Source organism: Mesorhizobium sp. RCC_202 (assembly GCF_041355295.1).
Lineage (GTDB): Bacteria > Pseudomonadota > Alphaproteobacteria > Rhizobiales > Rhizobiaceae > Mesorhizobium.
Genome location: NZ_JBFUPO010000018.1, coordinates 1 through 54,263 on the forward strand (window position 1 = coordinate 1; position 54,263 = coordinate 54,263).

Consider the following 54,263-nt stretch of genomic DNA (forward strand, 5'->3'; position numbering starts at 1 on the left):
TCATCAATGCCTCCAAAACGAGGCTTGAATCATTCAAAAGCTCTCAGGGGAATCCTGATTCTCAACAGGCCCTAGCCTGCCGTCTCCAGCCGATCGCGCAACATGCTCCAGGGCAGCAGCACATTAGGCGCATAGCGCACGATGTCGTGGAACGGGATCGGCGATGGCGGCGCGAAAGGAAGCGGCAAGCCGCGGGCGTCCGCGCCGCTCGCCCAGTCGGCCAGCACCTTGCCCATCGCCGTCGTCATGGCGATGCCGCGTCCGTTGCAGGCGCGGCCGGCGATCAGTCCCGGTCCAAGGTCGACCAGGTGCGGCAGGAAATCCGGTTCGACCGCCGCCACTCCCGTCCAGCTATAGGCCAGCGGCGGCAAATCGGGCAGATCGAGATGATGGCCAAGCCGTCGCCAGATTGTCTGCGGCACGCGTGTGTCGGCGCCGGCGCTCAGAATATGCATGCCGCCGCTGATCAGCCGGTTGTCGGCATCGAAGCGGAAGGTGAAGAGATTGCGCCTGGTGTCGCCGACGCCTTGCCCGCCAGGCAGCAAACGCGTGCGCACGTCGCGCGGCAGCGGCTCGGTCGCGATCTGAAAAACCTTCAGCGGAACATAGGTTCGCTGCAGCAGCGGATTGAGCGACCCGCCATAGGCGTTGGTGGCGATCAGCACCTTGCCTGCGCGCGCCGAGCCCGATGGTGTTTTCAGCCTCCAGCCATCGGCCACGCGATCGACCGAGGTGACCGGCGTGTGCTCGAAGATCTTGGCCCCAGCCTTCTCCGCCGCATCGGCCAGTCCGTTCGCATAGGCGACCGGATTGAGCACGCCGCCCGAACGATCCATCCAGCCGCCGGCGTAACCGCGCGCGCCCGTCAGCGCCTCGACGTCCTGCCGATCGAGCGCAATGGCTGGCCGGCCGCGCAGCGCCCATTGGTCGGCTCGTGATTTGACCTTCTCGAAGGCGGCGGGCGAATGCGCCGGCTGGATCCATCCGTTCTGGACGGCGTCGCAGTCGATGCCGTGGCGCCGTATCAGGCCGAAAACCAGATCGGCGCTGCCGGCGGCAAAGTCGATCAGGCGTTCGCCGCGCTCGGGGCCGAGATGCGCAAGGATGCTGTCCGGATCCATCTTGGCGAAGTTCGGCACGACGAAACCGGCATTCCGGCCGGTCGCGCCCCAGGCGATGATTTCCGCTTCGAGGACAGCGACCGACAGCCCTTTCCCGGCGGCGTGCAACGCGGTCGACAGGCCGGAAAAACCACCGCCGACGATGGCCAGGTCGACATTGATCTCGTCTTGCAGCGTAGGCCGGGCGCGGCGGTTGCGGCTGACGGCATGCCAAAGCGATGCGCCGCGGGTTTCCTGTCGGATCACGGCATTCATGAGCTGGAATTGCTCTCGCCCACGGCCGCCTTCGCCCGCTTGCCGAAACGCGTCCGCCGTGGCCTGTCGCCGAACAATCCCTTCGGCCGGATCAACAGGATGACGCAAAGCATGACGCCGATTGCGACGATCTGCAGCGAGGCCGCGCGCGCCTGCTGCTCGGGCGAAAACAGCACGCTGGTCAGTGTGCCGGACCCGGCCCATATCCCCCACACGAGGATGCTGCCGATGACGGCGCCGAGATTGCTGCCCGAGCCGCCGACGATCAGCATCACCCAGACCTGGAAGGTCAAGATCGGCAGGTAATTGTCCGGCGCGATGAAGCCGGTGAAATGCGCTTGCAGCGCGCCGGCCAGCGCCATGATGGCGCCGCCGACGGCAAACGCCTGGACGCGGTAGAAACGCGCACTCTTGCCGAGCGAGATCGCCGCCCGCTCGTCCTCGCGCAGCGCCTTCAACACCCGGCCCCACGGGCTGCGCGCCAGATGCTCCAATGCGAGATAGGCGATCAGCGTGACAGCCGCGACCACGGCGAGGTTCGACAGGTTGAACAGCAGCGGCGTCTCGGCAAGGCCGCCGAAAGGACGCGGGATGAAGCCGATGCCGAATGGCCCGCCGGTCAGCTTCTGCGCGTTGAGCGCGACCAGTTGCACGACGACGGCGACGCCGAAAGTGGTGATCGCCAGATAGTCGGACCTGAGCCGCAATGTCGCCATGCCGGTCAGCGCCGCGGCAATGCCGCCGGCGACCGTGGCGCCCGCCCAGCCGACCAGGATCGGCAGGCCAAACCCGCCGAGCCGCGCGGCATCGTCCGGTGTCGTCAGCAGCGCGGATGTATAGGCGCCGATGGCGACGAAACCGGCGAGGCCGACATTGAACAGGCCGGTCAACCCCCACTGCAGATTGAGCCCTAAAGTGACCAGCGAAAAGATCAGTGCGGTGGTCAGGAAGAAGGCGCCGTAGCCGAGCAGGTCCATCAGCGTTCCTTCACACCAAAAAGGCCGATCGGCCGCACGAACAGCACCGCCATCAGGATGATGAAGGAGACGGCGGCGCGCCATTCGGCGCCGATCAGCTGCACTGCGCCGGCTTCGGCGAGCCCGATGATCAAGCCGCCGAGCACCGCGCCCGGGATGCTGCCGATACCGCCGAGAATGGCGGCGGCAAACATCGGCAGAAGCATGTCGAAGCCCATGAACGGGCGGATCTGCACCAGAATGCCGATCATCACGCCGGCGACGCAGGCGAGTGCCGCGCCGATGATCCAGGTGACGCGCACCACGCTGGCGACGTCGATGCCGACGATGCGGGCAAGGGCTGCATTCTGGCTCAGCGCCTGCATCGAGCGGCCGGTCTGCGTGCGCGTCATCAACAGATGCACGCCGAGCACCAGCACTGCGGTCAGCAGCAGCAATGCGATCTGGTCAGGCGTGATGCGGATGCCGAAACCGACCGGCATGGCGATCTGGATCGCCCGGCTGAAATAGGTCGGTCGCGAAGTGAAGGTGAATTCGAGCAGGCTCCTGAGCGCCATCGAAGCGCCGAAGCTCGCCATCACCACGATGATCGCTTGCCCCTGCGAGCGCAGCCGCGAAAACAGCACCTTGTCGAGCAGCAGCGCCAGCAGAGCGGTGAACGCCATGCCGACGACCAGCGCGACGAGCAGCGGCCAGCCGAAGGACAGCGGCGCGATCGGCGCTATTTTGCCGAACATCGCCCCGATGGCGCTGACCACGGTGAGCGTCGCATAGGTGCCCCAGGCCATGAAGTCGCCATGGGCAAAATTCGAGAAGCGCAGGATCGAATAGGTCAGCGTCACGCCGATGGCGCCGAGGCCGATCATCGAACCGGTGAGCAACCCGTCGACGATAAATTGCAGGCTCATGCCGAGCCTCCCTTGCCGGCGCGAGAAGGGCGCTGGCCGAGATAGAGTTCGGCGACAACCGGATCGTTCCAGAGTTCGGAGGCGACGCCCTCGTGCCGGTCCTTGCCCTCGACCAGCACATAGGCGCGGTCGCCGATGGCCAGCGCCGCCTTGGCGTTCTGTTCGACCAGAAGGATGGTGACGCCGGACTTACGGATGCCGGCCAGCATCTCGAACACCATCGAGACGAATTTCGGCGACAGGCCGGCCGACGGTTCGTCGAGCACCAGCACCTTGGGATGGACGATCAGGGCGCGGGCGACGGCAAGCATCTGCCGTTGCCCGCCCGACAGATTGCCGGCGGCGGTGCGGCGCTGGCGGACGAGGTCGGGGAAGGCGGTATACATCTCCTCGATGCGGCCAGGGATGTCGCGCCGTTCGAGGATGCCGCAGGCGACTTTGAGATTGTCCTCGACCGACATCAGCGGAAAGATGTTCTCGGTCTGCGGCACGAAGGCGAGGCCAAGCCGCACCATGGTGTGGGCCGGCGCGGCGGTGATGTCCTTGCCATCCAGCAGCACCGCGCCGCCGGTGATCGGGACCAGGCCGGCGATCGCCTTGATGAAGCTAGACTTGCCGGCGCCGTTGGGGCCGAGCACGACGACGATCTCGCCCTTGCTGACGCTGATCGAGGCGCCGCGCACGATCGGCACGCCGGGTTCGTAGCCGGCTTCCAGGTTGCGCACATCGAGCACGATCTCGCTCATGTCGCGCCTCCGAGATAGGCCTCGATGACGCGCGGGTCGCGGGCGACCTCTTCGGCCGTGCCTTCGCTGAGCAGCTGGCCGCTCGCCATGACCAGAACGCGGTGGCAGAGCCGCGTCACCATGTCGATGTTGTGCTCGATCAGCAGGAAGGTGATGCCGCGTGCATTGATGTCGCGGATGCGGTCGATGATGACTTCGAGCAGCGTCGCGTTGACACCGGCCGCCGGCTCGTCGAGCAGGATGATCGCCGGGTCGGCCATCATGACGCGGGCAAGTTCCAGCAATTTGCGCTGGCCGCCGGACAACACGCGCGCCGGCTCATGTGCGAGATGGGTGAGGGTGACAAGTTCCAAAAGGTCGAGCGCCTTGGCCCTTGCCGCCTTTTCCTGTGCCGCCACCCGCCACGGCGTGACGAAATTGGCGAGCAGCTTTTCGCCGGCCTGGCCCTGCGCGGCCAACATGATGTTTTCGATCAGCGTCAGATTGGGCAGCGGGCGCGGGATCTGAAAGGTGCGGCCAAGACCTCGGCCGATGCGCAGATGCGCGGCTTCGCCAGAGACGAGCGTGCCGTTGAGCAGGATATCGCCGCTGGTCGGCACTATGCTGCCAGCAAGCAGATCGAACATCGTCGTCTTGCCGGCGCCATTCGGTCCGATCAGGCCGAGAATCTCTCCAGCCCTGACATCAAACGAGACGTCATTGACGGCGACAAGGCCGCCGAACCGCCTGACGACATTCCTTGCCGTCAGAACCGGTGCCCGGGTCTCTTGCCCTTGGCGCTCCGCTGCCTCGCTCATCAAACCCTCTGGCCGAAGACGATCGTCGTCGCCTCCTTGATTTGTGATCACACTTGCTTTGATCACGCTATTCGGCTTTAATTTCATCCGCAAGCCGAAAACGGGCCAAGACCGGGAGTGCCATGCAAAAGGCTGCCATCGAACGAAACAACGAAACGATCGCGGCCCAGCTTACGCCGGTCGGCCGCGAGACCGTGCAGGATCGCGTCTATTCCGAGTTGCGCCGGGCCCTGATCGGCGGCCTGTTCGAGCCGAACCAGGTGCTGACCATCCGTGGCCTGGCCGATGCGCTGGTCACCTCGACCATGCCGGTGCGCGAAGCGCTCGGACGGCTGATCACGGAAAAGGCGCTGGAGGCGCTGCCCAACCGCTCGGTGCGCGTGCCGCCGATCACGCTGGAGCGTATCGACGACCTTTTGCGCGCCCGCTCCCTCATCGAAGGCGAAGCGATCGCGCTTGCCGCCACCCGCATGAGCCAGCGCCAGATCGCGTCCATCGAAGCCATGCTCGGCGAGTGGGACGAGATGCGGGCTTTGAAGCACAAGAAGGATATCGACCGCGAGGCGACGCTCAACCAGAGCTTCCATTTCGAGATCTATCGCTGCTGCGGCTCGGCCGTGCTGATCCCGATGATCGAGAGCCTGTGGCTGCAATCCGGACCTTGCATCCGCGTCGCCATCTACGCCTTTTCCGACGCCGGCGAGGTCGACACCGCGCACTATCACCGCAGCATCGTCGCGGCTCTCGCCAAACAGGATGCGCAGGCCGCGCGCGAAGCATTGGTCGCTGACATCAGCCGGCCTTTTGCTTTCCTGCGCGACAAGCTTCAATCCGCAGGAAAAGGCCAGACATGACCTCCATCAGCATCACCGAGCCGCGCTCGAAGCTTTCCGTGACGGCGCTGCTGCTGGCCGAAAAAGCGCCGGAAAATGCAGCCTTTCTCCAGACGTATCTCGCCACGCCACGCGTCGTCCCAGGTATCCATGCGATGTGGACGGGTCCGGAAATTTCCTGTCCGGTTCCATCCGCGGATCTCGAGGGCCAAGCCTACGCCCAGCCATTGCCGGCGGAGAACGCGACCTTGACACCGCAACCGGGCGACATCGTGTTGTCCTACGTGCCGCCGCGCATGTGGAGCGGCAATCCCAATGCGATCTTCGACATCGGCCTCTACTACGGGCAGGGCGCGCGGCTTCTGTTCCCGATCGGCTGGTTGGCCGGCAGCGTGGTGGCGCAAGTGCGAGCCGATCAGCGCGACCAGTTCGCCGCTGCCTGCGGCGTGATCCGCCGCAATGGCGCCTGCGACATCACCTTCAGCCTGGTGGAGGCCTGACATGGCTGACGACAGTTTCGAGCTCTTCGATCTTCGCGTCGAAGCGGTCATCCCCGAGGGCAAGCCGATCTATTGCGGCGCCAAGCCCGGCGACTATTTCGAGCTCAAGGGTGAGATGCTGTCGATGCCGGCAGGGCAGAGTTTTTCGATCTATTCGCTTGCCTCGGTCTTGCCGTTTCTCGCGGCAAAGCAGCGCTCGACCGACCGCAATGACTGGATGACCTCGGACGCCGAGATCGCCTGTCCCGACCCCAATTGCGCCAGCCGGCTGCGGATCGTCAGGCTGGCCAAGCGGCGGTTCAGCCATGCCGAGACCACGGCCGTGCCGCTGCCGAAGGAGAACGACCAGGAATGACCGCCAAGACCTTCGAGCTCAGCCCCGGCTACACCATCTCGCGCGTCATCCGCGGCGGCTGGCAGCTCGCCGGCGGGCACGGCGCCATCGACCGCAGTCAGGCGGTGACCGACCTGATCGCCACTTTCAATGCCGGCATCTTCACCTACGATTGCGCCGACATCTACACCGGCGTCGAGGAGCTGATCGGCGCCGCGCGCCTTCGATTGGCCAACGAGCGCGGCCTCGACGTTGCCGCCAGGATGAAGGTGCACACCAAGCTGGTGCCCGACCTTGAACGGCTGGCCGGCGTCAGCCGCGACTATATCCGGGGCATCGTCGACCAATCGCTGCGGCGGCTGAAAACCGAACGCATCGATCTCGTCCAGTTCCACTGGTGGGATTATGAGCAGCCCCGTTATGTCGAGGCGATGGGCTGGCTGAACGAGATGCGGCTCGAGGGCAAGCTGCGCAATCTCGGCACCACCAATTTCGACACCGAGCGTCTCGGCGAAATCCTGGCTGCCGGCATCCCGCTGGTCAGCCAGCAATTGCAATATTCCGTCCTCGACCAGCGTCCGGCTCGCAACCTTGCCGCGCTGGCGAAGCAGCATGGCATGCATTTCCTCTGCTACGGATCGGTGGCCGGCGGCTTCCTCAGCGATCGATGGCTGGGCGAGGCCGAGCCGTCCGCGCCGCTCGAGAACCGCTCGCTGGTCAAGTACAAGCTGATCATCGACGACTTTGGCGGCTGGGCGCTTTTCCAATCGCTGCTCGAGGCGTTGAAAGCGGTGGCCGATCGCCACGGCGTCGACATAGCCACCATCGCCAGCGCCTGGGTGCTGGAACAGCCGCAGGCCGCCGCCGTCATCGTCGGCGCCCGCAATCAGGCGCACGCGCTCGCCAATGCCCGTATCATGGACGTCGCGCTGTCGGCCGAGGACCGCGCCGCGATCGGCGCCGTGATTGCGCAAAGCCCCGGCCTCGACGGTGACGTCTACACGCTTGAGCGCGACCGTCACGGTCGCCACGGTTCGATCATGCACTACAATCTGAACGCGGGGCGGGTATGAACGCCACTGACACGACGCTGTTTTCAAAGGCCAGCGCGGAGGTCATCGACCTGCATCGCTTCTTCGTCGACTGGTTCGTCGCCGCGCGTGCCGACACGGTCGACTTCAGCCGCTTCGAACGCGCCATGGGCGATGGCCTCAGCATGGTTGCGCCGGACGGCAAGGTGCTCGATCGCGCAGCTGTCGTCGACCATGTCCGCTCAAGCCGCGCCACGTGCGACGATGGCTTTGCCATCTCGATCGAGGACGTCCGGCCCGGTTGGCAGAGCGCCAACACGATCATTGTCTTCTACGTCGAGGCGCAGCTGCGCGCGGGCAAGCACAGCCGCCGCCAGTCGAGCGCCGTCCTCACCACCAGTTCATCGGCGCCCAACGGCGTCGAATGGCGGCATCTGCATGAAACCTGGCTGCAGGTGCCGGGAGGCTGAACAGGCAAAGTTTTAGTCGTGTAACGAAAAGGGGAACAGCAATGAAAAAGACAATACTCCAACTCACCACAGCACTTGCCCTCGTGACGATGGCCGGCACCGCCCACGCGGCCGACTGCAAGATCACCGTCGGCCTCGTCATGGAATTGACAGGTCCTGCGGGCGAATATGGCCAGGCCGGCGCCAAGTCTGTCGAGATGGCCTTCCGCGACATCAACGCCGCCGGCGGCGTGCGCGGCTGCGATCTCGCCACCGACACGCGCGACAGCCAGAGCCAGGGCAACATCGCGGTCGACGCCGCGACCCAGCTGGTTCAGGTCAAGAAGGTGCCGGTGATCATCGGCGGCATCATTTCCTCGGTGTCGATCCCGATCCTGACGTCGGTCACCGGACCGGCCAAGATCGTCCAGGTCTCGCCGGCGTCGTCCTCGCCGACGCTGACGGCGCTCGGCCGCGACGGCAAGACCAATGGCATCTTCTTCCGCACCATCACGTCGGATGCGCTGCAGGGCGTCGCCGCCGCCAAATACGCCATCGACAAGGGCTTCAAGAAACTGTCGATCATCCACGTCAACAACGACTTCGGCGTCAACATGGTGGCAGAGTTCGCGCGCGCCTACAAAGCGCTCGGCGGCACCATCGTCTCCGACACGCCCTACAATGAGAAGCAGTCGAGCTATGCCTCGGAGGTCACCGCGGCGATGGCGGGCGAGCCTGACGGGCTCTACCTCGTGAGCACGCCCGTCGACGGCGCCACGGTCGCCCGCACCTGGATTTCGCAAGGCGGCGTGCAGAAGTTTTTGCTCAATGACGGCATGAACAGCCCCGACTTCATCGAGTCCGTCGGCGCCGATTATCTGAAGGAAGCCTATGGCACGTCGTCCGGCACCAGCCCGACGGCCTCCACCGACTATTTCATGAAGAACTACAAGGAGTTCTCCGGTATCGAACCGTCGAACCCGGCCGCCGACCGTTCCTATGACGCCGGCGCCATCGTCGGCCTTGCCATCGCCATTGCCGGTTCGGAAGATCCGGGCAAGATCAAGGACGCCATGTACAAGGCGGTCGATCCGGCCGGCACGCCGATCTTCGCCGGCAAGGAGGAGTTCGCCAAGGCGCTCGGCCTGATCAAGGACGGCAAGCCGATCCGCTATGAAGGCGTCATCGGCCCGGTTTCCTTCGACAAATATGGCGACATCACCGGCCCGTTCCGGCTGTGGAAGATCGTCGACGGCAAGGTGACGACCGACGGCGAAATGACGACGGACGACGTCAACGCGCTGCAGGCGAAATTGCAGTAGCGTTCGAATGACTTGTCCGGCGGCGGCCCTCGTGGAGCGCCGCCGGAAGGTTTGGTTTTCTCAGCTCCCGCCGCTCTCCTTCATCCGCTCGATGATCTGCGCCATCAGCGCGAGGTCGCGGCGTGAATCGGCGAGGTCGGTGAGCGGCCTGCTGCCGTCCATGATGTGGCGATGGAAAATCTCCAGCTCGTTGGAGAAGGCATCGCCATAGAGCGGCCCGAAGGCCTTCGTCACCGGACCGAGCGGACCGGCTTCCGTCACCTCCAGCCGCGTCGGCAGGCTGCGGATGTAGGGCGTCTCATAGATGATGCGCACCCGCTTGCTGTTCGAGCGCACCTCGATCATGGCGTCGAACAGGCCGAGATCGTCGACCACCGCAGCGTAAAGGCAGGCGAAATGGCCGTAGTCGAAGGTGACGCTGGTGTTGGCGCCACCATTGGTGCGGTGCGCCGCCACCACCCGCTTCGGCTCGCCGAGCAGGCCGCGCATGGCCGAGATGTGATGCGAGGAAAGCGCCGTCAGCCCGCGATAGGCGCGCACCAGATCGGCGGGCGCGTCCTTGCCCACCACCTCGCGGATCAGCGCGTCACGCTCGCTGGCGCCGCGCGAAAGAATCGCCGGGTCGATGTCGGCGGGATAGAGCACATTCTGGCTCTTCTTGAGAAAATGCCGCCCTTCCGAGATCAGGTCGAAGATGCGCACATGGGTGATGTCGTCATAGGCCGGCAGTTCCTGCCGCGCCGCCAGATAGGCCGGCGCGTAGCGGCGCATGTAGCCGACAAAGATGGTCTTGTCGTAGTCCTTGCTCAAGGCCAGCAATTCATCGATCTCGCGCACCGTCAGGCATGCCGGCTTTTCGAGCAGGATGTGCTTTCCGGCTTCGATGGCGGCGCGCACGAAGCGGCTGTGCGTGTCGTCGGAAGAAAGCACGAAGACGGCGTCGATATCGGGCGAAGCAATCAGCGCCTCCGCGCTCTCATAGGCTTTCGCCGTCGCATATTTTGACGTGATGAGGCCCACCAGGCTTGGCGAAACATCATGGACGCCGGCGATCACCCAACGGTCGCTCTGGTCGGCCAGCACCGGCAGATGGATCGACTGCGCGACCTCTCCTAGACCCACAAGCCCGATACGGATCAGCGCCACGGCACACTCCCTTCATTGTTGTCTTGATGGATGTCTTTGGCCCAAAACCGCTGGACACTTTTGGGAGACATGCAACGGATCATGCCGCCCCCGTCACCAGCGCCACCAATTCGTTGCCGCTGGTCTCGGACGCACGCACCGTCGCCACCATCTTGCCGGCGCGCATCACCCAGATCTGGTCGCTGAGGCGCCGTACCTGATCGAAATTGTGGCTGATCAGGATGATAGAAACGCCTTGCTCGCGTAAGCGTCGGATCAGCGCCTCGACATTGGCGGTCTCCTGCACGCCGAGCGCGGCGGTCGGCTCGTCCATCACCACCAGCTTGGCGCCGGAGCCGGCGGCCCGGCAGATCGAGATCGCCTGCCGCTGTCCTCCCGACAGCCGCCGCACGCGCTGGCTGACCGACGGCATGTTGATCGACAGGCGCGACAGCATGACGCGCGCCTGGTTCTTCATCGCCTTGCGGTCGAGCAGCGCGAACGGTCCGATGCGGCGCACGATCTCGCGGTTGAGGAAAAGGTTCTGCGCCACCGTCAATTCGTCGATCAGCGCCAGGTTCTGGTGCACGGTCTCGATGCCTGCCTTGCGCGCGCCGTCGGGATTGGCGAACGGATGCGCTTGGCCGTCGAAATGGATCGTCCCGCCGTCGGGTTGATGCACCCCGACCAGGCAGCGGATCAGTGTCGACTTGCCGGCGCCGTTGTCGCCGATCACCGCGGTCACCTCGCCGCGACGGGCCTGGAAGTCGACATCGGTGAAGGCGCGGATGCCGCCGAAATGCTTGCTCAGCCCCTGGCAGGCGAGGATCGCTTCAGAGGGTTGGATGTGATTGGCCGCGCTCATTTCTGGTACCGCATGATCAGGGCTGCCAGCACCACGATGACGCCGACGGCAAGCGGTTGATAGAAGGCCGAGACGCTGAGCAGCGTCAGCCCGTTGACAAGCGCCGTCAGCATCAGTGCGCCGATGGCCGGGCCGAGGATGCTGGCGCGGCCGCCGAACAGGCTGACGCCGCCCAGCACCACGGCTGCGACCGAATTCAACAGCAGGCTGGTGTTGATCTGCGGCTCGGCCGAGCCGATGCGTGCCACCAGGAGGATCGCGGCGATGCCGGCGCAGAAGCCGGAGATCGTGTAGGCGGCAATCTTCACCCTGTCGGTGCGGATGCCGAGCGCGCCGGCGCTCTCGGCCTGGCCGCCGGTTGCCAAGAGATGCACGCCGAAGCGCGTGTGGTAGAGCGCGACATGGGCGACGATGAGGGCGGCGATCGCCACCCAGACCGGATAGCCGAACGGTCCGAACTTGCCCGAAGCGAGCTTGAGCAGAAAGGTCGAGCCGACCATGGTGGGCTCGCCGCCGGAAATGATCAGGCCAAGACCGGTGATGCCCGAAAGCGTGCCCAGCGTCACCACGAAATCGGGGATTCGGCCCGCGGTGATCAGCACCCCGTTGACGAGGCCGATGGCGCTGGTTGCGAGCACCGCCGCCACGCAGGCGGCGAAGATACCCCAACCGGCGGCGTCGAGGAGGCCGAGGATGACGGCGCCCAGCATGACGGCGGCGGCAAGCGAAAGATCAATGCCCGAGGTCGCCACGACGAAGGTCTGGCCGATCGACAGCACGACCAGGATCGCGGCGGCGAGCAGCACGGCCTGCAGATTGGCGAGGCTGAGGAAAACCGGCGAGGTGATGCCGAACAGGATGACCAGCCCAACCAGGCCGACGACGGATGCCCAGTCGGCCCAGAAGGATGGATCGAGGAGGAGAGCCGCAAGGGAGGAACGGCTCTCCTCCGTCACGCCCGCCTGTGAGTTGGCGGGCGCGTTGTCGGTCGGAAGGCTCACTTCAGCATCTCGCGCAGCGGATCGGGATAGTCGCCGCCGGGAGCGGGGAAGTTCTTCAGCGAGGCTTCGGCATTGTCCTTGTTGATCAACAGCACCGGCGCCGGCACGTTGGCGGGCAGTTCCTTGCCCATCGTCGCCGCCTTGCAGGCCTCGACGCCCATCGCGCCGACCACATAGGGGTATTGCGCGACGGTGGCGGTGAGTTCGCCGGCCGCGACCGATTTCAACGCGTCGACGATGCCGTCGAGGCCGATCACCTTGACGTCCTTGCCGGAGGTCCTGACCGCGCGCTCGACGCCGAGCGCCATGATGTCGTTGGCGGCGAAGAAGCCGGCGAGATCCGGATGCGCCTGCAAGATGTCGGTCGCTGCCGTCAGCGCCTTCTCGCGATCCCAGTCGGCGCTCACCATCACCACCACGTCGAGCTTGCCTTCGACGGCCTGCTTGAAGCCCTTGATGCGGGCGTTGGAGCCGACATCGCCGACGATGCCGGCGATCAGCGCGACCTTGGAGCCGTTCGGCACCAGCTTCAGCATCTCCTCGCCGGCGAGTGCGCCGGCCGCGACATTGTCGGTGCCGATATAGGTCGACACAGTGAAGCCGGCAGCCTTGGCCTGCTCGGCATCGATGGTCGAGTCGATGTTGACGATCGGCTTCTTCTTCTGGGCGACCGGCACCAGCGCCTGCACCAAATTGGAGACGCTGATCGGATTGACCAGGTAGCAATCGTAATCCTGCAGCGCCATGGCGGTCAGCTTGTCGGCCTGTCCCGTCGCGTCGCCCATATTAGCGGCGGCCTGCACGGTGACGCCGACGCCGTCCGCCTCGGCCTGCTCCTCGATGCCTTTCTGCATGGTCTGGAAGAACGGATTGTCGAGGCCCTTGACGATCGCCGCGACCTTGGCGGCGTCCTCGGCATGGGCGGGTAGGGCAAGCGTCGTTGCCAGTAGGCCGGCGCCGAGCGCCAGGCGATTGAACATGCGCATATTTATTCCTCCTCCGGATTTTTGGTTGTCGGCTCCTTGTTCTGCGAACGGCAACGCTGACGGAACACAAGCGACCCCGGCGCTTGCGTCGGGGAAACGATGACCGGCTGGTACGCGCAACGCGCGCCCGGTGCGGGTCTCTTCCGTGTCAGGCATTTGCTCCTCCCAGAGCGCTGGTCTATGCCTCACCAGCATTTCCGCATGGTTTAGAAAAATTTTACGTACGTCAATAATTAAAATAGAGCGCAGTGGATTTTATGCGCTGGAACACGACAGGAATGGGCGATCGCAGCAGATTGGCGAGCGCGACGACGGCTACAGTTGACCCGCCAATAGAATTAGGAGATGTCGCGTTCGGACAGAGCTGGGCTTGCGGCTGTGCCGCCTATTTGGCCTCGGGTAGCGACGGTTCCATCTCGTCCATCATCTGCTTGACGGCATCCGCCGCTTTGCGCATCCCCGCATCGTCGATCGCCCAACCGGCGAAGCGCTCCAGCAAGGTGGCGAACGTCACCAGGTCCTGCTGATCCCACTGCGCCAATGCACCAGCGAAAATCCGCCATTTGGTCTGGCGCACCGCCGTCACCAGGCGCTCGCTCTTGGCGGTGAGCTTGAGGCAAATGCGCCTTGCATCGAGTTGCGAGGCGACGCGGAAAGCGTAGCCGCGCTCGACGAGATCGGCCGAGATGCGGCTGGCGCGCGACGGGTCGATTCCCATGCGCTCGGCGATGATGCCGACCGTCACCTCGTCCTGCGGCGTGTCGCTGGCGAACGCGCTGAGCGCGACAATCGCATCGAGGTGGCTCACTTCCAGCGAGGGATCGATGCGCTCCAGGATCAAACGACCGAAATCCCGGCGCTGTACAGAGCGGCGCACCTTGTTCATCACCGCATCGATGGCGGCGACGGCCTCGGCCGCCGCTTCTGACAGGCCGTTGCTGCGCGCCAGATCCGCGAGGTCCTGGTCACCGTGCGTCTGGCACAGGGCTGAAAATCGGTCGGGCTTGTCCGCCACGGCATCGTTGTTGCTCATACCATGGCGCGCTAGCAAAAATATGTGCGGATGTCAATTATGTGCCGATAGCATATATTTGATGTTGACATATATCTGCTGCCGGCACATAAGCCGCGTCCAGTCTACGGAGACACCCAATGACTCTCGACTCGACCCTCCCAGATGCGCCGCCCGCGCAAGCCGAAGCCAGCCCCGACCTGACGACATTGATCGTCTATTGCGGCGCGCTGATCGCCATGTTCATGGCCACCATCGACATGCAGATCGTCGTCACCTCCTTGCCGACCATTGCCGGTGAACTCGGCAATCTGCATCTGTTCGGCTGGGTGGGCGCCGCCTATCTGCTCTCGACCGCCGCAGTCTCGCCATTCTACGGCAAGCTCGGCGACATGTATGGCCGCAAGAACGTCGTGCTGACGGCGATCGGCCTGTTCCTGCTCGGTTCGCTGGTCTGCGGCATGGCATGGTCGATGGAGAGCCTGATTGCCGCGCGCGTGCTCCAAGGCATTGGCGGCGGCGGCTTGATGGTCTCGGCCTTCGCCATGATCGGCGAGTTGTTTTCGCCGCGCGACCGCGCCAAGTACCAGGGTTACAGCTCGGCGGTGTTCGCGCTGTCGTCGGTGCTCGGCCCGCTGGCTGGCGGCTACATCACCAGCCTGTTCGGCTGGCGCTGGGTATTCCTGGTCAATCTGCCGATCGGCATTGTCGTGATAGCGGTGCTGGCGTTCGCCATGCGCAGCCGCTTCAACGAGAAGAAGCATCATGTCGATTATCTGGGCGGCGCGCTGCTCGCCATCGGCACGACGGCCATCGTCTATTGGGGCTATCATGTGCTCGACCCGTCCGGGCCGGACCTCTTCACCTTCGCGCTGCCGGTTCTCGCGCTGGTCGCCATCGCCTTGTTCATCATGGTCGAACGGCGGGCCGACGAGCCGATCGTGCCGTTGCGGCTGTTCGGCAATTCCACGGTCAGCATCGTCTCGGGCGTGTCGCTGGTCGCCGGCACGGTGACGCTGGGCATGTTCTTCTATTTCGCCCTCTACATGCAGACGTTGACGGGTCTCAGTCCCGCCGAAGTCGGCTTCCTGTTTCTGCCGACGTCGCTGACGTCGATGGTCATCTCGATCGTTGCCGGGCGGGTGATTGCCGCGACTGGACGCTACAAATGGATGCCGGTGGTGGCGATGGCTATTGGCGGCCTGCTGATGATAGGCTTTGTCTTCACCAACCAGCACACGCCGATCTGGGTGCTGGCGGCGATGATGGCTACATTTGGCGTCAGCATGGGCCTGCAGTTCCAGGTGCTGATCGTGGCGATCCAGGCGGCAGCACCGCTGCAGGACATCGGCGCGGTGACCTCGCTGATCACCCAGGCGCGGACGCTCGGCGCGTCGCTCGGCCTGGCGCTGAACGGCGCGGTGATGATCTGGGCCTTGAACCGGCAGACGGCAAAGCTTCCCGCCGACGCAGCCGCTTTGCTGCCGCAAGGGCTGAACGGGCTCACCCCGCACATCGCCGCGAGCCTGCCGGCCGCGATCCGCGCGGTGGTGCTCGATCACTATTCCAGCGGCTTCAACGTCATGTTCCTCTGGGTTGCGGCGCTCTATTTCGTCGCCATGGGGCTGACGCTGCTGCTCGAGAACAGGGAAATCCCGAAGCGGGCCTGAGCAAGTCGAGGCGGACTAAACTGAGGTCCGCTGAAGCGGCGCCAGCGCCTGCCCGACGGCATTGAACAGATGGCAGGCCGATGGCGCTATATCGAGCGCGATCGGCGCGTGCAGCGGCGTGGCGTCGCCGCCTTCGGCCTGCACCACCAGCGAAACCTCCGGCGTCACCTCGACATGGAAGATGGTCAGGCTGCCGAGCCGTTCGGCGAGTGCTGCCTGTCCCTTGAGCAGGCCGTCGGGCGCGATCTTCAGATGCTCCGGCCGCATGCCGAGCAGCAGCTCGTCGCCGGGCTTGATGCCGCCAGCCGCCACAGGCACCGTGAGTGACTTGCCGCCGGGCAGGCTTACCCCGACGCCGTCGCTTGCAGCCGCGGTCGCCTTCACCTTGATCAGGTTCATCTTCGGCGAGCCGATGAAGCCGGCAACGAAAATGTTGGCAGGGCGGTTGTAGAGATCGAGCGGCGAGCCGACCTGTTCGATGCTGCCGGCATTCAGCACCACGATCTTGTCGGCCATGGTCATGGCCTCGATCTGGTCGTGGGTGACATAGATCATCGTCGCCTTGAGCTGCTCGTGCAGCCGCATCAGCTCCAGCCGCATCGAGACGCGCAATGCCGCGTCGAGGTTCGACAGCGGCTCGTCGAACAGGAACACTTTCGGGTTGCGCACGATGGCGCGGCCGATGGCGACGCGCTGGCGCTGGCCGCCCGACAGCGCCTTCGGCCGCCGTTCCAGCAGGTGCGCAAGCTGCAGCACATCGGCCGCTTCCTTCACCTTGCGCTCGCGCTCCGGGGCCGGCACGCCGGCGATCTTCAGGGCGAAGCCCATATTGTCGGCGACGCTCATATGCGGGTAGAGCGCGTAAGACTGGAACACCATGGCAAGTCCGCGTTCCGAAGGATCGACGTCGTTGGCGCGCGCGCCGTCGATGGTGAGGTCGCCTGCGGTGATTTTTTCCAGGCCCGCGATCATGCGCAGCAAGGTCGACTTGCCGCAGCCGGACGGCCCGACGAAGACGACGAATTCGCGGTCGGCGACGTCGAGATCGATACCCCGGATGATCTCCGCCGATCCATAGGATTTGCGCACGCCGCGCAGCTTGAGCTCAGCCATGGCTTGCCTCCCTAAATCATCCGGCTCTAGCACCGGCTGGTCCGCCGGTCTTCGCCTCTTCGTTCTGCACCATCGAAAGCGCCGTGCCCGGCTCGCCCTCCCACAGGATCAGGCTGGCAGCGCCGACGAGGCCGGCGCGGTCGCCAAGCTCGGCCGGCACGATCGGCACGTCGCGATAGGCGTGCATCGCGCGCTGATCGATGGTCGCCCTGATCCCCGCCGCCAAAAGGTCGAACCCGTTGGACAGCCCGCCGCCCATCACGATCAGGTCGGGCGAGTAGAGATGCAGCAGATTGGTGAAGCCGATGCCGAGCCACTTCGCCTCGGCCTCGATCAGTTGCAGGGCGGCCGCATCGCCGGCGCGCGCGGCTTCCACGACATGCCGGGCCGAGACGTCGCTATTCCCGGCAAGACGCCTGAGCAACGAACCGTCCCCGGGCGCTGCGAGCCGCGTCGCCTGCCGTCCGAGCGCAGTGCCTGAAGCAACCGCCTCGAAGCAGCCGACATTGCCGCAGAAGCAGCGATCGCTTTCACTGGTGATCGTCATGTGGCCGATCTCGGCTGCCAGCCCGCGCCGGCCATGATAGATGTGGCCATCGGCGATCACGCCGCCGCCGATGCCGGTCGACACGGTGACGAAGACCAGCGAACTGGTGCCGCGGCCGGCGCCGAAGCGCCATTCGCCGAGTGCGGCCGCATTGGCGTCGTTCTCCAGCCGCACCGGCAGGCCGAACTGGCGGCCGAGGATGTCGATCAGCGGCACATTGTGCCAGCCCGACAGCGTCGGAGGCCCGATGACGATGCCGGCCTTGGGATCGAGCGGGCCGGGCGCGCACGCGCCGATGCCGACGACCTTGGCCTGCGGATGGTCGTCGAGGAGTTTGTTGGCGAGCGCGATGATCCGGCCGATCACCGCTTCCGAGCCGGCGCCGGCCATTGTCGGTTCCGAGACGCGCGCGACAACCTCGCCGCCGCGCTCGACCAGCGCGCCGCGCAGCTCCGTGCCGCCGAGGTCAAAGGCTAGCGCAAGCGTGCTCATCAGGCGGCTGCCTTCAGCCCGCGCAGCCACGCCATGCGCCGAGCGAGGTCGGGATCGCCGAAGGCGAGCGAGCCGAGCACCACCGTGTCCGCGCCGGCGGCCCGCAGCAGCGGCACAGTCTGGTGGCGGATGCCGCCATCGGCGGCAAGCACGATGTCGGCCTCGCGGCCGGCCTGCCGCATCAGCGCGCGCGCTTCGATCAGGCGGGGGCAGGCTTTCTCCGACAGGCTCTGTCCCTTGACGCCGATCGAGGTGCCGAGCAACGTCACGAAAGCGACCTCGGGCAGGAACGGAACGATGGCCGCGACCGGCGTCTCCAGCCGCAGCACCACGCCGGCCTCGGCGCCGAGTTCGCGCGCCAGCCTTGCCGCGCGCAGGCCTGCCTCGCCGTTCTCGGCGTGGATGGTGATCAGGTCGGCGCCGGCTTCGATGAACTGACGCGTCTGCGCCTCGACGATTTCGGCCTCGACCATCAGGTGCACATGGATCGGCCTGGCCGTGAGTTTGGCGATCCGCGCCACCAGGTCAGGGAAGAACAGGAAGCCCGGCGTGAAGCGGGCATCCGCCACGTCGATATGGTGAAGGTCGGCATGCGTTTCGATGCGCTTCAGGTCGCGCTCCATATTGGCGAGATCCGCCGACCACAGCGAGAACTCGCCGAGCAGGCGGTCGCGCGGCAGGGCAGCGATGGCGGCGGGGCCGGAGAGGGGTTTGCTGGTCATGACGCAATGAGGCTCCGGACTTTTGATTGAGGCTGAAGAAAGCTCGCGATCTGCGTATGCAGCTCGCTGAAATGCCTTTGGCTGTCGGCCGCCTTCGGCGTGATCTCGGCGAAAATCGCGTTGGGAATTGCCGCGGCCAACGCATAGCCAGCCGATAGCGGGTGCAGGGCATCGACCGCGTTGCCCAGGATCAGCGTGGGGACTTCAAGCGCGGCCGCGTCGCGTTCGGAAACACCGGGCCCATCGCTGGCGATGTTGGCAAGCACCTGAGCGAATGTCCTGGCATCGGGACGATCGAAATAGCTAAGCAGCGAGGCGAGATTGTCGGGCGCCTCGCGATAGAGCCTTATGGCGGTATCGGACTGTGCAAAAAGCGAGCGTCCCTTATCCGCCGCATGCTCCAGGATGAGTCCGGCGACCTCGGAGATTGGCTGCAAGTTCGGCGGCGCTGGCGAAAACGTCCATGCCGGTCTGACCAGGATGAGGCCCGCAACGCGCCGGGGATGGCGGCAGGCGAGCCGCAGCGCGATCGCCGCGCCCATCGAGACCCCGCCGACAATGAAACGGTCGAGGCCGGCCTGGTCGGCGGCGGCCAGAACATCGTCGGCGAACATCTCAAAGGAAAATGGCCGCCGGTCGCCAAGCCCGGATCCGCCATGGCCGCGGCATTCCAGCGTGATGCGCCGGAAGCCGGCCGGGAAGGTCTGCACGATCTGCGCCTCGCCGCCGCCCAGCCCATGCTGGAAGACGACTGGGAGACCTTTGCCCGTATCGCTGACCAGCAGCGTGGCGCCGTCGCGCAGCAGCGTCGCCATCACACGAACTCCTTGAGGAAACGCGCGACGCCTGGCGCCTCTTGGGCCGAGAGCCCATGCGTGACCAGCGGTCCGTCGAAGCCGCTTGTCTTCAGCCGGGCGATGAAGTCGGCGAAGTCGACCACGCCTTGTCCGGCGGTAGTGAAGCGGCCGTCGGCGAAACGGTCTTTCGCGTGGGCGAGCGAAACATGGCCCGCGGTGCGTTCGACGGCCGCGGCGACGATGGCACGCGCTTCGTCATGATTGGCCTGTTCAAAGAGGTTGGCCGGGTCGAGCACGATGCGCAGCCGCCTCGAGCCCATCTCGCCGATCAGCCGCATCGCGTCGTCGGCACAGGTCACGATGTTGGCCTGTTCCGGCTCGATGCCGAGATCGACGCCATGGCGCTCGGCGAGCAGCAACGCCTTCTCCATCTCGCGCGCCATGTCGGCCCAGGCCGATGGGTCGCCGTTGTCGGGATGGTGCGCCCACTGGTCCTCGGCGTTGCGCGTTCCGGTGCAGAGCGTGACCAGCGGGATCGAAAGCCTGGCCGCGGTCTCGATGATCACCGCAAGCCGCCGCAACCCGTCGTCGCGCACGGCTTGGTCGGGATGCGCCATGTTGTAGGTGCCGGACAGGGCGATGAGGCCGACGCCGGAAGCCTTGCCTGCGGCATCGATGGCGCGGATCGCCTCGTCCGGAACCGCATCCGGCATCGACGGCAAGCCGGCGCAGGCGAGGTTGAACTGGGTGACCGCAAAGCCCGTGTCGCGCACGGCGGCCAAAACGCCGGCCGGCTCGCTGCCCGGAAAGGTCTTGGCGAACACCCCGATCTGCATCAGACCGCTCCGCTCACGCCGGCGAGCTCGACACGCTCGCCGCGTTCGACCGAACGGGCGATCGCCACCATGGCGCGGATCGAGGCAAGTCCATCCTCGACGGTGGCGCCGCGCTGCGGCTTGCCGTCGAGCACGGTGTCGGCGAGGCCTTCCAATTGGCGTCGGAAGAAATGACCATCGGCGCCGAGCGGTTTTCGCGCCGTAGCATCCTTCTCGTGGAAAATGTCGACCTCGCTGGCGCGGAAATACCAGGGGTTGAAGGTCTTGGCGATCACCGAGCCGTTCTCGCCATAGAGCTGGAACCCTTCGTGCCAGTCCATGCGCACGGCGACGGTGAGATCGAGATGGCCGAGCGCGCCATTGGCGAACTCGGTTTCGACAAACCAGCAATAGGCGCCGAATTTTTCATGCAGGCGGGCACGGACGGCGGTGACCTCGCCGCACAGAAAGCGCGCCGTGTCGACCAGATGCGAGCCATGCGCCAGCATGAAATATTGCCGCAAATCCGCTTTTGGATTGCCCGTCGGCTTCCTTGCCAGTTTGCTGGTAACCGGCAATGGCTGCACGGCGTCGGTGTTGGTGTAGCGGTGCGTGGAATCGCAATACCAGGCCTTCAGCGCCAGGATCTCGCCCATCTCGTCGCGGACGAAATCGCGCGCCGCTTCCAGCGCCGGATCGAAGCGCTTCATATGCCCGACCTGCAGCACCTTGCCGGAGCGCTTGACGGCCTCGGCCAGCTTCTCGCCTTCCTCGACCGAGACGCCGATCGGCTTTTCGCACAGCACATGCTTGCCGGCTTCCAGCGCCTTGATCGACATCGGCACGTGGTAGGCATCGGAGGTAGCGACGATCACCGCCTCGAGCGCGGGATCGGCGAGCATCTGGTCATAGTCGCCATATATCTTCTGCGGCTCATAGGTCGCGCCCATGCGCGCCAGCAGATCGGGCGCGGCATCGCAGATCGCGTAGAGGTCGGCATTGGCCGCTTTCGCGCAGGATTCCAGATGCGCGAACTGCGCGATCGGGCCGCAGCCCAGAACACCGACACGCAGGCGACGGTCTTGCTTGCGGATCATCGTCAGGCTCCGTAGCCGCGCATGGTCTGGCGGTTGGTTTTGACCGCGCCGGCGGGATCGGCGGCGGCGGTTTCGGATTCCTCCTCCAGCACCAGCCAGCCGCTGAAGTTGGGCGCGGCGCTTGCGATCTCGATCACCTTGCCCGTGTCGCAGATGCCCTTGCCGAGCATCGTCCAGGTGCCGCTCGCATCGACATCCTTGATATGCACATAGCGGATGCGGTCGCGATAGGTAGTGAGCGTATCGGCCATGTCCTGCTGGCCACGCAAGATATGACCGGTATCCGGCACCCAGCCGACCAGCGAGGCGTCGAGCAGCCCGAAGATGCGGTCATAGTCGGCGCGGTCGAAGAGCAGCGTGTTGTGATGCGAGCTCGGATGCACGGCGACCTGGACGCCGGCCTTGCGGCCAAGTTCCCCCGCTTTGTTGTAGACCTCGGCGGCGACGGCGAACTTGTCGTCGCGCGGTCCGTCGGACACCACGGTCGCCGAGCCCATCGAGACCAGTGCGCCCGGGAAGGCGGCGGCGAACTCGATCCAGCGCCGCGCGGCTTCGAGGTCCTCGCCGATCTTCTCCTTCAAGGTGAAACCGCTCTTCGAGCCGAAGGCGAAAGAAACCAGCGTCAGGCCGGACGACTTCAACGCCACGGCGAACTCGGACGGCCGGTCGGCATAGCGGCCGATCATCGTGTCGGTGATCTCGATACCGGCATAGCCGCCATCGGCGATCGCCTTCAGCAGATCGTCAGGGCCGCCGGTGAAGCGGTCGCCCAGCATTTCCCAGGTGAAGGTCTGGCAGCCGACTTTGAGGTCTTTCACGATCATTCTTTCATGTCCTTGATACGGCTCATTCCTTGACGCCACCTTGGGTCAGGCCTTCGATGATGTGGCGCTGGAAGAACAGCACCAGCACGATCAGCGGCACGGTGACGACGGCCGAGGCCGCGGCGATATCGCCCCAGGGCACGTAATAGAGGTTGGTGAAGTTGGCGATGCCGACGGGGATCGTCTGGCGGTCGATGTTGGAGGTGAAGGCGAGCGCGAACAGGAATTCGTTCCAGGCGCTGATGAAGGCAAGCAGGCCGGTGGTCACCAGGCTGGGCAGCGACATCGGCAGGATGATGTGCCAGAGCAAGCCCGGGATCGAAACCCCGTCCATGCGCGCGGCCTCGTCGATCTCGCGTGGCAGCGTCTCGAAATAGCCGAACAGCACCCAGGTCACCAAAGGCAGGCCGAGCGCCAGATAGGTGATGATCAGCGCCGTATAGGTGTCGAGCAGGCCGAGATTGGTCGCCAGCAGATAGAGCGGCCCGACCAGCGCGATCTGCGGGAACATCGATACCGACAGGATGACCACCAAGATGCCGAAGCGTCCTTTGACGTTGAGCCTCGACAGCGCGAAGGCGGCGAGCGAGCCGACGATCAAGCAGAGCAAGGTCGTCGCCAGCGCGACCACCAGCGAGTTCCAGACATAACGGTGCAGCTCTTTCTCGACGAAGGCGTTGTAGTAGTGCTCGAGCGTGAAGGGATGCGGGATCAGCGACGGCGCGCCCGAGGTCAGCGCCTTGTCGAGCTGGAAGGAGGTCGAGAACTGCCAGATGAACGGGCCGCCCGACCAGACCAGGATCAGGAAGGCGCCGAGATAGATCAAGAAACTCTGCAGCGGCGAGCGCGTGTCGTTCATTGCGCCCTCCTGATCTGCCGGATGAGCAAGGCGACGAAGACCAGCGCGATGAGGCCTTCGGTGATGAACATCGCGGTGGAGACGGCGGAGCCGTAGCCGAACTGCAAGGTCGAAAACAGCACCTTGTAGGACAGCGTCGACAGTGTCTCGGTGGAATCGGCCGGGCCGCCGCCGGTCAGCACATAGACCAGGTCGAAGACGCGGAAGGCGTCGAGCGCGCGAAACAGGCCAGCGATCAAAAGCGTCGGCATCAGAAGCGGCAGGCGGATGTACCAGAAGGTGATCCAGCCCTTGGCGCCGTCCATGCGCGCTGCCTCGATCAGCGAGTTCGGGATGGTCTGCAGTCCGGTGAGCAGCAACAGTGCCATGAACGGCGTCGTCTTCCAGACATCGGCGATGATGATGGTGGTCATCGCCGTGCTGGTCGAACCGTACCAGTTGATGTTCTGGTCGATCAGGCCGAGATGCAGAAGCATGTAGTTGATGATGCCGTTCTGGCCGTCGAACAGCCAGCCGAACATTTTCGAGGTGACGACGGTGGGCATCGCCCATGGCACCAGCATCGCCGCGCGGACCAGGCCGCGGCCCTTGAACGCCTCGAACAGGATCAGTGCCATGCCAAGCCCGATCACCGTCTCCAATGTGGTGGAGGCGAAGGTGAACCACATCGTGTGCCACCAGGCATTCCAGAACTGCGCGTCGCCCCAAAGCTGCGTGTAATTGGCGAAGCCGGTGAAGTCCTGGTCCTGCGTGATCAGCGAGGTGTTGGTTAAAGAGAGATAGAGACCGTTGAGGATCGGGTAGAAGGAGACCGACGCCAGCGAAACGAAGGCTGGCGCCAGAAGCAGCAAGGCCCAGAGCCCGCTGGGCAAGGTCTTGCCGAACCGCTGCGGCCGGCCAGCGCCTGGAACGGTGGCGGCCGCGGTCATGGTCAGGCGACGACCTTGGTGATCTGGTCGGCGAGCGCGTCCATCTCGGCCTGGACATTGCCGGAAACCAGCGCCTTCGAGATGCCGGACTGCAGCGCCAGCGTCACCTTGGCGTATTGCGGCGTCTTCGGCCGCGCGGTGGCGCCGGTGAACACTTTTTCCAGGCTCGCCATGAACGGCTGTTCCTTCTTGATCTGCGCGTCCTGGAACAAGGCCGGCCGGGTCGGCGCCAGGCCGAAGTTCAGCGCAATGCGATGCTGGGTCTCGGTCGACGACAGCCAGGTGAGCAGTTCGATCGCCGCCTCGCGCTGCTTCGAATTGGCGTTGACGCCGAGCTGGTAACCACCGAGGCAGGCCGAGCTCTTTCCGCCGGAGAAAGCCGGCAGCGGCGCTACGCCGACCTTGTCCACCACTTGCGAAGCCTTGGCGTCCTGCGCGATCGGATAGACATAGGACCAGTTGCGCATGAACATCGCCTTGCCCGAGGTGAAGGGCTGGCGCGACGGCTCCTCGTCCCAGGACAGCACATCCTGCGGGCTGATCTTGGTGGTGGCGATGGTGTCGTGCAGGAACTGGATGGCTTCCACCGCGCCCTTCTGGTTGATCACCGAGGACTTGCCGTCGGGCGCCAGGATCGCGCCATTGTTGGAGGTGATGATCTCGACGGCGTCGCAGACCAGCACTTCGGCCTGCTTGCCTTGCCAAAGATAGCCGAAATCGACGTCGCCGGCCTTCTGTCCCGCGGCGGCCAGGGTCGCCATGTCGGCCCAGGTTTCAGGCACCTTGCCGCCATGCTTCTCCAGCACGTCCTTGCGGTAATAGAACATGCCCGAATCCATGAACCAGGGCAGGGCGGTTAGCTTGCCGTCATAGGTACAGGCATCGAGCGTGCCGGTGAAGTAGGCGCTGCGTTTGTCGGCGGGGAAATATTCGTCCAGCGCCAGCGCCCAGCCGGCGGCAGCGAAGCCGGCTATCCAGATGACGTCCTGGCTGAACACGTCGGGCGTGCCGCTGCGGCGGGCAAGCTGCTGCACCAGACCCTGATAGACCTCCGTCGAGGAGCTCGGCGGGGGCAGTTCGATGTTCTTGACCAGGATGCGGTCCTGCGATTCGTTGAAAACCCTGATCAGGTCGCCGAAGGTCTCCTTGCCGAAGAAGGCGGCGCTGGCGAAGCTGATTTCGGCGCGCGATGCCGCACGCGCCTTGCGGATGCCGAGACCGGAACCGAGCGCCGCGGCGCCCAACATGCCGGCGCCGATGAGAAACTGCCGGCGGTCGGCGGTCGTGACGTGCCCAACGGGCATCGTCGTGACGTGGCCGATAGGCTTCTGTTCGGCGATCGGCCGTTTTTTCATGTCAGTCATTTTTTCTCCTCCAAACGCTGGCAAGCCTCCCGATGCGCCAGCTTGTTCGTATGCTCTAGAAAAATTTTACGCGCGTCAAGAATTAAAATGCTGTATAGCGAATCTCGAAAAATCGCTCGCCGCTTCTGGAGGAAGCCGGGCGCACATATTGCCGCTTTGGGAGGTCAGTAAAAATGCAGGTAAAATCAGGGGCGAAGCTCGGCATCGGTGTCGTCGGCTGCGGCAATATTTCGATGACCTACCTTCGTAACGCAGCGCTTTTCAGCGGCGTCGAACTGCGCGCCTGCGCCGACATTTCCGCCGACATGGCAGCCTTGCGCGCCAAGGAATATGGCATCCGGCCGCTGTCGGTCGATGCGCTGTTGGCCGATCCGGAAATCGATCTCGTCCTTAACCTCACCATCCCGGCGGCGCATTTCGATGTTTCGTTTTCGGCGCTCTCGGCGGGAAAGCATGTCTTCACCGAAAAGCCGCTCGCGACCTCGGCCGGCGACGGCCGCCGCCTGGTTACCGAGGCCGCCAGGCGCGGGCTTGCGCTCGGCTCGGCGCCGGACACCTTCCTCGGCGCCGCCGGACGTCGCGCCCGCCGTCTTATGAATGAAGGCGCCATCGGCCGCGCGGTCACCGGCACCGCTTTCATGATGGGGCGCGGCATGGAGCACTGGCATCCGAACCCGCAATTCTACTATCAGCCGGGCGGCGGCCCGGTCTTCGACATGGGGCCTTATTATCTGACCATGCTGGTCAACCTGCTCGGCCCGGTCGCCCGCGTCATGGCGATGGCGACGCGCGGCCAGGAAGAACGGCTGATCACCGCCGAAGGCCTTTACAAGAACACCAGCTTCAAAGTCGGCACGCCGACCAACATCCTGTCGCTGCTCGAATTCCGTTCCGGCGCTACCGTCACGTTCGGCGCGTCCTGGGATGTCTTCAGGCATTCCAACCACCCGATCGAATTGCACGGCACCGAAGGCTCGCTCAGGCTGCCCGATCCCGACACGTTCGGCGGTACGGTCTCGCTCTCCGAGCGTGGCGCCGACTGGAAGTATTTCCTGAGCGAAAGCGAGCTCTACGGCGCGCGCAACTGGCCCTATGCGGCGCCTGACCGCGCCAACTACCGCATGCTCGGTGTCGCCGACCTGGCGCGATCGCTTGTCGAGGGCCGGAAGCCGCGTGCGTCCGGGGAACTGGCGCTGCATGTGCTGGAGATCATGGAGGCGATCCTGGCTTCCGGCGAAAGCCGCAATTCGGTCGCGGTCGTCGGCACCGTCGACCAGCCGCCGCTTCTCGGCGAGGACGAGGCGGCGAGCCTGCTTGCCTGAGCGCGCCCCAATGTCGTCCCCGCTCGATCCGCAGGCGCAACATGTGCTCGAACTCGGCCGGCAGGCGCATCAGTCGCCCTTCGAGGCCGGCACACCGGAGGAGGCGCGGCGCGCCTATGAGCGCGGCTTGCCCGATTTGCAGGGCGAGCGTGAGCCTGTCGGTTCCGTCAGCGAATGCACCATCGCCGGCCCGGGCGGACCGCTGCGGCTTCGTCTCTATCGCGGCCAGGATGCGTCCGCGACCAATGCGCCGGCGCTGCTCTATCTGCATGGTGGCGGCTGGGTGATCGGCAATCTGGACTCGCATGACGAGATCTGCCGCTGGTTCGCCAACAGCGCGCCCTGCGTCGTCGCCGCGCCCGACTACCGGCTGGCGCCCGAGCATAAATTTCCTGCGGCGGTCGAGGATTGCCAGGCTGCGCTCGCCTTCCTGCGCGATACAGGCGGCGTGCTCGGCATCGATGCCGGCCGCATCGCCGTCGCCGGCGACAGCGCCGGCGGCAACCTTGCCGCCGTGCTGGCGCTGCTTGCGCGCAGTGACAAGAACTCGCTGACCGCGCAGCTATTGTTTTATCCGAACACCGATGCTGCCCAGACTGCCGACAGCTATCGCCACTTCGGCGAAGGCTTCGGCCTGACCGCCTCGACCATGGCCTGGTTTCGCGATCACTATGTGCGCGATGCGGCTGATATCGAGGACTGGCGTGTCTCGCCGCTCAGGGCCGAGAGCCTTGCCGGGGCCGCACCAGCCTTCATCGCCATCGCCGGCCACGACATCCTCGCGGACGAGGGCGAGGCCTATGCGCGGCGGCTGAGAGCGGACGGTGTGCCGGTGGTACTCCGGCACTGGCCAGGGCAGATCCACGGCTTCGTCTCGATGGGACGCCACGGCCCGGCATCGCGGCTAGCGGTCGAGGCAGCGGTTGCGGCCTGGCGCGGCTTCGATCCGAAGTTCGCCAGAGCAATTTCAGGAAAAGCGTGAAGCGGTTAGGCTCGGCGTATTCGCCGTAGCCTTCCGCCCGAAATTGCGTCAAAACAAACGCTCAGGCCGACTGGCGCATCATCAACGTGGCGTCGAGGCTGACCTTCGGCGTCACCGCGGCGGCGTCCTCGTCGAGCAGCGCCAGCAGCGTCTCGACGCTGCGGCCGGCCATGGCGGTAAAATCCTGCGCCATGGTGGTGAGCGCCGGGCAGGTGTAGCGGCTGAGCGGATGGTCGTCATGCGCCGCGACGCGCAGGTCGCAATCCGCCTTGCGGCCGACGCGCAGGCCCTTGGAGAAGGCTGCCGCCATCACGCCGAAGGCGAGACGATCGTTGGCGCACAAAATGGTCTTGCCCGGCAGGCCGCCATTGGCCAGCATCTTCTCGGTCTGCTCGTAGCCGATGCGCTCGAAATCCCAGGTGTAGTCGTCGATGTTGCCAAACACGACCGGCTCAAGCCCGAGCCGCTGCATCAATGTCAGGTAGCTGTCCAATCGCTCAGGCGAATTGTGGTTGACATGCGGGATGTCGAAGTAGACCGGCGCGTCGCCCGAGCGGCAGAGATACTCGACGATGGTCGCCACGCTCTTGGCGTTGTTGTTGCCGACGAAGGGCGTGTCGCCTTCGAGGAAGGTGTCGAAATAGACGATCGGTATCGCCTGCGTCAGCTTCTCCAGCGTGCGCTGGTCGGATCGACGCCCAAGGGGCGCGACCAACGCGCCGGAGACTTTCAGCGACAGGATGGTTCGCGTCGCTTCGATCTCGAGCTCGGTCGAGCCATGCGAGGAGATGACGATCGGCCAATAGCCTTCGTCGCGCAGCCTGAGCTCGATGCGGCTGACCATCTCCGAGTAGAACGGATCGGTCACCGTCGGCACGACGATGCCGATCGAGCGCGTGCGCTTGCGGTTGAGGTTGCGCGCAAAGAGGTTCGGCTGGTAATCCGACAAGCGCAACGCCTCTTCGATGCGCTTTCTGGTTGCCGGCTTGACGCTGGTCGGATCGTCGAAATACTTCGAAAGGGTCGGCCTGGAGACGCCGCAGGAACGGGCGAAATCCTCCATCGTCTTGTGCGTCATCGCCATTAAAACCCTCGCGGCATGGATTTTGGTCCGTTCCATGCGCTGCCCCGGCATCTTCCTTACGGCGCACCGGCGCGCGACTGCAAGTTGAAACTTTACAGGAAGCCCCGCAAGTTTCAACGCGTCGAGAGAATTTATTGCATGCGTAAAGTTTTGCCGCAAAACTGTAGACCCGAACGCGAGCTCGGGCGCGAGCCGCCGAACGGGATCAGCCGCGCGGCCCCGCCACCAGCCGCGCCACCCGCGCCATGTCGCCGCTCATTTCGCGGTCGTCGTCGAGCGGCGCGACCAGCGCGCGCACTGCGGCGTAAGAGCGTCGCGGCCCTTCGCCCATGCTGTCCAGCACGCCACGCAGCTCGACGCCTGTGGCCGCGAAGATCAGTTCCATCGCAACTATGTAGCGCAGGCGTTCGATGATGCCGGCGGTCTTGGCCACCACGCGCGGCGCCATCGACGACTGGTCCTCGACGCCGTCCGAGATCGCGAGCGGGCTGAGCGACATCGGATTGGCGAGATGCCGGATCTCCGCTTCGAGCGCGGCGACCGGTTTTTGCAACTCCGCATAGCCCTGGCGGCTGCCGCCCCGGGCCGACAGGAAGCGCGGCAGTTCCGCCACCGTCGGCGACATCAATTTCATCGAACGGTTGGCGGTGCCGACGGCGCAGTGCGCCAGCGCCTGTCCAAGCTGTTCCCAGGTCAAGGTGAAGGCCGTCAGGTCGAAATTGCCGTTGGAGACGACCCGTTCGGCCTCGGCCAGGATGACCGGGTTGTCGCCGGAATGGCCAAGCTCGATCTCGGTTGCCAGCTTCGCCTGCTCATAGGCATGGAGCAGCCCGCCCCAGACTTGCGGCACGCAACGGAAACTCAATGGATCCTGCAGGCGTCGGGCGGCATTCTCCCGCCAGAGCCCGCTGCCCGCAAGCTCCGCCCGCAACCGTGCGCCGATCTCTTGCTGGCCGAACGCCGGCCGCGCCGCCAGCGCATCCTCGTCGATCGCCTTGAGCGAGGCGCGGAATGCTTCGTAATTGAGCGCGACCGCCGCCAGCGACCAGTCGATCAGGCACGCGACCTCTTCGAGCGCCAGGCATGCGGTGCCGGTCGAAAGGCTGTTGGCGACGATGATGGCGTGACCGTCCTTTTCGCGCAGATCGAGCGATTCCAACCCGGCGAGCTTGAGCGCCTCGGCCGAGGGCATGATCCTGCCCTGATATTCGCTCTCTCCATCGCCGCCCAGGGCTCTCGCCAGATGGCCGAGCGGCGCGAGGTCCGCAGCCCCCACCGACCCCCAGGAGGGGATCACCGGATGGACGCCGGCGTTGAGCGCAGCGATCAGGCCCATGACCACGCCTTCCGACGTGCCGGTGCCGCCCGCTGCCATGCCGCAGATGCGCGCCACCAGCAGCGCCCGCACCGCCTCGGTCGGCAGCGCTGGGCCGGCGCCCATCGAATGGCTGAGCGGCACGCTGTGCTGGAAAGCGATCAGGTCGGCTCGCGCCAGCGGCGTGTCGACACAAGCGCCGAGCCCGGTGGTGACGCCATAGAGCGGCTTGCCGAGCTGGGTCAGGTGCTCGATGAGAGCGCGGCTGGCGCGAATGCGGCGCAACGCCTCTTCGCCGAGCACCAGCCGCGCATTGCGCCGCGCGATCTCGGCGACATCGCCCGCGCTGAGCGGCTTGGCATCGAGGACGATCACTCTGGCGGTCATCTATCGGCTATCCTGTAAGCATCCCGGCTGATCGCACGGCGGCTACAGGATAGCCGTCATCGGCCACGGCCATTGTCAAAATTTCGCCCTCGCGGTGGGCGTTGACTACGCATCCTCAGTGATCTTCGTATCCGACTGCTTGTAGCGGAATTTCACATCCGTCAGTCCGGCCGCGTCCGAGAGTTCGGCCGCCAGCAGCTGGGGCACGAAGATATCGATGATGCCACGCATTATCAGGTCATCGCTTCCTGGCACGGTCACGACCGTCAGCTTGCCCGTGTCACGGATACCGCTGTCGCTGGTGACCAGCAGCGACGGGCAGCCGATCGCGTCGAGGTTTTCCGCCAGCGTCAGTTCGCGCGCGTCGCCGAAAAGCACAACGCCGGTGGTGGCGTCCATCGATTCCATCGGGCCATGCAGATAATGGCGGGTCTCATAGCCGGAGGCCGGCAGGCGGGCAGCTTCGCGCAACAGGAGCGAGGCGCCATCGGCGGTCCCGATCGCGGCGCCGGCGCCGACGCAGTCGATCGCGCGGCGGTCGCGGAACAGTTCGGCCAGGCGCGGCATCTTTTCGGTGGCGCGGCGCTGAACATCCCTCGTCAGCGGTGCAATGGCGTCCCAGTCGGCGCTGCTTTCGCCGGTGATGGCGTCGACCGCCAGCCCGGCCGCCAGCAAGGTCGCCGTGTAGCCTGTGCTCGACGGTGTCGCATCAGCGCCGTTGTCGAGCCGGATATGCGCGGTCGCGGCCTTGGCGAGCGGGCTGTCGGGATTGTTGGTGATGGCCAGGCTCCTGGCCTTCGGCAACTTGCGCAGAGCCTCGACCGTCTCCACGCTGCGGCCACGATGCGAAAGCGCGATCACCGTGTCGGCGATGTCGTGGCCTGCCATCATCTCGCCGGAGCGCACGGCAAAGGCACGCTTGCCGCGACGCACAAGCTCGGCCGCCACGACGACCGCGGCGGCATAGCTCGCGCCGATACCGGTGACGGCGATGACGCCCGATGCCAACGGTTTGAGGTCCATGCCCATCAGTTCGGCGCGCGCGGCTTTCAACGTGTCGGCCAGTGATTGCGGTTGCCGCGCGACCGTCGAACGATAGCTCATTTCTCTTACCTTTCTGGATTGATCTCTTGTTGCAGCATGATCTTTGTCCGAATACCGGTACCCCCTTTTCGGGATCATGCTTTCAGGATTGGCGGACGTGCTCGGCGGCCAGCCGGTCGGCAAGCACGATCGCGCCTTCGACCGGTGGGCCTTCGTGCAGGTGCAGGGTCATCTCCGGCCCCCAGATATCGAGGACACCTGAGCGGAAGGCGTTCCAGAGCCTCGGCTGCGAAGCGATCACGCTTCCGCCGGCCACGACTGCTGTCGCCTTGGAGCCACGCAGCTTGAGCCGCCCGGTCAACTCCGCCAGCGCCAGGCCGTTCTCCCGGATGACGCCGTCGGCCAGGGCGGAGCCTTCGTCAGCCGCCTCGAAGATCAGGCTGGCGTGGCTGCCCACTTCCTTGGCGCCGCCGAGGCTGCCGAGGCGGCTGCCGATGCGGGCGGCCGAAGGAATGTCGAGCGCCTTAAACAGGCGTCGTACCAGCGGCTCGTCTTCCGACTGCCCGCGGTCGAGATGGAGCGCCACCGCGCGGGCGGCGTCGCGGATCAGGCTCGCGGCGCTGCCTTCATCGCCGATGATCCAGCCCCAGCCGCCGGCAACCAGCATCTCGCCTTCCGCTGTCCGGCAGACGGCGATCGAGCCGGTGCCGGCGACGACGCCGATCTGTCGTTCGAGGCCGAAGGCGGCCGGCATCAGCTCGGCGTCGTTGACGACGCGGACCGGCAGCGGCGTCGCCTGGTTGAAGGCGTGCTCGAAGGCGTCGCATTCGCCTTTGTCGTCGCAGCCATGCGCGCCGATGCCGATCGCCGCCAGCGGCGCGCCTTCAGCAAAGCCCATGGCGATCGCGATCAAGGCATTGGCGTCGCGTTCCCAGTGCCGGTGCCGCCATTCGCTGGTCGGCAGCACGAGATCGCGCTCGCCGAGGCGGTTGCGCAGGCGCAGATGCGTCTTGGTGCCGCCGATGTCGATGCCGATGATGTCTACTTCAGGGGCCAGCGGCGCCACGTGGGGAATGCTCATGGCTGTCAGGATCCGTTTCCCCGTAGGCGACGACCGTCAGGGTCGAACAGGCGAATGCCGGAGGGATCCAGCGCCATGTTGCCGCTTTCCTTGCCGCCATAGCGGGTTTTGTCGCTGCGGATGGTGACCGGGCTGCCGGCCGGCAGTTTGCCATGGACATAGGTGACGTCGCCCAGTTCCTCGGCAAAGCTCACCGCCAGCGGAATCTCGTCCGCCGCGCCGGCGCCGAGACTGACATGCTCCGGACGGATGCCGATGGCGACTTGCTTGATGGACCTGTCGAAGCCGCTGAAGGGCAGGCGCAGGCTGCGGTCGCTGCCGGCAATCTTATCCAGCACCACATGATCGGGCGTCGCTTCCGCCACGCTTGCCTCCAGAAAATTCATTTTCGGCGAGCCGATGAAGCCGCCGACGAAGCGGTTGTCGGGGTCGTCATAGAGGTCGAGCGGCCGGCCATATTGCTGGACCACCCCGGCGTTCATCACCACGATGCGGTCGGCCAGCGTCATCGCCTCTACCTGATCGTGGGTCACGAAGATCATCGTCGTGCCGAGGCGCCGGTGCAGCTCGATCAGCTCGGCGCGCATCTGGACGCGCAGCTCGGCGTCGAGATTGGAGAGCGGCTCGTCGAACAGAAAAACCTTCGGGTTGCGCACGATGGCGCGGCCGATGGCGACGCGCTGCTTCTGGCCGCCGGACAATTGGCCCGGCCTGCGCTCGAGCAGTTTCTCGAGCCTCAGCGTCGCCGCCGCCTGCTCGACCTTGTCGCGGATCGCTGCCTTGGTCTCGCCCGCCATCTTGAGACCGAAGCCCATATTCTCGGCGACGGTCATATGCGGATAAAGCGCGTAGGACTGGAACACCATCGCCGTTCCGCGCCTGGCCGGATCGACGCCGTTGACGCGCTTGCCGTCGATGAGGATATCGCCGGAGGTCTCAGCCTCGAGCCCGGTGATCATCCGAAGCAGCGTGGATTTCCCACACCCCGATGGTCCGACAAAGACGACGAATTCGCCGGAATTGATCTTGAGATTGATGTCCTTCAGCACTTCGACCGAACCGAAGGACTTGGACACGGATTTGATTTCGAGATCGGCCATTCTTGTTTCCGTTCAGCCCTTCGTGCCCGACATGGCGATGCCTTCGACGATCTTGCGCTGGAAGATTAGGAAGAAGATCAGCGGCGGCACGACCGCCAGCAGATTGGCGGTCATCACGACGTCGACCGTCTGGTGCGAGTAGGGCGCGTTGAAGAGGCCGACGACCTGGCCGACCGTGTAGACTTCCGGCTTGGGCGCGACGATCAGCGGCCAGGCGAAATTGCCCCAGGTGCGCATGAAGGTCAGGATGGCGAGCGTCACCATCGCGTTCTTCGACAGCGGCAGTGCGATGTACCAGTAGATCTTGAAATGGCTGGCGCCGTCGAGCCGCGCCGCCTCGATCATCTCCATCGGCAAGGAGCGCATGAATTGCACCAGCATGAACAGGCCGAAGGCCGACGCCAGCCCCGGCACCACAAGCCCTTGCATGCTGTTCAGCCAGCCGAGCTCGGCGACCAGCAAATAGGTCGGAATGATGGTCACCACTGTCGGCACCATCAGCGACAGCATGACCATGCCGAACAGCACGCGCTTGCCCGGAAACTCGAACAGCGCAAACTCGAACGCCGCCATCGAGCCGATGAACAGCACGCCGAGGATCGTCAGCAGCGCATAGGCGATGGTGATGAAATAGGCGCGCAGATATTCGGTCTCGGCCAGGATCGTGTAGATCTTCGAAAGGCCCGAATGGAGCGAGGTCGGGTAAAGCCGCGGGTTGATCGAAACCGGCACGCCGGGATCGGCAAACACCACATTGATCATCCACCAGATCGGAAACACCGCAACGATCGCCACGCAGATGGCGACGACCCATTTCAGGATCCGCCATGTCCAGAGGTCGGCGATCATGGCGCTGCCCGTCGTTGCGTTCGTGCTGCTTGCTGCGGACGCGCTCATTTCGGCGTCCTCCAGCGGCGCAGGGCAAACATCGCGGCGGTGACCAGGATGATGATGGCGGTGAGGATGAAGCCGTAGGCGGTCGCCTCGCCGAAATGCACCGAGCCGAAGGCGCGGCCCATCATGTCCATGACCGGGAAGAGCAATGCGCTGCGCCGCCCGCCATAGGCGGTGAAGGACGAGCCGGTCAAAAGCCACGGCACGTCGAACACCTGCAGCGCCGAGATGAAGCCGTAGGTGATGACGAAGAACAGCACCGGCGACAACATCGGGATGGTGATGTAGCGCACCTGGTTGATGCGGCTGGCGCCATCGAGCCGCGCCGCCTCGTAGAGGTCCTGCGGGATGTTCTTCAGCCCGGCAAGCAAAATGACCATGTTGAAGCCGGCCGATACCCAGATGTCGACGGCGATCAGCGCGTAGAGCATCTTGCCGGTGTCGTTGAGGAAATTGACCGACGCCACGCCGAACCAGCCGAGCACCATGTTCACCAGGCCGAAATTGGGTGCGTACATCCAGCGCCAGATAGTCGCCGCGAGAAAGGCCGGCAGCACCACCGGCAGGAAGAAGACACTGCGGAAGAAATTCGCCCAGGCGCCGGTGAAACTGTCGACGAGAAGCGCCAGCCCGAAGGCCACGGCGATGCCGAGCGGCACGGTGATGACGATGTAGTTGAAGAGGTTGGTCATGGCGCGCGCGAAATCGCGCGAGGATAGCACCGACTGGTAGTTGGCCAGGCCGACGAAGCGCGGCGCCGTCGCGGCGTTCCAGTCATGGAAGCTGTAATAGAACCCGCTGACGATCGGGTAGAGGAAAAACGCCGCGAACAGAACCGCGAAGGGCAGGATCATCGCGTAATGCGGCAGATGTCTGGTCGGGTTCATGGCGTGGCCAAAAAAAGCGCGGCCGGCGGATGGTCTCGCCGGCCGCTGGGTTTCCAGGTTACTTCTGCAGGCACTCGTTGAGGTTGGCGATCAATTCCTTGGCGCCGTCCTCGGCCTTGTATTGACCGTCAGCGGCTGCCGAGGCCATGTCGGTCATCGCCGTGCGGTAGCAGTTCGGCACGGTGCCGGCGAAATAGGGCGGCATCACATCGACCGCGTATTTCACGGCTTCCACCGATTTCTCGATCAGCGGCAGGGCGGCAACGTCCGGGTCCTTCATGGCAGCCGCATTGGCGTTGTAGCGCGACAAAAGCTTGGCCCAGCGCGCCATCTGCTTCTTCTCGGTGATGTAGGCGGCGAACTTCCAGGCGATCGCCTTGTTCGGGCCGGGCGCCACGCCGACGATCTCATAGCTCTTGATGCCGCCGTGATCGCCGGCGGTGCCGCCGGGAACGAGCACATAGTCGTATTTCAGGCCCGATTCCTTGGCCGCCTGCTCGTAGCTCGGGTTGACCCATGGACCGACCACGTGGAACGCCAGCTGGTTGGTGATGAACAGGTCCTTCGTCGCCTGGTCGTTGCGGCTGGTGCCGCTCTGCAGCGGCGCCATGTCGATGAACATCTGCAGCGTGCGCGCCATCGGCTCCTGCTCGATCAGCGTCTTCTTGCTGGCGAAGTCGATGCCCCATTTGGCCTTGTCGCCCTGGATGGCGTACATGCTGGCGACCGAGTTGAAAACCTGGGTCTGGTCGGGAACGGCGAACTTGCCGCTCGCCTTCACCTTGACCATCTGGTCGTACCATTCCTTCCAGGTCGCCGGCGGCGTCTTGGTGTCGATGCCTGCGGCCTCGAGGACAGTCAGGTTGCGGTACATGATCTCGCCAAAGCCGGTATAGGGGATGCAGTACATCGTCTCGGGCTTCGGCGAGCAGCTCTTGATGGCATCGGCGTCGAACTGGTCGCGGAACTCCTGCGGCATCGCCATCCACTCGGGATAGATGTTGGCCAGCGCGCCGACATCGACGAGCTGCGCGCCGACCGCCAGGCCGTTCATGAAGACATCAGGCACCGTGCCCGATGCGGCACCGGCCACTTGGCCGGACGTAAGGTCGTCGTCGCCGCGCCCGGAGATGACGATCTTGACGCCTGGGTTGGCGGTCTCGAATTCCGAGATGAATTGCTCCTGGAGTTTCAGCGCGTCACCCTGCGCGAAATCCGAATAGACCCAATATTGCAGTTCCTGCGCCGAAACAGCGCCGGCTCCCAACAGGCTTACGCTTGCGGCCAGGATGGCCGCGCGACATGTCGATGCGATCATTTTTGCTTCTCCCGATTGAAAACGCCCTCGGCCGGACCCGCTCCGGCTCGTATTATGTTAGGCAGACTAACAAAATTTGACAGGCATGCAACGGGAATCGTCATCGAACGCAAAATGTTCTGGATCGGGTTAGTTCCGCGCCTCGCCGAGGATCAGGTCGACGGCGTTGTCGCAGGCGAGTTTCTCGATGCCGAGCACGGTCGCATCCTGGCCCAGCGAGCTGGTGCGGATCTCGACCGGATAGCTCAGCCGGTTCGCCACCTCGTGCACGGTGGGCAACAGCATCGGGTTGGCGCCCATGCCGCCGCCGAGCACGACCAGCCCGGGGTCGACCATGCTGACGCAGCTTGCGACGAGGGCGCCGATATCCTTCGCGTGCCGCGTGACATGGTCGATGGCCGCGCCATTGCCAGCCTCGGCGCGCGCCATGAGATCAGCAGCATCCGCGGGCGGCGGACCTTCGGTCTCAGGCCAGCCGTCGGCGACGCGCCGCATCAAGGCCTCGGTGCCCATATAGCGTTCGACCTCGCCCGGCGCCGGCAGCGCGCCGTCGCCCATCGGAAATGCCAGGTGGCTGATCTCGCCGGCGGCGCCATTGCGCCCGCGCAGCAATTTGCCGTCCAGCATGATGCCCATGCCGATCTTCAAGCCGATCTGGACATAGGCGAATGTGTCGCAATCACGGGCAATCCCGTTGGAATGCTCGGCAACCGCCGCGCAGTTCACGTTGTTTTCCAGCACCACAGGCACATTCGCCGGCGGCTCAAAGCGGCTGAAGATCGCTTCCTGCCTAGTCGAGCCGCGGTCGCCTTGCGGGCCGACCACGCGCGACGGCAGCGCGATGCCGATCGTGCGCAGCGGTCCCCAGGCGGCGTCGGTTTCCGCGAGCGTCGCCGCGAGTTCGTCGGCCACGGCATGGCTGATCTCCTCGCCGAGCAGGAGTTGGCTGGAAGGCAGCCGGTAGACGCGGCTATGCAGCAGCCTTCGGTCGACGGTCGATGCCCGCAGCCGCACATGCGTCGAGCCTGCGTCGATCGAAACGACATGGCCGGAAGCGGGACCCGGACGATAGACCGCCGCCTTGCGCCCCAAAGGCCCCTGGACCTCGCCGATCTTGGTCGCCAGCCCGACGCCTTCGAGCTCCGCTATCGCCGCCGACATCGTCGGCCGCGACAGCCCAAGGGTCTCGCCGAGCTGCGGACGGGTCGCCGGGCCGCGTCCGGCCAGAAGCCGGAAGATCGACTTGGCGCTCGCGGTGAGCGCACCGCCGGGACTGGGCTCAGATCTGTCTTGCAAGCGATCCATCACGATAATGTTTTGTAGCCTTACAATTTATCTTGCATTGCCGACGACCCGCAAGGCCGCAGATGTGCAAGATCGCTTTACACGAAATTCGAAAGCCGACGCTACTGATCAAATCCCGGCCAGCCCAACGGCAATCGCGGGTCGCATCGCCAAAGGCATGTCGTGGGATCGAGAGGCGAGCGCAAAATTCGCGCGTCATGTCACATTGGACAGAAGCTGGCTCGTCTAGAGGTCGGAACCAATGAAAGGAAACCGACCATGACAGTCAGACTCGATCCCCTTGCCGCCGCCCCTTCGCTGATGAAGGAATGGCACCGCGCCTCGCTCGCCATTGCCTCCAGCCTCGACCAGGACCTCGCCGAGCTCATCGAGATCCGCGCCTCCCAGATCAATGGCTGTGCCAACTGCATCAACATGCATTCGACCTATGCCCGTGAGCGCGGCGAAACCGAGCAGCGCATCTACCTGCTCTCGGCCTGGCGCGAGGCGCCGTGCTATACCGATCGCGAGCGCGCGGCGCTCGGCTGGACCGAGGCGCTGACGCGCATGAGCGAAGGCCATACGCATGAGGCTGCCTACGAGGCGCTGAAACCTCATTTCTCCGAGGAGGAGCGGGTGAAGCTCACATTGATGATCAACATAATCAATGGCTGGAACCGCATCGCCGTCGGCTTCGGCGGCTTTGTCGATCCTGCGGCGATCAAGGCTGCGAACAAGGCGGCTGCCAACAAGGCGACCGCTGCTTGACGGCGGAGCCGGAAACGACAGGCGCGGCGGCGGCTTTCGAGCCGCTGCGCCCGAAACTGACGCGTGTCGCCTATCGCATGCTGGGCTCGGTCGCCGACGCCGAGGACGTGGTGCAGGAGGCCTTCATCCGTTGGATGAAGGCCGACCATCCCGCGGTGCGCCAGCCCGAGGCCTTCCTGCGCCGCACGGTCACGCGGCTTTGCCTCGACCAGCTCAAATCCGCGCGTCGGCAGCGCGAGACCTATGTCGGACCCTGGCTGCCGGAACCGCTTGTCGAAGAAGACCAGGTGGACGATGTCGGCCTGCCGCTGATGCTGGCGCTGGAGCGCCTGTCGCCGCTCGAGCGCGCCGCTTTCCTGCTGCACGATGTGTTCGGCCTGCAGTTCGAGGACATTGCCGCGGAGATCGATCGCGATCCGGCCGCCTGCCGCCAGCTGGCGGCCCGCGCGCGCGAGCATATCCGCCAGGCGCGGCCGCGCTTCAAGGTCGAGAAGCAACGCGGGCTGGAGATCGCCGAGGCGTTCTTCAACGCCTCGCGCAGCGGCGACATGAAGGCGCTCGGCGCGATGCTGAGCGCCGACGTCGCCGCCCATGCCGATGGCGGCGGCAAGCGTCCGGCGGCGACCGAGCCGGTCGTCGGTTTCGACGCTGTCATGAGGCAATATGCTGTTGTGGCGGCGTGGCTGAAGGACAACCGATCGAAACTGATCCGTCTTGCCTTTATCAACGGCCTACCGGGCTTCGTCACGCTGGAGGCCGACGGCGAGTTGCAGACCACGGCGCTCGACATCGAGGACGGCAGGATCACGGCGATCTATGTGATGCGCAATCCCGACAAGCTGAGGCATTTGCACTGACTTGAGCCGGAGGCCGACGGCAGCCGGAGCTGGAACTTTTGCTCGGCTGGCGATTTGGGTATGCTGCGGATCTGAATTGCCAGAAAGGTTGCCGCCGATGACGAAATATCCAGCGATTTCCGCGCTCGTGCTCGCCACGGCAGCAAGCCTGTCCGCCTCGGCATTCGCGGGCGAAAACCATCATCGTCATCATCATTATAGTCACTACCGCGTGGTCGAGCAGGAACGCTACGTTCCGGCTCATGAGGATCTCATCGACATGCTGTTCGCCGGTCCGCGCTATTATGATCAGCAAATGTCCGCCACGGCGGCGGGCGCTTGCGCCTATCACCGCGTCGGGCCGGATGCGAATGCGGTAAACGATATCAACGACAACTATTGCGGAAAGTAGCTGTCGGCTCCATCGCACACATTTCCTCCAATTATTGTATACAATACAGAAGAAAGATGTTGACAATCCGTCATAGGCGGGTTCCCTTACGCTATCCGCGCAGCCACTGAGCAAAAACAAAGCGCGATAACCAAAGGGGAACTGCAGATGATCAACCGACGCTCGACTCTGAAATCATTGGCGCTTGGCGCCGCCTCCACCCTGGCGATCGCCGCTGTGGGCATGCCGTCCGCGCAGGCTGAAAACAAGGAACTGAAGATCGGCTTTGTAGGCGTCACCAGCGGCCCGGCCGCTGCCTGGGGCACGTCGAACGTGCGCTCGATGCAGACGCGCGCCGCCTGGATCAACGAGACCGGCGGCGTCAAGATCGGCAACGACACCTACAACATCGACATCGTCACCTTCGACGACCAGAAGGACCCGAAGCGCGCCATCGCCGGCATGGAAAAGATGGCGCAGGAAGGCGTCCACTATGTCGTCGGGCCGAATGTCGATGACGGCGCTGCCGCCGTACGTCCTGTCGCCGAGGCCAACGGGATCATCTACTTTCCTTACGCCTTCCCGAAGGCGCTCTACCAGAAGCCGGCCTCCAATGCCGTCCTCGGCATGATAGCCAATTATCAGTCAGGCCCGGCGATCTACAAATACCTGAAGGAAAACAAGGGCGTGAAGACGATCGCCTTCGTCGCGGCAAACGAATCCGATCCGCTGAGCCAGCGTGACGGCGGCGTCGAGGCGGCCAAGGCGCTCGGGCTCGATATCGTCGCCCAGAACGACACTTACCAGAACGACACGCGTGACTTCACCCCGGTGCTGACGCCGATCGTCGCGCTGAAGCCCGACCTTTTGGTGCTGTCAGGCGTGGCCCCCGCCAACGCCCCGCTGCTCATCCGCGCCGCGCGCGAACTCGGTTTCGAAGGTCTGATCTCGACCGAAACCGCGCAGGACGCCAAGGTTCTCGAGGAGGGCGCCGGCGAATACGCCAACGGCTTCATCTCCGTCGGCGGCGCCTCGACGCCGGAGATCGCCTCCGACGACATGAAGGAGTTCGTCACCCGCTACACCAAGATGTTCGGCGAATATAACGACGAATCCAACACCAAGGTCTACGCGCTTGAGTATATCCTCGACACTTTGAAGGCCAATCCGGCGGCAATCAACGACGTCGCAGAATTCAAGAAGACCATGGACACCTTCTCGGCGCCCAATCCCTTCCTGAAGGGTGACGCCAAGCTGAGCTATGTCGGCACGACCTCGTTCGGCCAGAAGCGCCAGCTTTCGGTGCCGATGGTGGTCAACGAATACAAGGATGGCGCTTTCCAGACGCTCTTCGTCGGCTCCGTCGACTAGGATTACCTTCGCGTCATTTCCTCCAGCTTGCCACGGGGTCCGGACCATAAGTCGGACCCCGTGGAAGATCGAAGGTGTCCATGGAACAGGTCATCGCCAACGGATTGTATCTCGGTGCCCAATACGCGCTGATCGCGCTGGGCCTGACCCTGATCTTCGCCCTGATGAACGTGCTCAATTTCGCCCACGGGCAGATGTACGTTCTGGGCGGCTTCATCACCTACACCGTCTACGGTCAGCTCGGCCTGCCTTTCGTCGTGGCGCTGCTGGCCTCCGGCGTCACGCTCGCAGTCATCGGCGCGCTGATGGAGAAATTCCTCTTCCGCACCGTCATCAGGCGCAGTCACCGCGAGGAAAGCACCATGCTGCTCGCCGCGGCGACGGCCTTCTTTTTCGACGCCGTCATCCTGCTCATCTTCGGTGAAAAGCAGCGCGGCGTCCCCAAGATCGTCAAGGGCGTCTTCAATGACGCCGGCATCATCATGCCCTACGACCGCATGGTCGTCGGCGTGCTGGCCATCGTCTTCATCGCCGCCTTCGTGCTTTACATGCAATACAGCCGGGTCGGGCGGGCCATGCGGGCGCTCGCCCAGGATCGCGTCGCGGCGCAACTGATGGGTGTCAGGGTCGACCGCTATTCGATGATAGGTTTCGCCATGGGCGCCATGCTCGCGGGCGTCGTCGGCGGGCTGCTGGTGACCATCACCGGCGTCAATTCCGGCATCGGCGGGCCGATTTCGATCAAGGCCTTCCTGATGGTGATGATCGGGGGCGCCGGCGTTGTCGGCGGCGCCATCGCCGGCGGCTTCATCCTTGGCATGATGGAGTCCGTCGGGCTGACCGTGCTGCGCGAATATGGCGACGTCACCTATCTCGTCATCTTCGCCGCCCTGATGGTGTTCCTGTCGATCCGCCCCAACGGGCTGATGGGCAAGCCGTGGGGGTGATCGCGACATGACCCGCAATCGCAACATGAAAATCGCCGCGGTCGTCGCGTTCCTGACGGTCGTCTTCATCGCCGTGCCGACCGCGATCTCGTCGAGCGGCCGCTTCGACCTCTATTACACACTGACCTCGGTGGCGTTGCTCAGCATCGCCAGCGCCGGTGTCTGGCTCACCTTCTATATCGGCCGCATCAACATCGGCCAGGGCGCCTATGCGCTGATGGGCGGCTATGTCTCGGCAATCCTGGTGATGAACCACGGCTGGTCGTTCTGGCCGACGCTGCCTGTCGCCGGTCTGTTCTGCGCGGCCGCCAGCGTGCTGATCGGCCTGCCGATCCTGCGGCTGCGCGGCGTCTATTTCGCCATGGTCACGCTGGTGCTGACCGAGGTGGCGCGGCTGCTTGCGCTGGCGCTGCCGATCACCAATGGCGCCAAGGGCATCGTCAGCATCCCGCTGCCGGGCGCGCTCACGGTCTTCGGCGTCCCGCTGATCCCGGATTTCGCCACGCTGCAAAATTCGCGGCTCGCCTTCTATCTGCTGGCCGCCACCGTGATGGTGATCTGCTTCGTGGTGATGTACCGGCTGGTCAATTCGCGTATCGGCAAGCTGTGCCAGTCGCTGCAGCAGAACGAGGAACTCGCCTCTTCGATCGGCGTCAACATCGCCTATCTGCGCGTCATCGCCTATGCCGTCTCGTCCTTCTTCGGCGGTGTTTCGGGCGCCATCTTTGCCGCCATCTCGCAATCGATCTATCCGTCGAGCTTCACCGTCACCGATTCCGTCAACTTCATGCTGAACTGCTTCCTCGGCGGCCTCGGTTATGTGTTCGGACCGATGCTGGGCACGCTGGTGCTCTATTTCGGCTGGGACCTTCTGTTCCAGACCGGCCAGTTCCAGCTCCTGATCTATTCGGGCCTGATGATCGTGCTGATGCTGGTGCTGCCCAACGGCCTGCTCAGCCTTTCCGAAATGACCCGGAAGAAGGGCTGAAGCCATGGCCGAACTGCTTGAAGTCTCAGGCATCACCAAACGCTTCGGCGGTCTCGTCGCGGTCAACGACATCTCCTTTTCGGTTCGGGAGAAGGAGATACTTTCGGTCATCGGCCCGAACGGCGCCGGCAAGTCGACGCTGTTCAAGCTGATCTCGTCGTTCCTCAGGCCGACATCGGGCGAGGTGCGCCTGAAGGGCGAGCGAATATCCGGCCTCGCGCCGCATATCGCCGCCCGCAAGGGGGTCGTGCGTACCTTCCAGGAGACGACGATCTTCAAGAACATGAGCGTGCGCGACAACGTCATCATCGCGCACCATCTGCGCTCGAAGGCGGGCCTCCTCGGCTTTTTCCTCGGCACCGGTGCCGCGCGCGCCGACGAAGCGGCGTTCGGGCAATCCGCCGACGACATCCTGGCGCTGCTTGGTCTCTCCCCGCTCGCCGGCGAGACCGCCCGCAACCTGCCGCACGGCCATTTGCGGGCATTGGGCATCGCTATCGGCCTGGCGACCAACCCTTCCATCCTGCTGCTCGATGAGCCCTTCGCCGGCATGAACCATGAGGAGACGATGCGCATGGTCGAGATGGTGCGGCGCCTGCGCGAGCGCGGCCTCACCATCCTTCTGGTCGAGCATGACATGCCGGCGGTGATGAAGATCTCGGACCGGCTCGTGGTGCTCAATTTCGGACAGAAGATCGCCGAGGGAACGCCGTCCGAAATCCAGGCCAACGAAAAGGTCATCGAGGCTTATCTCGGCAGCGAAGACGAGGCGATCGGCCTATGAACCAGATCCTGAACTTCGCCAATGTCGAGCTCTATTACGACCACGTCTATGCGCTGAAAGGCGTTTCGCTCGAGGTCAATGAAGGCGAGACGGTGGCGCTGATCGGCGCCAACGGCGCCGGCAAGTCGTCGATCCTTCGCGCCATCACCGGCCTGCGCAAGATCAGGTCGGGGGAGATCCACTATGGCGGCAAGCGCATCGATGGCGCCGCTCCGGACGAGATCGTCAAGATGGGCATCGCCATGGTGCCGGAAGGCCGCCGTGTCTTTCCCTATATGACGGTGAAGGACAACCTCCTGATGGGCGCCTTCACGCGCACCAGCAAATCCGAGATCGCCGCCTCGATGGAGATGGTGCTGGGGCGATTTCCCCGGCTCAAGGAACGCTTCTCGCAGGCCGCCGGCACGATGAGCGGCGGCGAGCAGCAGATGCTGGTCATCGGTCGCGCGCTGATGGCCAAACCGAAGCTTCTTCTGCTCGACGAACCCTCGCTCGGCGTCGCGCCCAAACTCGTCCAGGACATTGCCCGCTCGATCGTCGCCATCAACCGCGACGAGAAGGTCAGCGTTCTCCTTGTCGAGCAGAATTCGCGTATGGCGCTGCGCATCTCGCAGCGCGCCTACGCGCTGACCACCGGCAGTGTCGCGTTGAGCGGCAGCTCCGCCGAATTGCTGACCGACGACCGGGTCAAGCGTCTTTATCTCGGCGGCGAGATCTGAGGCTGATTTGAATGCGCATACTCGTCATCAACCCCAACACCACCCAATCGATGACCGACAAGATCGGCCAGGCGGCGTGGAGCGTGGCTTCCGCGGGAACCGAGATTGTCGCCGTCAATCCGGCTGACGGGCCGCCGAGCATCGAGGGTTATTTCGACGAGGTCTTCGCGGTGCCGGGTATCATTGCCGAGATGAGCAAGGCGCCGGCGGCGGATGCCTATGTCATCGCCTGCTTCGATGATACCGGGCTCGATGCCGCGCGCTGCGCGACCGAGGCTCCGGTCATCGGCATCGGCGAGGCGGCGTTCCACCTTGCCAGCCTCATTGCCGGAAAATTCAGCGTCGTCACCACGCTTGCGCGGTCTGTTCCAGCCATCGAGCACAATCTGGCGAAATACGGCCTGGCTTCACGCTGCGCCAAGGTGCGCTCGTCCGAGGTCGCAGTGCTCGAGCTGGAACGCCCGGGCTCGAATGCAAGACACAGGATATCGCAGGAGATCGCGCGCGCCATCCACGAGGATCGCGCCGAGGCGATCGTGCTTGGTTGCGCCGGCATGGCGGACCTCGCGCGCAGCCTGACCGAGGAGCACGGCGTTCCGGTGCTCGACGGTGTGGTCTGCGCTGTCACGCTGGCCGAAAGTTTGTGCAAGGTGGGTTTACGGACCTCGAAAGTCGGTGGCTATGCCACGCCGCGCGGCAAGCGGTTTGCCGGAATCTTCGCCGCGCTCTCGCCAGCGCCGGCCGAGGTCGTTCCGCCCGCCTGATTGGTGGAGGTGGTTCGGGCCTTGACCCGCTGGGATTGACCGGCGCGCGCGCGATACTAGATTGGACTGGCTGCAGGTGATTTGGGGGCAGAACAGGCTATTTCGGGCCTGCATTGAAAGCATGTTGACGGTACTCAGGGAAGAAGATGGTGACGACAGGCCGGCGGCGCGCTGGTCGCCGATCTACTATGGGCTGAGGGATGCCATCGTCAGCCATCGCCTCGCCCCAGGCACCAAGCTGCCGGAAGACGAACTCGCCTCGATCTATTCGGTGAGCCGTACCGTTGTCCGCGCCGCCTTGCAGGCGCTCGCCCATGACAGGCTGGCGCGGCTTGAGCCCAATCGCGGCGCTTTCGTCGCCCAGCCGTCGAAGGTCGAGGCGCGCGAAGTGTTCGAGGCGAGGGCGCTGATCGAACCCAAGGTGGCCGCACTTGCGGCCAAGTCGGCGGTGCCCACCGATATCGCGCAATTGCGGGTACACCTGGAAAAGGAGCACGAGGCGCTTCATGACGGCCGCGACAGCGACGCGATCATGCTGTCGGCGCGCTTCCATGTCGGCATCGCCGAGATCGCCGCGCATTCGGTCTTCACCAATTTTGTGCGCGACCTCGTTTCGCACTCCTCGCTGATCATAGCCCTCTATTGGAAGCGCCGCGACGCCACCTGCGAGAAGCATGCCCATCATGCGCTGGTCGATGCGATCGAGGCCGGCAACAGCGCCGATGCCGCGGCGCTGATGAAGAGCCATTTGGTCGATTTGCTGTCCGGGCTCGATCTCACCGACAAGACGGAAAAGTCGGACAGTCTGGCCGATCTGCTTCGCGCTTAAGACGGCGGGCTATCACGGGCCGGTCCGCTGGAGTGGTTCATCGCTTAACGGAAACGTCGAACCGCTCCAGCTGTTTGGTTTTACGCAACTCCTGGAATTGCTCTAGGCAGCTGCCGCCTGCGAATAATCCATCCTTTCGAGATCGGCCATCAGGGTCGGTCCGCTCGGCTGCCAGCCGAGCTCAGCACGCGTCCATTCGCTGGAGGCCGGCATGTCGAGGTCGGCGAAGATCGAAAGCCATCCGAAATGGCCGGCCGCCTCTTCCGGCGACATCGACACCACAGGAACGTTGAGGCCGGCCCCGATCGCTTCGGCGATGTCGCGCATCGAAACGCCTTCCTCGGCGACGGCATTGTAGCGCACGCCGGCTGCTTGCTTGTCCAACGCCAGCCGGTAGAGCCGCGCCACATCCAGCACATGCCCCGCCGGCCAGCGGTTGCGGCCTTCGCCGATATAGGCTGACACACCCTTGGCGCGGGTGAGCTCGAGCAGCGGCGTGATCAGGCCCTGCTTCACCGTGTCATGCACCTGCGGCAGCCGCACCACCGAGACTTTGACACCCGCTTCAGTGAGCGCGGCCCCGGTCAGCTCGGACAGGATGCGCGGATTGCGGTGTTCGGTGTTGAACACGTCTTCCTTTGCCAACTGCCCCGGTCCAGGGCTGCCCATGCCGGTGCCGGATGTGATGAGCAGCAAGCGGTCCGAACCGGCGAGCGCGCCGCCCAGCGCCTCGATCACCCGTTTGTCTTTTTCGCAATTCGCCACGAAATTCGAGAAATCGTGATCGAAGGCGGTGTGGATCACGGCATCCGACTTTGCCGCGCCGGTGCGCAGGCTGTCGAGGTCTTCAAGGTCGCCGCGATGCGCCTCGGCGCCAGCGGCTGCCAGCGACTGCGCGCCGGCATCCGATCGTGTCAGGCCAAGCACCTGGTGCCCGGCGGCAAGAAGTTCAGGGACGATTCTGGAGCCGATGAAGCCGGTCGCGCCGGTAAGGAATACACGCATGGGGGATCTCCTGGTTGTTAGGCGGCCCTTCTCGCGCTATAAATCATCCTGTTAAAGTAGTGACTTTATCATGGTATAATACTCAACAGGATCGCCATGCCGGTAGAGACCATCAACAAGCTCGGCAATTTCCTGCGGGATCGCCGCATGCGTCTCGACCCCGTCGCCTTCGGTTTCACCACCGGGCGCCGGCGCACGCAGGGGCTGCGCCGCGAAGAGGTGGCGCAGCGCGCCAACATCAGTCCGACCTGGTACACCTGGCTGGAACAGGGCCGGGGCGGCGCGCCGTCGGCCGATGTGCTGAACCGCATCGCCAGTGGGCTGATGCTGACCGAGCCCGAGCGCGAGCACCTGTTCATGCTCGGCCTCGGGCGTCCGCCGGAGGTCCGCTACAGAAACGTCGACAGCGTGACGCCGCGCCTGCAGCGCGTGCTCGACGCCTTGGATCCCAGCCCGGCCATCATCAAGACCGCGACCTGGGATGTGGTCGCCTGGAACCGCGCCGCGGCGACAATGCTGACCGACTATTCCAAGCTGCCACGCGAGCAGCGCAACATCCTGCGCCTCATGTTCGGCAGCGCGCGCGTGCGCGCCGCGCAGGATGACTGGGAGGCGGTGGCACGTTTCGTGGTCGGCTCATTCAGGGCCGACGCTGCCCGGGCCGGCGCCGGCGCGGAGGTCACGGAGCTCGTCGAGGAGCTGTGCCGGACCAGTCCGGAGTTCGAGGCGCTGTGGCGCGACAGCGACCTCGTTGCCGGGCAGGGCGAGGGCCTGAAGCGTCTTCGGCATCCTGAGATCGGCTTGGTCGAGCTGGAGTTTTCCGTTTTCGCGGTCGATGGCCGTCCGGAGCTCGGCATGATCGTTTACAATCCCGCGACGCCCGCGGATGCCGAGCGCATTCAAGCGCTGATCGCGTCACGCTCGGCATGACGGTGGGCCGCCGTATCCGGCGGCCAACCGCAAGGAAATAACCGCCTCAGTAACCGACGGTGAAGCGCTGCCTGATATGCTTGGGCGTCTCGATCTCGTCGGCCATAACGATGGAGTAGTCCTCGAACGAGATGCTGCTGCCTTTGTCGTTGGTCAGAAGCGCGTCCTTGCCCAGCCGGTACTTGCCGGTCCTCTCGCCCGCCACGAACAGGGCCGACGGCGACAGGAAGGTCCAGTCGAGATCGCTGACGGTCTTGAGCTTGTCCAGGAAGTCCGCGCCCTTGAGCGCCTCCGCCTTGTAGATGGCCGGGAATTCGGGCGTGTCGACCAGGCGCTTGCCGGGCGCGACTTCCAGGCTGCCGGCGCCGCCGACGACGAGATAGCGCTTGACGCCGGAGGCCCGCACCGCCGCGATCAGCGTGTCGAGATCGCTGGCGGTGAAATGCACCGCGCTGATCACCGCGTCATGGCCCTTGATCAAGGCAGCGAGGCCGTCTCTGTCGAAGATGTCGCCTTTGACCGCGGTGACGTCCGGCAGATGCGCGATTTTCTCCGGATTGCGGGCAATCGCGGTGATGGCATGGCCGCGATCGGAGAGTTCCTTGAGCAGGCGCGAGCCGACCTGGCCGGACGCGCCGATGAGTGCGATCTTCATGGTGGTTTCCTTTTGCTTGGGGGAAGAGGTCGGATCAAGCGGCCTGGATATGGGCGACGAGATTGTCGTAGCTGCCGAACAACGCGTTCGAGCTGATCAGCCGAGGCGCGGCATTGCGAATAACCGCGAGCGAGGGAACGCCATTGGCGTGAAGGCGCTGGAACAGGGCGCGTCCGCGACCGACCAGGTCGCGATTCGTCGCCAGCAGCGCATCCGTAGGCGCCTTGAGCGCCTCGGCCGCGTCCGCCAAGCCGGCATCGCTCAGAACCTGCGCCACGCCGTCGACGGTCACGATATCGCGACCGTCGACATAACGTGCCTGCTGGATTGCCTTCAGCGCCGGCAACCGCCGGTACGGATCGTCCAGACCCGCGGCGCTGATGCCGAGTGTTGCCGCGCTGGAATCGAGCAGCGTGCCGCGCACGTTGAGAACATTGTCGAGATAGGCCTGGCTGAAGCGCTGGCCGCTCAGCCGCTCGATGCGCTGGTCGTTGGCCCAGGCATGGGCGGCAAAGCCTGCATCCAGCGGCCGCGCGCCGGCGCCGGAGAAAAGGCCGGTCGGCAAAAGCTCGACTGCGACGCCGCTTGCCGCGAGCCTGTCCAGCATCGGCGTGGCGCCGTAGCACCAGCCGCACAGCGGATCGAAAAGATAGGTCACGGTTGCATCGGTCATGTCTGTCTCGTCCGGATATCGTTTGTCTGCTGACTAGATGGCAGTTCGGTGGCTTGCGAAAAACCGCGATCAATCATACAAACTGTCTGATCCAATCAGACAATAGCCGTGGCCGACCTCCTCAACCTCAACCGACTCGTTTACTTCACCACCGTGGTGGAGACCGGATCCTTCACCGCCGCCGCCGACCGCCTCGGTGTCGCCAAGGCCGTTGTCAGCCATCAGGTCGGTCGTCTCGAGGAGGAACTTGGCGCGACGCTTTTGCAGCGCACGACGCGGCGCGTCACGGCGACGGAGGAAGGCAGGCAGTTCTACGATCGCGCCGCCATCATCCTGCGCGAAGCGGAAGCCGCCTATGGCGATATTGCGCAAAGCGCCGGCCGGCCGACCGGGACACTGCGTCTCACCAGCTCGCTCGACTACGGCGCCAAGATCGTCGCGCCGACCATTGCCGACTATCTGCGGAAATACCCGAAGATGAAGGTCGAGGCGATCTTCGACGACGCCATCAGCAATTTGGTCGACGACCAGATCGATCTCGGCATCCGCATCGGTTGGCTGGTCGATTCCTCGAACCAGGCGCGGCGGCTCGGAACACTGCAGCAATTCGTCGTCGCGGCGCCGAAGCTCGCGTCCGGCCTTCCAGCCGATGTGAGCCCGAAGCTCGCAAAGTCGCTGCCATGGGTCGGCAACGCGCAATTGCGCGGCATCGGCCAGTGGCTGTTCTCGAAGGGGGGCGAGACCGTGCTGACCGAGCTCAATCCGGTCGTGACCTGCAACAAGACGCCGGCGGTGCAGGCTTGCGTCATGGCCGGCATCGGCCTCGGCATCTTCCCCGACTTCGCTGTCGAGGACGATATCGCCGCTGGCCGTCTGGTGCGGGTGTTTGCCGACTGGACGCTGCCGTCGGGCGGCATCCACGCTGTCTATCCGCCGGCACGCTTCAGGCCGGCCAAGGTGCGCGCTTTCGTCGACCTGCTGGCGGCGGCGGAACGGAAGCGGGCGCGAAATCGGGAAACATAGGATAGAATCTGCGATGACAAAGCTTCAGGCGGCGCTTTTCACGGGAGAGGTCCATGACTTCGAATGAGTCCAGTTGGTCAGGCTCCGAAAAGAAGGTTGCCCGCGCTGCATATGACAAGGCTCTTCAGACGGCGCTGGCCAGCATCCTGGCCGAATTCAAGAGCCGGGCGAGCGCCGCGACCACGTTCTCCGAGATGTGGGACGTCGAGGACTATCTGAAAGAGCAACGCCGCGATCTGGATCGCATGTTCGACTATCGCTACTCGCAGCTGACCATCGTTTTCGCGACTCTCATCCGGCGAGGATATCTTGACGAGAACATGCTCTCGGGTTTGTCGGAAGAAAAACGGCAGGAGATCCGCCGAATGCTTGCGTGGCAGGCCAGAGGCTAAGACCGCGATAATGGATTGCAGGCCCTGATCATTTTCGGCCGCGTTGCGCTTCAGCGCCGGCGGCTAGCCGGCGCCGCTGATCGTCCCGAAGCGTCGGCGCCTGGGCGCGTTATGTGGTCGATGAATGCGCGCAGCTTGGGCAGCACCTGATGTCGCGCGGGATAGTACAAGAAGACTCCCGGCGAGGTGACCGCAAAGGCGCCAAGCACTTCGCGCAGACGGTCGTCCGCAAGGGCCGGTCCGGCAACCGGGCTCGGCACCTGCGCAAGTCCGATGCCCTGGATCGCCGCCCCGACAAGCGCCGGATAGTCATGCGCAATCAGCGGTCCCGACACGATCGCCTCTATCGTCTTGTTGCCGTCGACGAAGGACCATGGCGCGACCGAGCCGTTGGAACGTCGCATGCGCAGGCAGGCATGGGAGCGCAGATCCTCGATGGTCTCCGGCGGCGGCCGGCGACTGAGATAGTCGGGGCTGCCGACGACGATCATCGGAAAGGGCGGCGCCAGCCGCACCGCCACCATGTCGGGAGCGATGAATTCGCCGAGCCTTATGCCGGCGTCGAAGCCCCCGGCCGTCAGGTCGACCAATTCGCCGCTGGCCGCGATCTCCAGCTCGATGTCCGGATAGTCACGGCAGAAGGATGCCAGCAGCGGTTCGAGCAGGATCGGCACCACCGAAGGCGGCACCGAGAGCCGCAGCTTGCCGGCCGGCCGCTGGCCGAGCTCGCGCGCGGCCTCGCCCGCCGCGACCAGTTCCTCGAAGGCGGGGCCTGCGCGCAACAGGAAGCGCTCGCCGGCCTCGGTCAGGCCGACGCTGCGCGTCGTGCGCATGAACAGCGCGGCGCCGATCCGGGCCTCGAGCGTGCGTATCGCCTGGCTGACGGCCGACGGGGTGACACGCAATTCAGCCGCCGCCTTGCGGAAATTGCGGTGCCTGGCGACGCTCAGGAACGCCTCGACGCCATCGAGCGCGCCATGCCGGACTGTGAAGTTCTGCTTCATAGGCCATCGACATTATCGCGGATAGTTGCCAGCCGAAAGCCACTCTATGTGTCGTGGCAAGGCCGCAGGAACGGCCCGGAGGAATGGCAATGACGGATAATCTCGATCGCATACGCGATCATTACCGAGCGACCGGTCTGACCGAGCGCCTGAAAACAGTCTTGGCGGTGTTCGGTCCGGAAGAACAGCGGCTGAAGCCGGAGCAACTGGCCACGCTCGACCAATTCCACACGCGTGGGCTTGCGGCCACCGCGGAGCTCGCCAATCTCGCGGCCATCACTGCCGGCATGTCGGTGCTGGACGTCGGATCGGGCGTCGGCGGGCCGGCCCGCTTTCTCGTCGCGACTTACGGCTGCGATGTCGTCGGTATCGATCTCAGCGAGCCGTTCGTCGAGGCGGCGCGCTACCTCACCGCGCGCACCGGCCAGGACGGCAAAGTGTCGTTCGAAACCGGCAGCGCGCTGGCGCTGCCCTTCGAGGACGGCCGCTTCGACGCCGTGCTCCTGCAGCACGTGGCGATGAACATAGCCGACCGGCCGCTACTCTATCGCGAGATCAGAAGGGTGCTGAGGCCGGGTGCAAAGTTCGCGACTTTCGACGTCGTGCTGAATGGCGGCGATCCGCTCTATCCCGTGCCTTGGGCCAAGACTTCCGGCGAGAGCTTCCTGCTGACGGCCGCGGATACCTGCGAAGCAATCGAGGCAGCCGGCTTCGGTACGCTTGTGCGGCGCGACGATACCGCCGCCGCCAAGGCATGGTTCACTGAGCTTCGCGCCTCCGGTCCGCCGCCATCGCCCAATCTCGGCGTCGTCATGGGGCCGGACTTCGCGCAATCTACCTTCAATCTCGGACGCAACCTGATGGAAGGCCGGCTGGGCATCCTGACGGCGGTGTTCGAAGCCATTCCCGCGAAGAGCTGAAGGAGACGAAAATGTCACCGGCGACGATCTTCAACATTCATCTCGGGCTCGGCTACGTGCCATGGCTGCTTTGCTTCGGCGCGTATATCTGGCCAAGGCTCCAGGCGATGGACCGCGTTGAGGCGCAGCGCGCCATCGCGACGCTGCACAGCTTCCGCTTCTTCGGCTTGGTCTTCATCCTGCCGGGGGTCGTCGGTCCGGATCTACCCGCGCGGTTCGCCGTCTTCGCCGCCTATGGCGATTTCGCTACCGGCTTGCTCGCCATGCTGGCGCTGCTCGTAGCGAGACGGCCCGCGATCTTCTGGCCGCTCGTCGTTGCCTTCAATGTCGTGGGCGTGGTCGATCTTCTCGGCGACTACTATTACGGCACCGTGCTCGACCTTCCCGGCCATGCCGGGCAGTTGGGCGCGACCTATGCCATCCCCATCATCTATGTGCCGCTGCTGATGATCACGCATATCGCGGCCTTCTACCTGCTGGCGCGGCGCGACCAGCGTCACGTCGCGGCGGCGTAGCTATCGGCCGCCGGGACGCGCCAGCACGAAATCATACTCGACGTCCCAGAACGGACCGGCGAAATCGAGTTCTTTGGACCGGTCCGCATCCTCCACCCGCTTGAATTCGGCAAGCAGGCTTTCCTTTACGCCGAACACCGCGTCCGAATTGATATAGGGGTCGTCGGGATCGAAGATGTGCGTGGTCAGCGTCTCGAAGCCGTCGGCCTTGAGGATGAAGTGGAGATGCGCCGGACGATAGGGATGGCGGCCGAGCCCGTGCAGCAGCTTGCCGACCGTGCCGTCATCCGGGATCGGGTAATATCTCGGCTTCACCGCCCGGAACCAGTAGCGGCCGTCCGGCCCGGTACGGAAGACGCCGCGCAGGTTGAAGTCTGGCTGGATGCCTTTCTGCTGCACGTCGTAGAAACCTTCGTCATTGGCCTGCCAGACATCGAGCACGGCATCGGCCACTGGTTGGCCTTCGGTGTCGAGGATGCGGCCATGAATCACCATGTCCTCGCCCTTGGCGTCCAGGCAGATGTTGGCGCCCAGCGGCAGTTCCGGCGCATCGGCGATGT

58 protein-coding genes (1 of these 58 running past the window's edge) are annotated in these 54,263 nt (G+C 64.6%); 24 read left to right on the forward strand and 34 right to left on the reverse strand.

Features of this window, described 5'->3' with window-relative positions:
* Positions 1-71: 71 nt before the first annotated feature.
* The 5 genes from AB6802_RS28375 to AB6802_RS28395 are packed head-to-tail and all read right to left on the reverse strand — an operon-like array spanning position 72 to position 4,804.
* On the reverse strand, positions 72-1,376 hold the full coding sequence (locus AB6802_RS28375; protein WP_371013520.1) for an NAD(P)/FAD-dependent oxidoreductase: 1,305 nt from the start codon (positions 1,374-1,376) through the stop codon (positions 72-74).
* Positions 1,373-2,356 (reverse strand): branched-chain amino acid ABC transporter permease, encoded by a 984-nt coding sequence (locus AB6802_RS28380; protein ID WP_371013608.1) that lies wholly within the window; start codon positions 2,354-2,356, stop codon positions 1,373-1,375. The genes AB6802_RS28375 and AB6802_RS28380 overlap by 4 nt, the downstream gene beginning before the upstream one ends.
* Positions 2,353-3,261: a branched-chain amino acid ABC transporter permease gene (locus tag AB6802_RS28385; protein ID WP_371013521.1), complete on the reverse strand. Its 909-nt coding sequence runs from the start codon at positions 3,259-3,261 to the stop codon at positions 2,353-2,355. The genes AB6802_RS28380 and AB6802_RS28385 overlap by 4 nt, the downstream gene beginning before the upstream one ends.
* The gene (locus AB6802_RS28390; RefSeq protein WP_371013522.1) at positions 3,258-4,007 is read right to left on the reverse strand and encodes an ABC transporter ATP-binding protein; all 750 of its coding nucleotides are present in this window, start codon (positions 4,005-4,007) and stop codon (positions 3,258-3,260) included. Before AB6802_RS28390 ends, AB6802_RS28385 begins: the two co-directional genes overlap by 4 nt.
* Positions 4,004-4,804 (reverse strand): ABC transporter ATP-binding protein, encoded by an 801-nt coding sequence (locus tag AB6802_RS28395; RefSeq protein WP_371013523.1) that lies wholly within the window; start codon positions 4,802-4,804, stop codon positions 4,004-4,006. Before AB6802_RS28395 ends, AB6802_RS28390 begins: the two co-directional genes overlap by 4 nt.
* 122 nt (positions 4,805-4,926) lie before the next feature.
* On the opposite strand from AB6802_RS28395, the gene AB6802_RS28400 reads away from it, so the two are divergent.
* The 6 genes from AB6802_RS28400 to AB6802_RS28425 are packed head-to-tail and all read left to right on the forward strand — an operon-like array spanning position 4,927 to position 9,273.
* Positions 4,927-5,658 carry a GntR family transcriptional regulator gene (locus AB6802_RS28400; protein WP_371013524.1) on the forward strand — a complete coding sequence of 244 codons (732 nt, stop codon included), beginning with the start codon at positions 4,927-4,929 and terminating at the stop codon, positions 5,656-5,658.
* Positions 5,655-6,137, forward strand: a complete 483-nt coding sequence (locus AB6802_RS28405; protein ID WP_371013525.1) for a DUF3830 family protein — start codon at positions 5,655-5,657, stop codon at positions 6,135-6,137. The genes AB6802_RS28400 and AB6802_RS28405 overlap by 4 nt, the downstream gene beginning before the upstream one ends.
* Before the next feature lies 1 nt (position 6,138).
* On the forward strand, positions 6,139-6,492 hold the full coding sequence (locus tag AB6802_RS28410; RefSeq protein ID WP_371013526.1) for a TIGR04076 family protein: 354 nt from the start codon (positions 6,139-6,141) through the stop codon (positions 6,490-6,492).
* The gene (locus AB6802_RS28415) at positions 6,489-7,544 is read left to right on the forward strand and encodes an aldo/keto reductase (protein WP_371013527.1); all 1,056 of its coding nucleotides are present in this window, start codon (positions 6,489-6,491) and stop codon (positions 7,542-7,544) included. The genes AB6802_RS28410 and AB6802_RS28415 overlap by 4 nt, the downstream gene beginning before the upstream one ends.
* Positions 7,541-7,972 (forward strand): hypothetical protein, encoded by a 432-nt coding sequence (locus tag AB6802_RS28420; RefSeq protein ID WP_371013528.1) that lies wholly within the window; start codon positions 7,541-7,543, stop codon positions 7,970-7,972. Before AB6802_RS28415 ends, AB6802_RS28420 begins: the two co-directional genes overlap by 4 nt.
* Positions 7,973-8,013: 41 nt before the next feature.
* Positions 8,014-9,273, forward strand: a complete 1,260-nt coding sequence (locus AB6802_RS28425) for an ABC transporter substrate-binding protein (RefSeq protein WP_371013529.1) — start codon at positions 8,014-8,016, stop codon at positions 9,271-9,273.
* A 60-nt stretch (positions 9,274-9,333) separates the two neighbouring features.
* Here the strand turns inward: AB6802_RS28425 and AB6802_RS28430 are convergent, their stop codons facing one another.
* From AB6802_RS28430 to AB6802_RS28450, 5 genes are all read right to left on the reverse strand, one after another.
* Complete coding sequence (locus tag AB6802_RS28430) at positions 9,334-10,419, reverse strand: Gfo/Idh/MocA family protein (protein WP_371013530.1); 1,086 nt, start codon at positions 10,417-10,419, stop codon at positions 9,334-9,336.
* Between the two features lie 79 nt (positions 10,420-10,498).
* Entirely contained in the window at positions 10,499-11,263 is a 765-nt protein-coding gene (locus AB6802_RS28435; RefSeq protein ID WP_371013531.1) for an ATP-binding cassette domain-containing protein, read from the reverse strand.
* Positions 11,260-12,264 (reverse strand): ABC transporter permease, encoded by a 1,005-nt coding sequence (locus AB6802_RS28440; RefSeq protein ID WP_371013532.1) that lies wholly within the window; start codon positions 12,262-12,264, stop codon positions 11,260-11,262. Before AB6802_RS28440 ends, AB6802_RS28435 begins: the two co-directional genes overlap by 4 nt.
* Positions 12,261-13,250 (reverse strand): substrate-binding domain-containing protein, encoded by a 990-nt coding sequence (locus tag AB6802_RS28445; protein WP_371013533.1) that lies wholly within the window; start codon positions 13,248-13,250, stop codon positions 12,261-12,263. Before AB6802_RS28445 ends, AB6802_RS28440 begins: the two co-directional genes overlap by 4 nt.
* 385 nt (positions 13,251-13,635) lie before the next feature.
* Positions 13,636-14,283 carry a MarR family winged helix-turn-helix transcriptional regulator gene (locus tag AB6802_RS28450; protein ID WP_371013534.1) on the reverse strand — a complete coding sequence of 216 codons (648 nt, stop codon included), beginning with the start codon at positions 14,281-14,283 and terminating at the stop codon, positions 13,636-13,638.
* Between the two features lie 119 nt (positions 14,284-14,402).
* On the opposite strand from AB6802_RS28450, the gene AB6802_RS28455 reads away from it, so the two are divergent.
* On the forward strand, positions 14,403-15,932 hold the full coding sequence (locus AB6802_RS28455) for an MDR family MFS transporter (RefSeq protein WP_371013535.1): 1,530 nt from the start codon (positions 14,403-14,405) through the stop codon (positions 15,930-15,932).
* A 15-nt stretch (positions 15,933-15,947) separates the two neighbouring features.
* On the opposite strand, the gene AB6802_RS28460 is transcribed toward AB6802_RS28455, so the two are convergent.
* From AB6802_RS28460 to AB6802_RS28505, 10 genes are read right to left on the reverse strand one after another with little or no spacing between them, the layout of a single operon-like run.
* Positions 15,948-17,045, reverse strand: a complete 1,098-nt coding sequence (locus AB6802_RS28460; protein WP_371013536.1) for an ABC transporter ATP-binding protein — start codon at positions 17,043-17,045, stop codon at positions 15,948-15,950.
* Between the two features lie 16 nt (positions 17,046-17,061).
* Positions 17,062-18,084 carry an ROK family protein gene (locus tag AB6802_RS28465; protein ID WP_371013537.1) on the reverse strand — a complete coding sequence of 341 codons (1,023 nt, stop codon included), beginning with the start codon at positions 18,082-18,084 and terminating at the stop codon, positions 17,062-17,064.
* Complete coding sequence (locus AB6802_RS28470; RefSeq protein ID WP_371013538.1) at positions 18,084-18,806, reverse strand: ribulose-phosphate 3-epimerase; 723 nt, start codon at positions 18,804-18,806, stop codon at positions 18,084-18,086. The genes AB6802_RS28465 and AB6802_RS28470 overlap by 1 nt, the downstream gene beginning before the upstream one ends.
* Positions 18,803-19,621 (reverse strand): alpha/beta fold hydrolase, encoded by an 819-nt coding sequence (locus AB6802_RS28475; RefSeq protein ID WP_371013539.1) that lies wholly within the window; start codon positions 19,619-19,621, stop codon positions 18,803-18,805. The genes AB6802_RS28470 and AB6802_RS28475 overlap by 4 nt, the downstream gene beginning before the upstream one ends.
* Positions 19,621-20,439 (reverse strand): sugar phosphate isomerase/epimerase family protein, encoded by an 819-nt coding sequence (locus AB6802_RS28480; RefSeq protein WP_371013540.1) that lies wholly within the window; start codon positions 20,437-20,439, stop codon positions 19,621-19,623. Before AB6802_RS28480 ends, AB6802_RS28475 begins: the two co-directional genes overlap by 1 nt.
* Positions 20,439-21,515 (reverse strand): Gfo/Idh/MocA family protein, encoded by a 1,077-nt coding sequence (locus AB6802_RS28485; protein ID WP_371013541.1) that lies wholly within the window; start codon positions 21,513-21,515, stop codon positions 20,439-20,441. The genes AB6802_RS28480 and AB6802_RS28485 overlap by 1 nt, the downstream gene beginning before the upstream one ends.
* A gap of 2 nt (positions 21,516-21,517) precedes the next feature.
* A complete protein-coding gene (locus AB6802_RS28490; RefSeq protein WP_371013542.1) occupies positions 21,518-22,339 on the reverse strand; it encodes a sugar phosphate isomerase/epimerase family protein in 822 nt (273 codons plus the stop codon).
* Positions 22,340-22,361: 22 nt separating this feature from the next.
* Positions 22,362-23,198 carry a carbohydrate ABC transporter permease gene (locus AB6802_RS28495; RefSeq protein WP_371013543.1) on the reverse strand — a complete coding sequence of 279 codons (837 nt, stop codon included), beginning with the start codon at positions 23,196-23,198 and terminating at the stop codon, positions 22,362-22,364.
* Positions 23,195-24,127: a carbohydrate ABC transporter permease gene (locus AB6802_RS28500; protein WP_371013544.1), complete on the reverse strand. Its 933-nt coding sequence runs from the start codon at positions 24,125-24,127 to the stop codon at positions 23,195-23,197. The genes AB6802_RS28495 and AB6802_RS28500 overlap by 4 nt, the downstream gene beginning before the upstream one ends.
* A gap of 2 nt (positions 24,128-24,129) precedes the next feature.
* Positions 24,130-25,491 carry an ABC transporter substrate-binding protein gene (locus AB6802_RS28505; protein ID WP_371013545.1) on the reverse strand — a complete coding sequence of 454 codons (1,362 nt, stop codon included), beginning with the start codon at positions 25,489-25,491 and terminating at the stop codon, positions 24,130-24,132.
* Between the two features lie 173 nt (positions 25,492-25,664).
* On the opposite strand from AB6802_RS28505, the gene AB6802_RS28510 reads away from it, so the two are divergent.
* The gene (locus AB6802_RS28510) at positions 25,665-26,813 is read left to right on the forward strand and encodes a Gfo/Idh/MocA family protein (RefSeq protein ID WP_371013546.1); all 1,149 of its coding nucleotides are present in this window, start codon (positions 25,665-25,667) and stop codon (positions 26,811-26,813) included.
* Between the two features lie 10 nt (positions 26,814-26,823).
* Positions 26,824-27,795, forward strand: a complete 972-nt coding sequence (locus AB6802_RS28515) for an alpha/beta hydrolase (protein WP_371013547.1) — start codon at positions 26,824-26,826, stop codon at positions 27,793-27,795.
* Between the two features lie 61 nt (positions 27,796-27,856).
* Here AB6802_RS28515 and AB6802_RS28520 read toward each other — a convergent pair whose 3' ends face one another.
* The 9 genes from AB6802_RS28520 to AB6802_RS28560 all read right to left on the reverse strand — a co-directional run bounded on the left by AB6802_RS28520 (position 27,857) and on the right by AB6802_RS28560 (position 38,201).
* Complete coding sequence (locus tag AB6802_RS28520) at positions 27,857-28,879, reverse strand: LacI family DNA-binding transcriptional regulator (protein WP_371013609.1); 1,023 nt, start codon at positions 28,877-28,879, stop codon at positions 27,857-27,859.
* Between the two features lie 205 nt (positions 28,880-29,084).
* Positions 29,085-30,581 carry a histidine ammonia-lyase gene (hutH, locus tag AB6802_RS28525; protein WP_371013548.1) on the reverse strand — a complete coding sequence of 499 codons (1,497 nt, stop codon included), beginning with the start codon at positions 30,579-30,581 and terminating at the stop codon, positions 29,085-29,087.
* A gap of 105 nt (positions 30,582-30,686) precedes the next feature.
* Positions 30,687-31,685, reverse strand: a complete 999-nt coding sequence (locus tag AB6802_RS28530) for an SIS domain-containing protein (RefSeq protein ID WP_371013549.1) — start codon at positions 31,683-31,685, stop codon at positions 30,687-30,689.
* Positions 31,686-31,767: 82 nt separating this feature from the next.
* Positions 31,768-32,706, reverse strand: coding sequence for an N-acetylglucosamine kinase (locus AB6802_RS28535; RefSeq protein WP_371013550.1), 939 nt, complete (start codon positions 32,704-32,706; stop codon positions 31,768-31,770).
* A gap of 5 nt (positions 32,707-32,711) precedes the next feature.
* Positions 32,712-33,806, reverse strand: a complete 1,095-nt coding sequence (locus AB6802_RS28540; RefSeq protein WP_371013551.1) for an ABC transporter ATP-binding protein — start codon at positions 33,804-33,806, stop codon at positions 32,712-32,714.
* Positions 33,807-33,818: 12 nt separating this feature from the next.
* Positions 33,819-34,703: a carbohydrate ABC transporter permease gene (locus tag AB6802_RS28545; protein WP_371013552.1), complete on the reverse strand. Its 885-nt coding sequence runs from the start codon at positions 34,701-34,703 to the stop codon at positions 33,819-33,821.
* The gene (locus tag AB6802_RS28550; protein WP_371013553.1) at positions 34,700-35,587 is read right to left on the reverse strand and encodes a carbohydrate ABC transporter permease; all 888 of its coding nucleotides are present in this window, start codon (positions 35,585-35,587) and stop codon (positions 34,700-34,702) included. The genes AB6802_RS28545 and AB6802_RS28550 overlap by 4 nt, the downstream gene beginning before the upstream one ends.
* Positions 35,588-35,645: 58 nt before the next feature.
* Positions 35,646-36,905 carry an extracellular solute-binding protein gene (locus AB6802_RS28555; protein WP_371013554.1) on the reverse strand — a complete coding sequence of 420 codons (1,260 nt, stop codon included), beginning with the start codon at positions 36,903-36,905 and terminating at the stop codon, positions 35,646-35,648.
* A gap of 129 nt (positions 36,906-37,034) precedes the next feature.
* Positions 37,035-38,201, reverse strand: coding sequence for an ROK family transcriptional regulator (locus tag AB6802_RS28560; protein ID WP_371013555.1), 1,167 nt, complete (start codon positions 38,199-38,201; stop codon positions 37,035-37,037).
* A gap of 267 nt (positions 38,202-38,468) precedes the next feature.
* On the opposite strand from AB6802_RS28560, the gene AB6802_RS28565 reads away from it, so the two are divergent.
* The 10 genes from AB6802_RS28565 to AB6802_RS28610 all read left to right on the forward strand — a co-directional run bounded on the left by AB6802_RS28565 (position 38,469) and on the right by AB6802_RS28610 (position 46,586).
* Positions 38,469-38,957 carry a carboxymuconolactone decarboxylase family protein gene (locus tag AB6802_RS28565; RefSeq protein ID WP_371013556.1) on the forward strand — a complete coding sequence of 163 codons (489 nt, stop codon included), beginning with the start codon at positions 38,469-38,471 and terminating at the stop codon, positions 38,955-38,957.
* Positions 38,954-39,814 (forward strand): sigma-70 family RNA polymerase sigma factor, encoded by an 861-nt coding sequence (locus AB6802_RS28570; protein ID WP_371013557.1) that lies wholly within the window; start codon positions 38,954-38,956, stop codon positions 39,812-39,814. The genes AB6802_RS28565 and AB6802_RS28570 overlap by 4 nt, the downstream gene beginning before the upstream one ends.
* A 97-nt stretch (positions 39,815-39,911) precedes the next feature.
* Positions 39,912-40,205, forward strand: a complete 294-nt coding sequence (locus tag AB6802_RS28575; RefSeq protein WP_371013558.1) for a hypothetical protein — start codon at positions 39,912-39,914, stop codon at positions 40,203-40,205.
* A gap of 147 nt (positions 40,206-40,352) precedes the next feature.
* Positions 40,353-41,555: an ABC transporter substrate-binding protein gene (locus tag AB6802_RS28580; protein ID WP_371013559.1), complete on the forward strand. Its 1,203-nt coding sequence runs from the start codon at positions 40,353-40,355 to the stop codon at positions 41,553-41,555.
* A gap of 80 nt (positions 41,556-41,635) precedes the next feature.
* A complete protein-coding gene (locus AB6802_RS28585; RefSeq protein WP_371013560.1) occupies positions 41,636-42,502 on the forward strand; it encodes a branched-chain amino acid ABC transporter permease in 867 nt (288 codons plus the stop codon).
* Between the two features lie 7 nt (positions 42,503-42,509).
* Positions 42,510-43,490, forward strand: a complete 981-nt coding sequence (locus AB6802_RS28590; RefSeq protein ID WP_371013561.1) for a branched-chain amino acid ABC transporter permease — start codon at positions 42,510-42,512, stop codon at positions 43,488-43,490.
* 4 nt (positions 43,491-43,494) lie between these two features.
* Positions 43,495-44,274, forward strand: a complete 780-nt coding sequence (locus AB6802_RS28595; RefSeq protein ID WP_371013562.1) for an ABC transporter ATP-binding protein — start codon at positions 43,495-43,497, stop codon at positions 44,272-44,274.
* Positions 44,271-44,993, forward strand: a complete 723-nt coding sequence (locus AB6802_RS28600; RefSeq protein ID WP_371013563.1) for an ABC transporter ATP-binding protein — start codon at positions 44,271-44,273, stop codon at positions 44,991-44,993. The genes AB6802_RS28595 and AB6802_RS28600 overlap by 4 nt, the downstream gene beginning before the upstream one ends.
* A gap of 11 nt (positions 44,994-45,004) precedes the next feature.
* A complete protein-coding gene (locus tag AB6802_RS28605; protein ID WP_371013564.1) occupies positions 45,005-45,757 on the forward strand; it encodes an aspartate/glutamate racemase family protein in 753 nt (250 codons plus the stop codon).
* Positions 45,758-45,878: 121 nt separating this feature from the next.
* On the forward strand, positions 45,879-46,586 hold the full coding sequence (locus AB6802_RS28610; protein ID WP_371013565.1) for a GntR family transcriptional regulator: 708 nt from the start codon (positions 45,879-45,881) through the stop codon (positions 46,584-46,586).
* Positions 46,587-46,688: 102 nt separating this feature from the next.
* Here the strand turns inward: AB6802_RS28610 and AB6802_RS28615 are convergent, their stop codons facing one another.
* Positions 46,689-47,591: an SDR family oxidoreductase gene (locus tag AB6802_RS28615; RefSeq protein WP_371013566.1), complete on the reverse strand. Its 903-nt coding sequence runs from the start codon at positions 47,589-47,591 to the stop codon at positions 46,689-46,691.
* Between the two features lie 96 nt (positions 47,592-47,687).
* On the opposite strand from AB6802_RS28615, the gene AB6802_RS28620 reads away from it, so the two are divergent.
* On the forward strand, positions 47,688-48,521 hold the full coding sequence (locus tag AB6802_RS28620; RefSeq protein WP_371013567.1) for a helix-turn-helix transcriptional regulator: 834 nt from the start codon (positions 47,688-47,690) through the stop codon (positions 48,519-48,521).
* 46 nt (positions 48,522-48,567) lie between these two features.
* Here AB6802_RS28620 and AB6802_RS28625 read toward each other — a convergent pair whose 3' ends face one another.
* Together AB6802_RS28625 and AB6802_RS28630 are read right to left on the reverse strand one after the other, a co-directional pair.
* Positions 48,568-49,176: an NAD(P)-dependent oxidoreductase gene (locus AB6802_RS28625; protein WP_371013568.1), complete on the reverse strand. Its 609-nt coding sequence runs from the start codon at positions 49,174-49,176 to the stop codon at positions 48,568-48,570.
* A 34-nt stretch (positions 49,177-49,210) separates the two neighbouring features.
* A complete protein-coding gene (locus tag AB6802_RS28630; RefSeq protein WP_371013569.1) occupies positions 49,211-49,849 on the reverse strand; it encodes a DsbA family protein in 639 nt (212 codons plus the stop codon).
* 108 nt (positions 49,850-49,957) lie between these two features.
* On the opposite strand from AB6802_RS28630, the gene AB6802_RS28635 reads away from it, so the two are divergent.
* Together AB6802_RS28635 and AB6802_RS28640 are read left to right on the forward strand one after the other, a co-directional pair.
* Positions 49,958-50,872: a LysR family transcriptional regulator gene (locus tag AB6802_RS28635; RefSeq protein WP_371013570.1), complete on the forward strand. Its 915-nt coding sequence runs from the start codon at positions 49,958-49,960 to the stop codon at positions 50,870-50,872.
* 53 nt (positions 50,873-50,925) lie between these two features.
* Positions 50,926-51,264: a hypothetical protein gene (locus AB6802_RS28640; RefSeq protein ID WP_371013571.1), complete on the forward strand. Its 339-nt coding sequence runs from the start codon at positions 50,926-50,928 to the stop codon at positions 51,262-51,264.
* Between the two features lie 50 nt (positions 51,265-51,314).
* Here the strand turns inward: AB6802_RS28640 and AB6802_RS28645 are convergent, their stop codons facing one another.
* Positions 51,315-52,268 (reverse strand): LysR family transcriptional regulator, encoded by a 954-nt coding sequence (locus tag AB6802_RS28645; protein ID WP_371013572.1) that lies wholly within the window; start codon positions 52,266-52,268, stop codon positions 51,315-51,317.
* 89 nt (positions 52,269-52,357) lie between these two features.
* Here AB6802_RS28645 and AB6802_RS28650 point away from each other — a divergent pair, with 89 nt between their 5' ends.
* Together AB6802_RS28650 and AB6802_RS28655 are read left to right on the forward strand one after the other, a co-directional pair.
* Complete coding sequence (locus tag AB6802_RS28650) at positions 52,358-53,188, forward strand: class I SAM-dependent methyltransferase (RefSeq protein WP_371013573.1); 831 nt, start codon at positions 52,358-52,360, stop codon at positions 53,186-53,188.
* An 11-nt stretch (positions 53,189-53,199) separates the two neighbouring features.
* On the forward strand, positions 53,200-53,703 hold the full coding sequence (locus tag AB6802_RS28655; protein WP_371013574.1) for a hypothetical protein: 504 nt from the start codon (positions 53,200-53,202) through the stop codon (positions 53,701-53,703).
* Here the strand turns inward: AB6802_RS28655 and AB6802_RS28660 are convergent, their stop codons facing one another.
* On the reverse strand, positions 53,704-54,263 hold the 3' portion of the coding sequence (locus tag AB6802_RS28660; protein ID WP_371013575.1) for an intradiol ring-cleavage dioxygenase. 328 nt of this gene lie beyond the right edge of the window; 560 of the gene's 888 nt are visible here — the last part of the coding sequence; the start codon falls outside the window, past its right edge — the gene reads right to left on this strand; it ends in the stop codon at positions 53,704-53,706.

What these genes read in the sequence shown, in the direction of transcription:
- AB6802_RS28375 (WP_371013520.1), bottom strand. Translation starts at nt 1,376, where the DNA reads ATGAATGCCGTGATCCGACAGGAAACCCGCGGCGCATCGCTTTGGCAT.
- AB6802_RS28385 (WP_371013521.1), bottom strand. Translation starts at nt 3,261, where the DNA reads ATGAGCCTGCAATTTATCGTCGACGGGTTGCTCACCGGTTCGATGATC.
- AB6802_RS28390 (WP_371013522.1), bottom strand. Translation starts at nt 4,007, where the DNA reads ATGAGCGAGATCGTGCTCGATGTGCGCAACCTGGAAGCCGGCTACGAA.
- AB6802_RS28395 (WP_371013523.1), bottom strand. Translation starts at nt 4,804, where the DNA reads ATGAGCGAGGCAGCGGAGCGCCAAGGGCAAGAGACCCGGGCACCGGTT.
- AB6802_RS28400 (WP_371013524.1), top strand. Translation starts at nt 4,927, where the DNA reads ATGCAAAAGGCTGCCATCGAACGAAACAACGAAACGATCGCGGCCCAG.
- AB6802_RS28405 (WP_371013525.1), top strand. Translation starts at nt 5,655, where the DNA reads ATGACCTCCATCAGCATCACCGAGCCGCGCTCGAAGCTTTCCGTGACG.
- AB6802_RS28410 (WP_371013526.1), top strand. Translation starts at nt 6,139, where the DNA reads ATGGCTGACGACAGTTTCGAGCTCTTCGATCTTCGCGTCGAAGCGGTC.
- AB6802_RS28415 (WP_371013527.1), top strand. Translation starts at nt 6,489, where the DNA reads ATGACCGCCAAGACCTTCGAGCTCAGCCCCGGCTACACCATCTCGCGC.
- AB6802_RS28420 (WP_371013528.1), top strand. Translation starts at nt 7,541, where the DNA reads ATGAACGCCACTGACACGACGCTGTTTTCAAAGGCCAGCGCGGAGGTC.
- AB6802_RS28425 (WP_371013529.1), top strand. Translation starts at nt 8,014, where the DNA reads ATGAAAAAGACAATACTCCAACTCACCACAGCACTTGCCCTCGTGACG.
- AB6802_RS28435 (WP_371013531.1), bottom strand. Translation starts at nt 11,263, where the DNA reads ATGAGCGCGGCCAATCACATCCAACCCTCTGAAGCGATCCTCGCCTGC.
- AB6802_RS28445 (WP_371013533.1), bottom strand. Translation starts at nt 13,250, where the DNA reads ATGCGCATGTTCAATCGCCTGGCGCTCGGCGCCGGCCTACTGGCAACG.
- AB6802_RS28450 (WP_371013534.1), bottom strand. Translation starts at nt 14,283, where the DNA reads ATGAGCAACAACGATGCCGTGGCGGACAAGCCCGACCGATTTTCAGCC.
- AB6802_RS28455 (WP_371013535.1), top strand. Translation starts at nt 14,403, where the DNA reads ATGACTCTCGACTCGACCCTCCCAGATGCGCCGCCCGCGCAAGCCGAA.
- AB6802_RS28460 (WP_371013536.1), bottom strand. Translation starts at nt 17,045, where the DNA reads ATGGCTGAGCTCAAGCTGCGCGGCGTGCGCAAATCCTATGGATCGGCG.
- AB6802_RS28465 (WP_371013537.1), bottom strand. Translation starts at nt 18,084, where the DNA reads ATGAGCACGCTTGCGCTAGCCTTTGACCTCGGCGGCACGGAGCTGCGC.
- AB6802_RS28470 (WP_371013538.1), bottom strand. Translation starts at nt 18,806, where the DNA reads ATGACCAGCAAACCCCTCTCCGGCCCCGCCGCCATCGCTGCCCTGCCG.
- AB6802_RS28475 (WP_371013539.1), bottom strand. Translation starts at nt 19,621, where the DNA reads ATGGCGACGCTGCTGCGCGACGGCGCCACGCTGCTGGTCAGCGATACG.
- AB6802_RS28480 (WP_371013540.1), bottom strand. Translation starts at nt 20,439, where the DNA reads ATGCAGATCGGGGTGTTCGCCAAGACCTTTCCGGGCAGCGAGCCGGCC.
- AB6802_RS28485 (WP_371013541.1), bottom strand. Translation starts at nt 21,515, where the DNA reads ATGATCCGCAAGCAAGACCGTCGCCTGCGTGTCGGTGTTCTGGGCTGC.
- AB6802_RS28490 (WP_371013542.1), bottom strand. Translation starts at nt 22,339, where the DNA reads ATGATCGTGAAAGACCTCAAAGTCGGCTGCCAGACCTTCACCTGGGAA.
- AB6802_RS28495 (WP_371013543.1), bottom strand. Translation starts at nt 23,198, where the DNA reads ATGAACGACACGCGCTCGCCGCTGCAGAGTTTCTTGATCTATCTCGGC.
- AB6802_RS28500 (WP_371013544.1), bottom strand. Translation starts at nt 24,127, where the DNA reads ATGACCGCGGCCGCCACCGTTCCAGGCGCTGGCCGGCCGCAGCGGTTC.
- AB6802_RS28505 (WP_371013545.1), bottom strand. Translation starts at nt 25,491, where the DNA reads ATGACTGACATGAAAAAACGGCCGATCGCCGAACAGAAGCCTATCGGC.
- AB6802_RS28510 (WP_371013546.1), top strand. Translation starts at nt 25,665, where the DNA reads ATGCAGGTAAAATCAGGGGCGAAGCTCGGCATCGGTGTCGTCGGCTGC.
- AB6802_RS28515 (WP_371013547.1), top strand. Translation starts at nt 26,824, where the DNA reads ATGTCGTCCCCGCTCGATCCGCAGGCGCAACATGTGCTCGAACTCGGC.
- AB6802_RS28520 (WP_371013609.1), bottom strand. Translation starts at nt 28,879, where the DNA reads ATGGCGATGACGCACAAGACGATGGAGGATTTCGCCCGTTCCTGCGGC.
- hutH (WP_371013548.1), bottom strand. Translation starts at nt 30,581, where the DNA reads ATGACCGCCAGAGTGATCGTCCTCGATGCCAAGCCGCTCAGCGCGGGC.
- AB6802_RS28530 (WP_371013549.1), bottom strand. Translation starts at nt 31,685, where the DNA reads ATGAGCTATCGTTCGACGGTCGCGCGGCAACCGCAATCACTGGCCGAC.
- AB6802_RS28535 (WP_371013550.1), bottom strand. Translation starts at nt 32,706, where the DNA reads ATGAGCATTCCCCACGTGGCGCCGCTGGCCCCTGAAGTAGACATCATC.
- AB6802_RS28540 (WP_371013551.1), bottom strand. Translation starts at nt 33,806, where the DNA reads ATGGCCGATCTCGAAATCAAATCCGTGTCCAAGTCCTTCGGTTCGGTC.
- AB6802_RS28545 (WP_371013552.1), bottom strand. Translation starts at nt 34,703, where the DNA reads ATGAGCGCGTCCGCAGCAAGCAGCACGAACGCAACGACGGGCAGCGCC.
- AB6802_RS28550 (WP_371013553.1), bottom strand. Translation starts at nt 35,587, where the DNA reads ATGAACCCGACCAGACATCTGCCGCATTACGCGATGATCCTGCCCTTC.
- AB6802_RS28555 (WP_371013554.1), bottom strand. Translation starts at nt 36,905, where the DNA reads ATGATCGCATCGACATGTCGCGCGGCCATCCTGGCCGCAAGCGTAAGC.
- AB6802_RS28565 (WP_371013556.1), top strand. Translation starts at nt 38,469, where the DNA reads ATGACAGTCAGACTCGATCCCCTTGCCGCCGCCCCTTCGCTGATGAAG.
- AB6802_RS28575 (WP_371013558.1), top strand. Translation starts at nt 39,912, where the DNA reads ATGACGAAATATCCAGCGATTTCCGCGCTCGTGCTCGCCACGGCAGCA.
- AB6802_RS28580 (WP_371013559.1), top strand. Translation starts at nt 40,353, where the DNA reads ATGATCAACCGACGCTCGACTCTGAAATCATTGGCGCTTGGCGCCGCC.
- AB6802_RS28585 (WP_371013560.1), top strand. Translation starts at nt 41,636, where the DNA reads ATGGAACAGGTCATCGCCAACGGATTGTATCTCGGTGCCCAATACGCG.
- AB6802_RS28590 (WP_371013561.1), top strand. Translation starts at nt 42,510, where the DNA reads ATGACCCGCAATCGCAACATGAAAATCGCCGCGGTCGTCGCGTTCCTG.
- AB6802_RS28595 (WP_371013562.1), top strand. Translation starts at nt 43,495, where the DNA reads ATGGCCGAACTGCTTGAAGTCTCAGGCATCACCAAACGCTTCGGCGGT.
- AB6802_RS28600 (WP_371013563.1), top strand. Translation starts at nt 44,271, where the DNA reads ATGAACCAGATCCTGAACTTCGCCAATGTCGAGCTCTATTACGACCAC.
- AB6802_RS28605 (WP_371013564.1), top strand. Translation starts at nt 45,005, where the DNA reads ATGCGCATACTCGTCATCAACCCCAACACCACCCAATCGATGACCGAC.
- AB6802_RS28610 (WP_371013565.1), top strand. Translation starts at nt 45,879, where the DNA reads ATGTTGACGGTACTCAGGGAAGAAGATGGTGACGACAGGCCGGCGGCG.
- AB6802_RS28615 (WP_371013566.1), bottom strand. Translation starts at nt 47,591, where the DNA reads ATGCGTGTATTCCTTACCGGCGCGACCGGCTTCATCGGCTCCAGAATC.
- AB6802_RS28620 (WP_371013567.1), top strand. Translation starts at nt 47,688, where the DNA reads ATGCCGGTAGAGACCATCAACAAGCTCGGCAATTTCCTGCGGGATCGC.
- AB6802_RS28625 (WP_371013568.1), bottom strand. Translation starts at nt 49,176, where the DNA reads ATGAAGATCGCACTCATCGGCGCGTCCGGCCAGGTCGGCTCGCGCCTG.
- AB6802_RS28630 (WP_371013569.1), bottom strand. Translation starts at nt 49,849, where the DNA reads ATGACCGATGCAACCGTGACCTATCTTTTCGATCCGCTGTGCGGCTGG.
- AB6802_RS28640 (WP_371013571.1), top strand. Translation starts at nt 50,926, where the DNA reads ATGACTTCGAATGAGTCCAGTTGGTCAGGCTCCGAAAAGAAGGTTGCC.
- AB6802_RS28645 (WP_371013572.1), bottom strand. Translation starts at nt 52,268, where the DNA reads ATGAAGCAGAACTTCACAGTCCGGCATGGCGCGCTCGATGGCGTCGAG.
- AB6802_RS28650 (WP_371013573.1), top strand. Translation starts at nt 52,358, where the DNA reads ATGACGGATAATCTCGATCGCATACGCGATCATTACCGAGCGACCGGT.
- AB6802_RS28655 (WP_371013574.1), top strand. Translation starts at nt 53,200, where the DNA reads ATGTCACCGGCGACGATCTTCAACATTCATCTCGGGCTCGGCTACGTG.